We start from the raw sequence: 57,671 nt of genomic DNA, 5'->3' as shown, positions 1-57,671 counted from the left end.
TCTTCCCTTTCGGTGTTGATCAATCATGGGATTTATCCTGATGCTGCTTGTAGTTATGATCCAAATCCGCTTAATTATCGAGTGGTTGATAAAGTGAAAGATCAGAAGATTGACCGGATTCCTCTTATTTTTGGTTCTAGTATAGGAGAACATATTTTAGATGAATACCCTGGTGAAAAATTACATGTTATTACTACTCAAGACACGGTATCTTCCTACTTTTTCCCTGCCGTCAATACAGGTTATCCAGTAGTACAAGATGCGTCATCTATTGCAATTATAGCTCTTCAAATAGCTTCGAAATTAGAATGTGGACTTATTATTTTAGTCGGGCAAAATTTTGGTTATCACAATGGCAATCAGTATGCCAGTGGTATTGATTATGTGAACCCCACTCAACAATTTGATCCGAAGTTATCGATTCAGACGGAAGATGTAGAAGGGAATATGATATACAGTAATCCTTCTTTTCTATCGATGAAAAAAGAGATGGAACTGTATATTAAAATGCTAAATCCCAAACAAGTTATTAATACAACTAAAGGTGGGGCTGCTATTGCAGGGGCTAACTTTATGTCTTTGACAGCTGTAATCGATCAATACCTTTCTGCTAATACGATCGATTCTAACTGGATGCATCAGCAGGAATTATATCCGCTACATCATATTGAACCTGCAAAATATCAGTTAGAACAAGAACATCAAAAGGTACAGAAATCGATGGTAGAAATTCAACATATTTTTAGAGATATGAGTTGGTATGTGCAAGAACAACAAATCGAGTCACTATCAACATTATTCCCGATTTTTGATACTGCTTTTGACCGGTGGCTAAATAATGGATTCAGTAAAATGATTCTTATTCCGTTGAATCGAGTTCATTATGAGCGGTTATATCAGCAAGTAGAAAACATATTTCAGGAACAGCATCCTGTGGAAAAAGCAAAAGCCATTTTATATTATTATGGTTCTTTTATGCAGCAAATTGAAAAATCGTATACGACCATCTTACCTTTGTATAAACAACTATAAGTAATCTTAGATATAAATAAAGCTTCTAAAAAAGGGGATCATTATTAATGGGAAAACTAAAAAGGAAAAATCCAACTCAACAAACAAAATGGGAAAAATCAAGCAAAGCTATAGGTATCAGTTTGACTTTGATTCAACTAGCTAATATGTATTCTCCGATTATTCCTCGCGCAGGAGCAGAAGCTATGCCTAGTGAGTATAGTTCTTCTAGTGAGAATAACACCGATTCTGTAAATAATGATGTGTATGGAACACCTAGTGTTGAAGCGAACCCAACATTTAGGTTGCAAAGTTCAGAAATATCTTCATCATCAGGCATTAGTTTGATTGATTTTAGACCGACTTCTTCTGGATTAACCTCACTTATTCCTACGCTGGGTATGTCTTTTTCTAAGCAAGTTCAATTGGGAACAGGTGCAATCAGCATTTATAGAAGTAATGATAAAAATAAAGTTGAAGAAATTAAAGTTTCTAGTGGTCGTATGGAAGGAGCTACTTACAATTTAAGTGGCAGTACGTTGCAGATCTATACAAATGATACATTGCCAGATCAGACTGAATACTATGTAAATGTAGATCCAAGCGTTATTGTTGATGAGTACGGTGCACCCTTTTCTGGTGTAACTGGAGAATATACATGGACATTCCGTACACCTGATTTTACAGCACCAAAAGCAAGTTTTGAAAGTAGTTATGATAGTGGTTTAAGCAGACCAATCTGGCTCAAAATGCAATTTGATGAGTCTATTCATAAACGGTACGGAAGTATCATTATTCGCAATGCAGCAGATGACAGTATTGCTATGAAAATGAGCACATCAGGGGGTTCATTTCTCACAGAAAGTGGACAGCCTGTTTTTTCTTTTATAGATGAGAATGCATTTCATTTTCAGACTCAAGGATTAAATAGTGGAACTGCTTACTATGTAGATGTCACTTCAGGCACATTTAGTGATGATTCTAGTAATACTTTTCCAGGTATTCAAGGGTCACAAGGGTGGAGCTTCAAAACTGTAAGTACCGTGGATACGACGAATCCATCTTTGATATCGCATGGTGCATCTGAAGATAGTCTAGCACCAACGCTATATTTAACATTTGATGAAGTTGTAGAACTAGGTAATGGAGCGATTACGATTTATCGTGCGGACAACGATCAAGCTGTAGAAAACTTGATTGTCTCGGGTGGACATATTTCAAGTGCAACCTACAACCAATACAGTGGAGCACGTTCTATACGGATTGAGACGCAAACTTCATTAGACGATGAAACGGAATACTATGTATCGATTGCACCGAATACATTTAAAGATACCGCAGGAAATAGCTTTTCTGGATATAGTGGGAAAGATTGGATCTTCCGTACACCAGATCGGACTGCACCTAAAGCCAGTTATGTGACGACTTATCCAGAGCAACAAGGAGATCCTGTTAAACTAAAACTATTCTTTAATGAAGATGTGAAGGTCAATAACTACGGAAGTGTTATTATTCGCGAAGTGGCTGATAATAATGCAGTAATGACGATGTATGCTTACAGTGGACATTTCAATGCAAGTAGTGGAAGTTTATACTTGAATCAATCTGGCAATACGTTCTATTTTGAAGCGTATGGATTGAACAGTGGAGTAGAATATTATGTAGATATCCAATCGGGTACATTTGTAGATCAAGCAGGCAATGGATTTGAAGGATTTCCTCCCAATGCGAAGGAATGGAGTTTCAAAACATCTACTACTATAGATACAAGAAATCCATCTTTGATATCGCATGGTGCATCTGAAGATAGTCTAGCACCAACGTTATATTTAACATTTGATGAAGTTGTAGAACTAGGTAATGGAGCGATTACGATTTATCGTGCGGACAACGATCAAGCTGTAGAAAATTTGATTGTCTCGGGTGGACATATTTCAAGTGCAACCTACAACCAATACAGTGGAGCACGTTCTATACGGATTGAAACGCAAACTTCATTAGACGATGAAACGGAATACTATGTATCGATTGCACCGAATACATTTAAAGATACCGCAGGAAATAGCTTTTCCGGATATAGTGGGAAAGATTGGATCATTCGTACGCCAGATCGGACTGCACCTGAAGCTAAATTTTCTACTAATTATAATAGTGGTGTAGGTGCACCTATTTGGATCGGTCTAGAATTTAATGAACAAGTTCGTCCATCTACCGGTAATATTATTATTCGTAATGAAGCTACTGGTGAAAAAGAAATGGTTATTCATGCATCAAGCGGATATTTTTATAATGAAGCAGGAGAAGGTGTATTCTCTTACGAGGATAACAATAGATTCTACTTGCAAACACAAGATCTAAACAGTGGCGCTACTTATTATGTAGATATGTCTTCAGGTATGTTTGTAGATATCGCAGGTAATGTATCTGCGGCAGTCAATGCTAGAGAAGGTTGGAGTTTTACAATATCTAACCAGGCTAAGGGCGATATTGTATCTGTAGTACAGGGTATTCTAGAGAATCAAACGATTCGTAATTTGCCAGTTCAATTAACCGCTGGAGAATTATTACGTGGGTTAACACTTACACCTAATGCATATGCATTAGTATATACAGATAACGGGGTACCTGTGAATTCAGCTACTGTGATTACTACAGGTATGCAAGTGAAAGTATGGTCTACAAATGGGACAAGTAAATCATATTCACTAGAAGTAGAAAAATCGACTTCTAAGAAATCCGACTCAGATAAAAAAACAGGTAATAATCAACCAAGTACACCAGTTAGCTTTGCGCCTACAAGTCCAGTACCACTACCACCTGTACCGACCGCAACAGGTGGTAGTGGAGGAGCACAACCACAAGCGACAACAGGTAATTCGTCTAATAATGGAACGTCATCTGTTCCAAGTACGACTAATCCATCGTCTGGAAATACTGCACCTGTGATTACATCGAGTCCAAATGTACTGGTTATCGTAGCACCTCTACAAGCTGTAGCAGACACAGTGAGCTTACAAGCGAATAGTCCGTCTACCAATGCACTTGTTTATTACTATGATAATAACTGGGATAAATGGATTGCTGTGCCGACAACACGTGAGAATAATAATCTGAAAGCATCTGTTCCGCAAGGAGCATGGACTTCAGTGATCGCGAACTCGAATATGGCGCAGCCTCAAGACACAATCAACAGTTGGGCGAATAAAGATATTTTGAAATTAATGAGTCTGGATATTGTACAAGGAGATGCAGCAGGTAGCTATAATCCACAACAAGCTGTGAATCGCTATGAAATGGCAGTTATGCTTGCCAAAGTGCTACGCTTGGATATTCCTACAGTATCTGTGGCTTCGGTAACTACGGATAATTCTGCAATGCCAGCATGGGCAGAACCTTATGTACAAGCAGTATCTGCACAAGGAATCATGGTCGGCGATAACAACGGATTTAACGGAACACGTTCGATTACGCGCGAGCAATTAGCTACAATGATTGGTCGAATGTTACCAACGTCTACGACAACTACTTTATCGCCAGTAGATTATAAAGATGCTAAAAAAGTATCTGCATGGGCAACACAAGGTGTGCGAAAAGTGAATACACTTGGGCTCATGAGTGGTTATCCAGATCAGACATTCCGCCCGAATCAGGAAGTGACCCGCGAAGAAATGGCAGCTGTGCTCTCCAAATTAGTCGATATCCTTCCTTCATAGGATCTATGTATATCTTACACAAATCGGTAGTGCCTATAGGTGCTACCGATTTTTTTGTCATTAGAAAAACTCTATAATTCTTCTGATAAAATAACTAGAATAGCCTCGTTATTAGCTCAATATTTGTTATAATTTAAACTATGATGACAATCTATAGTTCAAAGTCATAGAAAGGCTGTCTGGCATGGCAAAATACCCGCAATGGTCTTACTCTCAATCTCGAGCAAATATGTTCGATGAATGTTTACGCAAATATTATTTTCACTACTATGCTGCTCATAATGGTTGGAGCGAAAAGCTGGGCTCAGAAGAACAAGTCCATGCTTATCGTTTAAAACAATTACGCAACTTCTATCTATTATTTGGTGATCTGGCTCATCGGATGTGTGAATCGGCACTTCGCCAATGGGAAGAATCACAAACGGCTCCAAGACAAGCATTTTTGTTAGAGCAAATGCGTAAATTATTGAATGAAGCATATATTCAATCTCAAGATGTAGAAGCTTGGTTGAATAATCCTAAATACCATACAATGCTTTCCGAAATATATTACGGTGACGATACATTGAATAGCCGAATAGCTACGATTAAGCAGCGGCAAGAAGAATGTATTCGTCATTTATACGATACGTTAACCTGGAAAGAAGTTACACGGTCGGATATGAAGATTTTAGAAATTGAAAAATGGGATACGATGATATTATTCGATACTAAAGTCTATGTGAAAATGGATTTATTGTATCGCAAACCGGATGGTACCGTAGTAATTGTCGATTGGAAAACAGGACGTGAAGACGATTTCTCAGATCAATTGTATCTGTATGCTTCGTATGTAAAAGAAAAGTACAATATGCCACTGGAAAAAATCCAGATTCGTGTTGAATATCTGGTAACAGGCGAATATAAAGAATATCGGATTACTTCGGAAGATATTATTAAAGTGGAACAAAGTATTGGTCGATATATTGAAGAAATGAAGTCTTGTTTGGATGATGATTATTACAATCGTCCCAAGCCAGAATCCTTTTTTACACCGATGCCTTCACAGCGAAAGTGTAAAGACTGCAATTTTCGTGAAATTTGCGAATTTAGGGCGGTATGAATAGTGATGATTAAAGGAGGATGGGTTTGTGTTTAATGCTTCTACCCCAGAAGAATCTGTACTAGCCCATATGTATGCCAATACCCCCGAAGGTATTGCGATATTTTCTGCGCAAGGGCAATGCGTACAAGCCAATCCTGCATTATGCCGAATATTAAAATACGAAGAGTCCGAATTACGGAATCTTTTAACAATATGGAATGTAGCTGATGAATGGCTAACAGATCAAGTAAAACATAGCACCACCATAGAAAAAGTAGAACGTCGTTGGATGAACGCTGACCATGTCCCTGTGTGGTTATCTATACATGTTTCTTATGTATTCTCAGATCAGGAACAGCAGTTACAATACATGATGATGTACATTACAGTCGTGCAAGATCGGGAAGCCGAAGATTTATATTCGATGATTGTACGTAATTCTTCCAGTATTGTTTCTGTGAGTGGAGCCGATGGCAATATTCAATATGTCTCGCCTTCAGTCAAAAAGATTTTGGGATATGAACCGTCTGAAATGGTTTCTCGAATGAGAATGGAATACTACCATGAAGAAGACGCACAAGAAATGTACCAACCTGGAAGTATGTATGCAGATGACAGAACATTTATAAGACGTGTCAAACATAAAGATGGTCATTATATGTGGTTAGAAATTTTTACACAATTAATGCGAAATGATCAGGGTGAAGTAGAGAAAGTACTGGCTATCGCTCAAGATGTCACCAAGCAAAAGTCGGAAGAAGATATTATTGCTCATGCGCATCGGATGGCTTTACTGGGTGCATGGAATTGGGATCTACAAGGAAATACGATTCACTTTTCGAAAGATATTCGCCGAATCTATGCCAAAAGTATAAAAGCGGTTGAAGATAATCTTGATTCGTATCTGGCAGTTGTACATCCCAAAGATGTAGAGCAAGTAAAGTATTGTATCGAAAAGGCTATTCACCAAAAAACAAGCGAAGAAATGCGCTACCGGATTCGGTTACCCGGCAATGTACAGAAAGTGATTCATGGATACTGGGAAGCGACGCTTGATAAAGAGACTCAGCAACCATTGCAGTTGATAGGACTGGCTCAAGATATTACCGAACATTACCTGATTAGCGAGCAATTGCGTGAAAGCGAACAGAAATACCGTATCATTACCGAGCATTCATTAGATATGATCTCCCGTCATGCTGATGATGAACACTCGACTTTTCTATATGTCTCTCCTGCTTGTCGATTGATTCTTGGCTATGAAGCAGAAGAATTGATCGGAGGTCCGGGGTATAGTCATATTCACAAAGAAGATTTACCGTTATTTGTTCATTTTCTTAAAGGTGTACGAGAGCAAAAAAATGAAAAAGAAACGGTTGTTTTTCGTTGCCGTCACAAAAAAGGACATTATGTCTGGTTAGAAACGACAAGCCGGTATGTGTACAGCCCAGAGGGAGATGCCTATGGATATACAGCAGTCTCCAGAGATATTACCGAACGCAAACATTTAGAAATGGTTCTTCAAGATAATGAACATCGCTACCGTTCTTTATTTGAAAATAATCCTTCCGGTGTATGTGCAGTTGATCTCAAAGGGCATTTTATCTCGGTAAATAGTAGTCTGGAAGAAATTACAGGGTATTCTCGGTATCATTTAATCGGGCAACCGATATTGTCTTTATTTGAAGAAAGTAGTATTGAGCGCGTCATCCATCATGCTAAATTAGCAAGACAAGGAATCCCGCAGACGTATGAATTAAATGTATATCGTCAAGATGGTTCACTATTTCCTGCCAACATTACCAATGTACCGATTGTAGCTCATGGGGAAGTTATCGGATTATACGGAATTGTGACTGAAATTACAGAATTAAAGCAATATATTCATCAGATTGAACGCTTAAGTAATGAGCATTCTCTTATTTTAAATGCAGTATCGGAAGGTATTTTTAGTATCAATAGTGAAGGCGAAGGAATGTTTATTAACCACGCTGGTGCGATGATGCTAGGGCTGGATATTGAAGATCATTTATCCGATTCTACACGTACGAATCAAATTCGTAACTGGGGTATTCAAGATGATGATGTGTTAGGTGAAGAATCTTCTATTATTCAAGCAATCCGCCAAGGTAAACCCAATCAAGAAGAAGAAACAGTCTTTTGGAAAAAAGATGGGTCTAGCTTTCTGGCTGCTTATCAGGTGACGCCTGTTATAGATCATGGAGAACAACGGGGTGCAGTAATTGTATTCCGCGATATTACAGGGGAAAAAGAAATTATTCGAGCCAAAGAATCAGCAGAACGCGCAGATCGAGCGAAGTCTGAGTTTTTGTCTGTGATGAGTCATGAATTACGTACACCGATGAATGGCATCATAGGTATGAGTGGACTGCTTGCAGATACAGAATTGGATGAACAACAGCAAGGGTATCTGGATATTGTCTGCAACAGTAGTGAGACATTATTGCATTTGTTAAACGAAATTCTGGATTTCAGTAAAGTCGAAGCTGGGAAAATGACACTGAATACAGAGCCCTTTAATTTACGATCGATTTTGGATAATGTACAAGAATTATTTACATTTAAAGCACAAGATAAGCAGTTGGATTTGGTATTTGAGATGGATGAGTCGATACCACACTGGATGGTAGGAGATGCAGGTCGTATCCGACAAGTGCTTGTGAATCTGGTTGGAAATGCGATTAAATTTACAGAGGCAGGTTCAGTTACTGTACATGTTCGTCCATTAGAACGTGAAGAAGGACAGTCTGCGATTTGTGAAGAGTTATGGTTAGAATTCTCAGTTAAAGATACAGGAATCGGGATTCCCATTCATCAGCAATCTCAGTTATTTCAACCGTTCTCCCAATTGCATCCTGTGTTAAATCGGAAGTACGGAGGAACAGGCTTAGGATTATCTATTTGTAAAAAGCTAGTTGAGTTGATGGGTGGAAGTATCGATGTAACCAGTGACGAGAATAGGGGCGCTACATTCTACTTTGTATTGAAATTAGAAGTATCTGCTGAATTGAACGATCTCGCTGTGTTGCCTTTAGATATAGAATCACGCTCTAACCCGATTCGATTATTAGAAGATGTACAGGTCACTTCCGAATATTATCCTATGCGTATTCTAGTAGCAGAAGATTATGTGGCGAATCAGAGAGTATTACTTGCCATGCTAAGTAAATATGGTTATGAAGCTGATCTGGTAACTGATGGACAACAAGCGGTACAGCAAGCGACAGAATCCCATTATGATCTTATTTTTATGGATGTGCAGATGCCGAATATGAACGGAATAGAAGCGACTCAGCACATTCATAATTATTATACAGCTCAAGACATGCCGATCATTATTGGAGTTACTGCTTTTGCAAGAAAAGAAGATCGGGAACGTTGCCTGACAGCAGGAATGAATGATTTTATCAGTAAGCCGGTTATCACTGCGGATCTACAAAGAGTCTTATCTCAATGGAGTCAGCATATTCATCATCGTGTAGATTCATTTGCTGCTCGTTCTCAATCTTCTTTACAGTTTGAAAAAGATCATCAAGAATAAAAACAGGCACACTCAAGCTAATAAAAAAGCGTAATCCTTCTATACATCAGAGGAATACGCTTTTTTTATTTCTTAAATCCGTTTATTCGTTTAAAGGATCAATTTGTACCATAGATTGCTTACCACTGACCTGAATTCCTGTTTTGGCTTTACCTGATGATTGAAGATCACGCAATAATTCTTCAATAATCGTTTTAGCTTTAGCCGATTCTTTGCTACCTTGTGTTTTGACAACTAGTAATACAGCATTATGCGATTGTAGAATACGTTCAGCCTGATTTTTTTTCGTTTCATAATCGTGATCTTCGATATTAGCAGTTAAGCGAATTTCTTTGATTTTAACGGGTTTATCACTTTTTTTGGATTGTTGTTTATTTTGTTTAGCGGCACCTGCTGAGATCAATTGACAAGGAGGTGGGCTACTATAAAGAGAAGTACAGACAAGATCAACTTTTAGTTGTTTAGCCATTTGCAAAGCTTCAGCTGTAGGTACAATCCCCAGGTCTTCTCCATTAATTCCTGTTAATTGCACTTCAATTGCTTTAATTTTTTCATTTTTAATCACTTTTTTATCCTCCAAAACCATATTTATTCGTCCTACTTAGTATACAATAGCATCATTTGATGACGATATTGAGGTTTTACAAATATAACTTTAACTGGGATAATGAAAAAGAAATATATTATCGAAAGGGGAACATTATGAAAAATAGAAAATGGGTTATCATGCCGCTAGTACTGCTCCTTGTCCTGTTGTCAGGTTGTCAGGCTGTAGGTAATCTAGACATCAATAGTGCCATGGTTGGTGATCTTAATGTAAAATCGATCGAAACCAAACAATCGCTTGCAGTTCAATTAACACCTGTTTCAACAGCGTCGGCAGAAGAGCGCAAAATAGCAACCGTTTTGAACGGAATGCAATTGAACATCAATCATGCCAAACTTCAAGAAAACGGAAATGTTTCGGTTGAAGGTGGTATCGCTTACAGTGGAATGACATTACCTTTCCAAATGTTTATGGATACGAAAGGAGTCACGATTGCGTTGTCTGGTGCGCAAAAGCCATTATACATACCTCTAACTACAGAAGAACAAATGGCTTTTTTACCTGCTAGTCTAACAATGAAACAAATTGAAGATCAAGCGAAAGAGTTGATTACCAAATCAGCTAGCTTATTTTTCAAACATGCTCCTAACCCATCCAATGTCACTGTTGATTCTGTGACTCAAGAAGTGTATGGAGAGTCTGTAGATTTGACTCATTTGCATATTGAACTTACCGGTGAAGAATTTATCGGATTGGTTAAGCCTTTCTTAACAAGTATCTCTACGGATGAAGCGGGCTGGCGTGATCTGTTAGCTACGTTGTATGACTTTATCACGTATGCGGAATCACAAATGAGTGATGAAGAAAAAGATTCTGTATCTTACTTCACTTTGGATCAGACAAAAGCTGAATTTGTTAATGAATCGTATGCTGAGGTTCAATCGTTTTTGAAAGATGTATTGTCTGAATATGATAAATATTTGAAAGAAGTCTCTGCTGAGCCTGAATTCAAAACGATTTTCGGTACAAATACACGTCTTACATTAGATCTTTATTTTGATAAAGATATGCATACCCGTAAGCAAATTGTAGACTTAACAGTCGCTTTGCCTAGTTCAGAGTATGTGCCTTACAGTATGTTTAATCTGCATACCGAAAATGAGAACTGGAATGTAGATGGAAATATTGTCGCTGATCCGATTGCAACACCTAATGGTGTTCTAGATGTCACTTCCAAAGATTTTACACCAGGTGCGTTATTGCGCAGCTTCGATACGACTTCACCTGTGTATTTGTTATTACATGATGTCGCAGGGATTGCTAACAAATCGATCTATATTGATAAAGATTCATCTTATTCTTCATACGATGTAGTGACTAAAGATCGTGTGTTACTAATGTCAGTTAAACAGTTAGCTGAAGAATTTGATGCTAAGTTCACATGGAACCCAACAACCAAAACAATCACACTGACTGATGATATTACTGGCGCTGTGACTACACTTCACTTGAATTCTAACAAAGCTGTAACTGATGGAACTACGAAAACAATGACACATAAAGTGGTCAAAATTAAAGGCGTTACTTATGTACCAGTACGTTCTGTCGCTGAGATTTTAGGAGCTAAAGTTACTTCTGAATCTTCTTATATTGTTGTCGAACGTAAATAATAGTTGCTCAATAAATAGTTATCAGAAGAAGGATATTCTACTTATGTAGAATATCCTTTTTTGGTCTTCTTATATGAGTCAAAAGAATCAAATCCCTATTTTTTCCAAAAAAAGTATTGCAAAAGTGTTCGCACTGACTATAGAATAAAGCGTCAACATCTTAATAAGTTAATTAGTAAATAGTGGTTATTTGGTAGTAATATACAAACTACATAATATAATAATAGACGCCACAAGTACTATGTCTTATTTATTAGTTGTATTCTAAATGGGGTAAGAAAGGAGGAGTACAGACAAATTTGTATTCAATAACACTATGTTTTAATTACTTATTACCTAGTAAAATTTGACTATAAAAACTTTTTTTATGATAAATGTGTCAAAGTTTGGAAAAACGGTTATTAACCACTTATGAATATGTAACTTAATTAGATGTCCAACGGATCGTTTTTTGGGGGAAACAAAGAAGTAGATTCTAAACAATAATTGTACTCTATGCACAGCCCGCAGAACTGTGTACTACCAGTATTCTGAATAGATCATTTCTACGTCTAGCTATCCCACGTAAGACTAATATTTTAAAGGGGAGATTGAACAATGGGATTGCTTAAATTGAAAAAAACGGGTGCGGTATTACTTGGTGCATTATTGATGGGGACTGTATATCAAGGCGGAACGGCACATGCGCTAAATTACAGCAATGATGTAGTACCTGTATTAAGTTCAAATACTGGAACAAATGGTACAGCAAGTGCAAGTGCTGAAGAAGTTGGTCATGAAGCATGGAAAGCATTTGACGATAATTCTACTCCAGAAAGCACATGGAAAGCTCCTGCTGGTTCATCCTCTCAGTTGATTTATCAATTTAACACTAAAAAAGTAATCACTCAATATACAGTGCAAGCAGATACGTACGATACATCTGAAGCACCAAAAAAATGGCAGTTAGCAGGTAAGATCGGTAAGAACTGGCTTGTGCTAGACGAACAGTCGAATCAGACTCAGTGGCAACCAGGTCAGACCAAGTCGTATACGATTTCTAATGATACAGCTTATACAGCATACGCTCTATTTATTTCTTCCAACAACGGTGGATCATCTGTAGCCGTTAGCGAATTAGAATTATACGAATTTGGAGATAATGCGAATCTGGTACCTGCCGCTAACTCTATGGTATCTGTCGAAGGTGGAGCATATGCTTCAGTGAATGAAGATACAGCATGGAAAGCATTTGATCATAATACAGGATCAGATAGTTACTGGGAATCAGACAACGATAACTTTATAGATGCAACACTTCAATATACGTTTGATGCTCCTCAAGTTGTTAAAGGGTATTCATTAACACTGGCGAACAAATCGACTGCTCCTGTGTTTTGGACACTGGTAGGTAGTAACGATGGTGAACAGTGGGAAGAAGTCTTGCATGATGTTAAATCTTCTTATCGCTGGGAAGTCGGTCAGAAAAAAGTCTACGAAATAGACAATACCAAAGCTTACAAGACGTACAAAGTGATTTTTGATCGTAATTCAGGACCTTCTACAGTAGCTGTAAGTGAATTTGAACTATTCCAATAAATTAAATAACAATAGCATAGATGGTAAGCAAAAGAAGGGATTCGCTTTTAGAATCTCTTCTTTTTTGCATATCTTTGCATATCATAGGGACGATCAGAAGAGATTGCTATTGTATTTAGCATCACAAGTATGAGAGTATAGATGTGTTAAAAGCGCTATCATTTGATAGGAGGAACATAAAAATGACTAAAGTAATGCCACTTGCTAAACGTGGAATTTCAAATAGCCGTCTTGCCTTAGGGTGTATGCCGTTTGGTGGAGGCTGGGATGCAGAACCTTTTACAGAGCAACATGTGAAAGAAGCGGAAGCAGCAGTTGAAGCGGCTTTATCGATCGGAATTACGATGTTCGATCACGCTGATATCTATACTAAAGGGAAAGCAGAGCAAGTTTTTGGACGTGTACTGCAAGCTAGACCTGATCTGCGTGAACAAATCGTCATTCAATCTAAATGTGGTATTCAATTGGGTGAAGGCGATCTACCGGGTCGATTTAACTTTTCGAAAGAGCATATTCTTCATTCCGTCGATGGTAATTTGGAGCGCTTGGGCATTGATTATCTAGATGTATTGTTGTTACATCGTCCTGATCCATTGGTTGAACCAGAAGAAGTGGCAGAAGCTTTTGCCAAATTAAAATCTTCAGGTAAAGTACGTTATTTTGGTGTATCCAACATGAGCGCTTCTCAGATCAAATTTTTGCAACAAGCGATTCCTGATTCCTTCGCGGTCAATCAATTGGAAATGAGTCTGAATCATCTTCATTTTGTGGATCATGTGGTGCATGTGAATCAACAAGCAGGTACAGAAGTGAACTTTGCTGAAGGATTAATGGAATACTGCCGGACAGAAGATATTCAATTGCAAGCTTGGAGTCCATTAGCACAAGGTAAATTCTCTGGCCGTGATATCAAAGATGAGCCTAAACATATTCAACAAACAGCTCAATTGGTACAACAAATGGCAGCAGACAAAGAAACGACAGCAGAAGCGATAGTATTAGGATGGTTAATGTATCATCCAGCTATGATTCAACCGATTATTGGTACATCTAATCCAGAACGCATCAAAGCTTGTGCAGATGCAGAACGTCAAGCAAGCCTGATGACACGGGATGAATGGTATACTTTATATGTAAGTGCACGCGGAACATTATTACCTTAAATTTGGTTCAATTATTATTAAGCGCAGTGATGATCTCCTTTACAGGCGGTCATTCCTGCGCTTATTTTTTTGCCAAAGATCAATCAGGAAATTGAGCTTTACCCGCTACGATATAAGGGCTAGATGTCGCTTCGCTAGGCAATGCTTGTAAGGTATCAGTTACAACTTTGCCACGGATATCGGTTATACGTACGTTTAGAGGTTGATTCCCCATTTGCTCACCGACAAAATGGTTGTAATCTGTTTTGGGTAAGCTGATCCATTGACCTGCTTTTTCATATTCAAATTTCATGACAGGGTATTTGTGATTGCGAACTTGAATAGCCGCCCACCACTGGCTACTTCCTTCTTTGATCCGATAGCTAAAGTTACCTGTAATTGGCGCTTTAACTACTTTCCATTGAATATCGATTTTGCCTTTAGACATATCTCCGATTGCTGCAAAGGCATTGTGTGATAAATCTAAAGCTCCGCTAGGTCCTTCAGGGTAAAGATCAGTCACATAGACGGTTGTTTTACCGAGTGGTCCTTGCACTTCTAAGTAAGCACCGGCTAATGCAGCTTTGACCCCACCATAATTCATTTGAGTAGGATTAAGGGCCGTAATGTAGGCAGTGGAAGGAATAGGGTCAAGTAAAACAGCTCCACCTGAATATCCTGATCCTGTGTAAGTGGCATATCCTTTATAGGTATCGTTCCATGCTGCTGAAGCTGGTAAAGCAAATACCAATAGACCGAGTACAATCAACAGACTGGCTGTGCTCCATTTGCGTGTTGTCCGTGGCACATTCATTTGTATTCCTCCTTAAAGCATCTTTGATACCTATAAAATATAATTTTAATAATAGATATCGTTTACTTTATAAATAAATATACTATAAATTCCAGAAGGTTACAAATGATCCGACAAATAAAAATAAGGAAGTGCACGCTATAAATATATTGATTTTACATTTAAATGAATTATTCTTTATCCTTTTATGATAATTTAGTGTAGTACATAGAATTTTAACAAACGAAATGGGGAATATAGTGTATGGTGCAGTGGAAAAAGAAAATAAGTATAGGGGTATCTACAAGTGTATTGGTCACATCATTGTGGTCTGGAATATCTGTTGGTGGTCATAATGTCGCATCAGCAGCCGATCAAAGTGAACAGGTATCAGATACTGTAGTTCAACAACAAATGCATCCCAATGTAGTATCTACAAATGCTCTTCGTCAGACTGTGAGTCAAAATGTATATACAGTGATGCCGATTAACGAGGTGCGGACTCAATCTTTAGGAGATACTGTATCTACTCGTGGAGTGATTACGTATCGAGAAGAAACGGGTAGCGGGTATAGCAACCTCTATCTTCAAGATGGAACAGCAGGTCTTGTGATACGTGGACAGAATTTACCGGGTACGGAAGGACAAGAAATCGAAGTTCGTGGTAAATTAACGGCTTATAAAGCGTTATTGCAAATCGAAGCGTCTGCCAGCGCAGTGAATATTACGAATGCATCGATTCAGTTACCTGCTCCGCAAACAGTGGTGGGTACTGATTTTGTAACAGGAAATACATATGAAGCTCAATTAATCAGTGTGCCTAATGTGACGGTCGTTAGCAAAAGCGGTAGTAATTATACGGTAAAAGATGCTACAGGTACATTTATTATCTATACAGCTAATCCATGGTTAGAAGTAGGTGAAGTCTATACCCGTATTACAGGCGTGATGTCTCGCTACAATAATACATTTGAATTGATACCACGTTCTACAGCAGATATTGAAGGAGGGACACCTCCGGTTATTCAACCTCCGTTGCAATTACGTATTCATGATATTCAAGGTGCTGCTCAGCGATCTCCTTATGAAGGTAAAGAGGTACAGCAGGTTGAAGGTATCGTAACCATGGTCAAAGGCAAAACAAGCTTTTATCTGCAAGAATTGGATGATCACGTTGATACAAATGAAGGCACTTCTGAAGGCATATTAGTCTATCGTTCCGCTCATGGGCTAAAAGTAGGCGATAAAGTGAGTGTAGATGGAAGTATTAAAGAGTATCAAGAATTAGGCTACGCAGATGCAGCTGATCTTACCACAACAGAAATTGTTGCATCCGCTATTCGTCTGCAAGCTTCTAATCAACCGTTACCTGCTCCGATCATTCTAGGTCAACAAGGACGAAGTATTCCGAATCAAATTGCTGCTAGCAACGGATTAACAGCATATGATCCGACGCAATATAGTATTGATTTTTATGAGAGTCTAGAAGGGATGCGGATTCAGTTAAATGATGCATCTATTATAGGGCCATATACGTATGAGATTCCTGTCACTGTAGATTTGAAATCTTCTCCGCTCGTGACGCCAGCAGGCGGACTTGTGATCGATAACAATCAATGGAATGCCAAACGATTGCTCATTAGTGCGAAGCCTACGCAAACGGTGAGTACAGGTGATCAATTTGCTGGAGCCCTAAACGGAATTATGAGTTATAGTTATAGCAATTTTAAAGTATTACCTGAAGGAGCATTACCACCTGTGATCGATAATGGATTGCAACGTGAAGTGTCTACTCTTCAAAGTGGAAGTAAACAGTTAACGATCGCTTCTTTTAATGTAGAGAACTTTTGGAATAATCCCAAAGATCAAGAAAAAACAGCACGAATTGCAGATGATGTTGTCAACCATCTTCGTAATCCTGATATTCTAGGATTGATGGAAGTTCAAGATAATAATGGAGAGACCAATGATGGCACAACAGATGCGAGTCAGAGCTTTGGTGCATTGATCAAAGATATTCAGCTTGCTGGTGGACCGACCTATCAATATGCCAGTATATCTCCACAAGATCAGCAAGACGGTGGTGCACCCGGTGGGAATATTCGAGTAGGATTTTTGTATAATCCAGAACGAGTAAGCTTACCTGTAGCTTCAAATGGTGCAGGTAATTCAGTAACAGCTGCCACTTATACAGCTAATGGACTGAACTATAATCCAGTACGGATTGCGCCGAGCGATGAAGCTTTTGCCAGTTCACGCAAATCATTAGCCGCTCAATTTGTATTTAATGGAGAACAAGTCATTGTTATTGCGAATCATTTCAACTCTAAAGGTGGAGATCAGGCATTATATGGTAGTATTCAGCCACCTTTACGTAGTAGTGAAATTCAACGTGCCAAGCAAGCAAGTCTATTAAATCAATTTGTAAAGCAGACACTGGCTCAAAACAGTCAAGCTAATATTGTATTGTTAGGGGATTTTAATGATTTTCAATTTTCCAATACACTTGATGTGTTAAAAGGAAAAGAGTTAACCAACCTTGTAGATACATTACCAGCTAATGAACGTTACTCCTATGTATATGAAGGCAATTCGCAGACACTGGATCATATTCTAATGACTTCAAAGATCGCTAACCGTGCTCAATTAGACATTGTGCATATCAATTCTGATTTTATGGAAGCCGATGGAAGAGTAAGTGATCATGATCCATTATTAGCTAGAATCGATTTTGGCAAAAAAGATTCAGACAAAGATGATAAAACAAGACCAGGATCCGATAACAGCAGTGGAAATAATAGCGGAGGATCAGGAACAACTAATCCTTCTACTGATAATCCTACTTTACCAGCAATCCCGACTGTACCTGAATATGAAGGGCTATCTACTAATCGAGCCATAGCCAGCTGGAGCATGCCTACTACAGTGAATACAAACACTAATAATACTGTCGTAGCTTCTACAACATTAACAGCGACGATGCTCAAAGATATGCTAAATCGTACCGATGGAGCCAATACATTACGTCTTTCGCTCAAAGGAGATCAAGCAGCTACTACGTATCAATTGCAGTGGGAAGCTGCTGTACAACAATCGTTAACCACTCAAACGACAATCGATCAGATTATCCTATCTACACCGATCGGTACGTATGAATTACCTGTCTCGATGATTGAGCAACAGACATTAGCTCCAAATGAGAAGTTTATTCTAGATCTATCTAATGCTAGTCCAGCAGTCAATCAAGCAAAACAAGCTGGTTATGATGTACGTACAGCTGTTGATTTTGACGGATATATTTTAGATGGGCAGAACAATAAACGTTCTATGCAGTCATTTGATCAATATATCAAACGTTCGATCATCAGTTCCAATGTGAATGCCGCTAATCGTCTCGCTGTTGTGCGCGCCGAATCAGCTGTTAATGGAAACATTTCATATACACCTGTTCCATTTACAATTGCTAATGGAGAAGTAACAATCTATAGCCGTAGCAATAGTACGTATCTGATTCTCAATCGAAGTGAGTCTTTATTAAAAGATATATCCGGTCACTGGGCACAAGCCGATATTCAATCATTTGTTGATCGGATGATTGTCACAGGCACAGGGCATAATCAGTTCGAACCTGCGCGTATGGTTACACGTGCTGAACTGGCGACATTATTAACTAGAATACTAGGTTTAGCCCAAATGAATACTTCTACTTCGCAAACTCCCTTTACTGATGTGAAGTCTACAGCTTGGTATTCTGATTCTGTAAATACAGCTGTTAAAGCAGGATTGATGTTGGGTGATGCTAAAGGTACGTTCCGTCCACAATCAGCAGTGACACGTGAAGAACTAGCTGTTATTTTGGAGAGAACCTTATCATTTATCAGTCAGAGTCCAGTGGAGCCGTCTTCAAATCCAGTCATTTCTTTTAAAGATAGAGATCAAGCTTCTTCATGGTCACGTTCTGCAATACAACGGATAAGTAATGAAGGTATTTTAAAAGGGAATCCGTCCCAACAATTTCAGCCAAAAGAAAATCTAACACGTGCTGATAGCATTGTAGCGTTAAGTCGCATATTGCAGAAAATAAATAGAGATAAATAAAATTTAAATGATCCAAAATAGGGAATAAATGTTCCTTTAATGGGATAAATATACTAAATGATGACAGAAAAATAGGTTTTGTAACCAAAATGTAATATTTTATTTTTTACTTTTTTTGCAAATTTAATTAAAGAAAAAAATGAAAAAATCTGCATTCCTCGCAAAAGTGCGAATGCAGATTTTTTCGCGTTCTGACAAGGTTTTTCCATTATCTAATAGTCAAAATGTAAAATATATAAATTAAGAATCACGTAAAACCTTATCGTATCAACATTATTTGATATTAGCTAATTATCTAAACTTTTTTTCAAAATTGGAAAATTTATCATGTAAATTCTTCTTTTTAAATATATAATGTACTTAGCTGATTATTGTTATTCAAAACGAATAACTTTTGGGTACATGTATGAAAGAGGTTTTGGAAGGCAGGGGAAACCGGATGATTGAAAGAAATGGTAACAAACTCATCTTTCTTCTCTGTGTGCCACGCAGTGGTAGCTCACTCGCAACAGTGATGCTACAAAATCACACGCGTATCTATGCTGCACAAGAAATGTGGTTTCTTATGAGTCTATATGATTTGAAGAAACCAGAGAAGCGAGCATACGGTGGAACAGCTATTCTAAATCAATTCTTTGACGGCGTTCTACCTGAAAGTGTGTATGATGAGGCATGTCGTAGCTTTGGAGCCAATGTGTATAACGGACTATTATCTACAAGTGAAGCAGATATGGTCGTAGATAAATCTCCACGCTACTATTACATTCTTGAATTTTTGGATCGTTTATTCCCGCAGTCCAAGCGGATCGGATTGTTCCGTAACCCGTTGGATGTAGCGGCTTCTTATAAAAAAGTAAATCAGCGTTCTGCACCCAATTTTAATTTGGCAGATCAGCTGAGTGACCCGTCGTTGAATATGAAGATGGTCGATATCACCGTCGGATTATTCCGTTATCAACAATATTTTGCTCAAAAGAACGAAAATGCTTTCTGGTTGAAGTATGAAGAAATGGCTGCGCACCCAGAAGAACAGATGCAGAACGTATGTCGCTTTCTAGATATTTCGTACGAAGAAGGAATCGAAAAATACGGCGATTATATGGATTCTGCCAAGTCGGAACTGTTCTATAGCATGGGTGTAGGTGATCCATATCTCAGTGAACACCGTACACCACATATGAAGTCTATCGGTAACTGGCGTACCATGCTAGACCGTCGGGAAGTGGAAGCTTACTGCCGTATCCTAGGTGCAAGACTATTTCGTGAGTTAGGGTACGAAGCAGAGCTTGAAGAAGCACAGCGTCTTACAGGCGTCGTGTTTGAGGAGGAGCCAGACATGAAGTGGATTGAAGCCAAAACGAAGCAGTTCGCCGAGGCTACCGGCTGTCGCTGGGAGCCAGAGTACAAGATGCAATCGGCTGTTCTACCTGAAACTTCACCAGAAGTTGCGAATGCGCTGTCTCAAGAATACAAAGATAAGGCTGAAGCAGATGAATTGCTAAGAATGCGAATGACGTTGCGATCTTTAGAAAAAAGAATGGAACAGCATTATGCAGAACGCGATCGTCTTCATCAGGAAAGTGAACGTCTTCGTAAAGAAGTCAAAGATATGAAGCAAAAAATGAATAGAATCAAATCGTTAATTCCATTTAATCGCTCATTAGGTCGTGTATTTAACGCTTATCTTGTTCGTAAAGGCGTCGAAAAATGAGTACGATTGTAGGTGTTTGGAATTTTCAACGTCAGAGTTCAGAAGCGTTAGCTCTACAAGGGCAACAATTAATGAATAATCTGCGAATGTATCCTTCAGATGCTTCAGCGGTTTGGCAAGATGAAGATATCTTCCTAGGGTGTCATGATCGGTGGATTACAGAAGAATCAGTGAATCAGACCGTTCCTTATCATGATCCTATCAGTGGCCTTGTGATCACCGCAGACGCCATTATTGATAATCGAGAAGAACTATTCGAAGCGTTGGGGATCAGCCGCGCAGAAGGTAGTACATTGTCCGATGTATTGCTAATTTTGAGAGCATATCAGAAATGGGAGGAACATACTCCTCAACATTTGGTTGGCGATTTTGCTTTTATGATCTGGGATACCAAAAAGCATCAGCTCTATGGTGCGCGAGACTGGTCAGGCAATCGAACTCTATATTATTATCACACCTCTTCTCAATTTGCATTTTCGACATTGATGGAGCCTTTATTTCAGACAGGTGATATTCAGAAAAAAATGAGTACTCCCTGGATGGCCGAATTTCTGACAATGGCTGGTATGACAGAATCTTTGGATATTAAAGGTACCGTATATGAAGACATTCTACAGTTGCCTCCTGCACACGCTATTATCCTCACAGAGCAGCATAGTCATATATTCCAATATGGTACGTTATTACCGGAGGAACCACTTCATCTTCGTTCAAACGGAGAATATGAAGAAGCTTTTCGTGATGTGTTCACCCAAGCTGTCAAATCTAAAGTTCGTACTCGTCTAGGAGTTGCCTCAACGTTAAGTGGAGGATTAGATTCCGGTGCTGTGGTGAGCTATGCAGCTAAGATTCTGGCAGAGCAAGGAAAGTCATTACAGACTTACAGTTATGTGCCTATTGCCGGTTTCGATGATTGGACTTCTTCGACTCTAGTGCCTGATGAACGTCCGTATATTGAGGAGACGTTAAAGTACATCGGTAATGTTCAAGGTAACTATCTTGATTTTGCCGATCGGAATCCTTTAACAGAAGTAGACTCATGGCTAGACTTTTTGGAGATGCCGTACAAATATTTTGAAAATTCATTTTGGATTAGAGGGATATTTGAACAAGCGCAACAACAAGGAGCAGGCGTTCTACTGACAGGAGCTAGAGGGAACTTTACCATTTCGTGGGGACCTGCATTGGATTACTACGCAGTGCTACTCAAAAAATTTCAATGGACTAAATTGTATCGTGAACTGAAATTGTATGGTCACAAAACAGGTGTAGGACGTTCTCGTCTTTTGCCAATTATTCATAGTAAAGCTTTTCCGAAATGGAATCAGACTGCTGCTTCTAAAGATCGACCGAATCCATTAGTCTGGATCAATTCAGAACTAGCGCGTCAGACTGGTATGGTGGAACGTGTACAGCAACAAGAAGAATGGTTAGTTGGTCGTGAAGTTCAGAATGCGTTTGATATTCGATTAGAAAAATTTAAAAATCTAGCGATTGCAAATAAAAATGGAGCGATGACCTCCAAAATTTCTGAACACTATGGTGTCTGGGAACGTGATCCTACAAGCGATGCTCGTGTGGTTCGATTCTGCCTTTCGATTCCTGTTGGACAATATGTACAAGAGGGTATGGATCGCGCATTAATTAGACGTGCTACGGCTGGTGATTTGCCTGATAAAGTAAGACTGAATCAGAAAGTCAGAGGCATGCAACCCGCTGATTGGGTACAACGCATGCAACCTCAGTGGTCTTCCTTTACAGGAGAGCTTCGAGATTTGTGTAAAGACCCTAAAGTGGCAGCATGGATGAATACGACTACGATTATGAAAGCTTTAGAAAAAGTAGGCGAACATCCACAAGCCAATGCAGCAGCCCATCCGGCTACCCGTATGCTGATGAGAAGCCTTATTGTTGGGCGATTCATCCGCAACTTAGCATAGCAACGACTATTATTTTATAGAGGAGGTGAAAACATGAACAAAGAAAAAATGCAATGGCAGGCTCCAACATTGGAAGTTTTAGATGTTAACGAAACAATGGCAGGTATTGGTTGGAGACAAATTGACTGGGTATCTGAACAAGACGCTGATTTGTACAATCCTAGCTGAGGCATTTTTTAACTGCAATTCCACGATCAAAAGGAGGTTATATTAATGAACCAAGAGAAAATGAAATGGCAAGCTCCAGTATTGGAAGTTTTAGATGTCAATGAAACAATGGCAGGTATCGGTTACAAGCAAATTGACTGGGTATCTGAACAAGATGCTGATTTGTACAACCCTAGCTGAGCATTTAACATAATGATCGATCATTCTAATATAAGGAGGCTACTATAATGAAAGAACAAAAAATGCAATGGCAGACTCCAACATTAGAAGTTTTGGATGTTAATGAAACAATGGCAGGTATTGGTTACAAGCAAATTGACTGGGTATCTGAACAAGATGCTGATCTATATAACCCTAGCTGAGTATTTAAGGCTACCAAAGGGATAGACCAGCAAGCAGTAGTTCAGAAAGTCCTTATACGAGTTAGTATAGGGGCTTTCTGTTTTCATATATAAATTCTTTGTACATCATTCGGAGAAAGCAGAGTCATAGGCTCTATGGGAGGTAATGACCATTTTTACCGTAAATAAGACGATCAATAAAACAATCTATCAAGCGTTTGGATTACATTTTGATAGTGAAATTTTGCTACCGGAATTGTTACAACGCCAGGATACTCAAGAGGCTGATGTGAACATCGAAATTCAGGATTTATCTGAATGGCGATCTGTTGTGAATACACGCGAAAATAATTTTACGATGCAATCGATTGGCTTTATGTTTGAAATTCCAAATACAGCTTTGTTTTGTATTCAAGATGGCAAGCGGATCGGTATTCATCCGTTCCCTGATGCTGATATGGACAAGATTCGTCTGTATGTGTTGGGTACTTGTATGGGTGTATTGTTGTTACAACGAGGAATTTTACCATTACATGGCAGTGCAGTCGTAATTAATAATAAAGCATATGCGTTTGTCGGAGAATCAGGTGCAGGTAAATCTACACTTGCGTCTACATTTGTGCAATCTGGATTTCAATTGTTAAGTGATGATGTGATTGCTGTCAGTTATGAAAATGGAGAGCCTGTTGTCCATCCTGCTTATCCACAGCAAAAGTTATGGAAAGAAAGCTTGGATTTGTTTGGAATGTCAGAAGATCAATTTAAGCCACTTCATGATGAAGTTAGCAAATTTGCCATTCCAGTGACCAAGCATTTTCATAATAAGACTGTTCCATTAGCAGGTGTATTTGAATTAGTCAAAATGGACAGTGAATATGTAGCGATGCGTGAAATGAATCGTTTGGAAAGATTACATGCGATGATGTTGCACACGTACCGTGGAGCCTTGATTCCAAGACTGGGATTGAAGCAATGGCATTTTTCAAGTGCAGCTGCTCTAGCGGGAGAGTTATTTGCTTTACAAATTCTGCGCCCGACCACAGGTTTTACAGCGCCAGAATTAATGAATCAGATTATGCGTAAAATTTATCAAGAAGAAATGCAGGGGGATACGATCTACTCTACAGAACATTTCAATTGAAAAGAACAATAAAGGAGAGAATAATGATGAACAAAAGCTTAATCGGATCCGATCAGGTTGTTGTACAAAATGAGCAATATATTGCTAGTGATATGAATGGCGAAACGGTCATGATGAATGTAGAGTCTGGCAAATATTATAATTTAGGGATGGTCGGTGGACGGATCTGGGAGCTTAGTTCTTCTCCGGTTTCATTGGAAAATATCGTCAACACACTGGTTGCTGAATATGATGTAACTTATGATGTCTGTCTGGAGCAAGTGAGTGAATTTGCTGGGCAAATGTTTAAAGAAGGATTAATCGAAGTAGTCGCTGAAAAGGACGGACTTCGTGTGGAGTAAGGTCGCCAAATTCCGTAATACCCCGATGCCGATGCGTAAATTAATGCTTGAAGCATGTGTATATTTAGCATGGGCAAGGTTCTTGAAAATGTTACCTTTTGCTAAAGTGTCTCCAACATTAGGTACTTACATGGAAGAGACTTCATACAATGACCTAAGCAGAGATCAGAAGTGGCAAGGGGTACAAGTCTCAAGAGCATTACATCGTGTAAGCGGACATGTATTCTGGGAAACGGAATGTATGGTGATGGGAATGGCAGCTATGAAAATGTTAGCCAGACGCAAAGTGCCAAGTACGTTGTATTTAGGAATGCGCCGTAATCCAGCAGGTAAAGTTGCTGCGCATGCATGGGTACGAAGTGGTGCTTTTTATGTCACAGGTGCTGAAGAAATTGAACAATATACGGTCGTAGGGAAATTTGCTAAAAACTAGCAAGCATCAACGGGATATGAATATATTTTGTGCTTTACAAAAGGGTGTATAATCACCAACTGCAAAATGATCTGAAAATCACTGAATGAACGCTATAGACTGAATGATTCAATCCAGATCAGTTTATATCCAAAGGAGTTCGGTATGAATATAGATTGGGATTTAGATGTACAGGATTTTCCTGTGGAATTAAAGTTATTGCTTGAATTGATAGACGTAGAAACAGATGCAGAAGCTCAAGCTATGATTGAATCTTCGGGTCGTCAGATCAACTGGCAAAGCTTTTACTCACTGACAAGGCATCATCGGGTATATCCAACGATTCACGAACGACTCAGTCATCATCCATTATCCGTTCTACCCAAAGGTATGGTACAACAATTGAGTGTAGATTATAGTCGTAATGCACTGATGATGTTGCAATTAAGCGGTAAAATGAAACAAGTAAGTGAAGCTCTTGATAACAAAGGGATTTACGCTTTGCAATTAAAAGGCCCTGCACTTGCTGAAGCATTGTATGGTAGTCTATCTCGCCGTACATCGAAAGATTTGGATATTTTAGTGCATCCAGATCATATTGAACAAGCGGAAGAAGTACTAGAGCAATTAGGATATACCAAAACACAAGAAGTATCGCGGATCGTTAGCGATTGGAAATGGCGTCAAAATCATGAGTCTTTCACTCATGCAGATACAGGTACAGAAGTTGAACTACACTGGCGTTTAAATGGAGATGCTGGAGCAGAACCGAGCTTTTATGAATTATGGAATCGTCGTCAAACATTAGAATTTGCAGGTACAGATGTTCATATGCTGAGCAATGAAGATTTGATGTTTTACCTTACGGCACATGGTGCCCGTCATGCATGGTTTCGATTACGCTGGTTAGCGGATATTGATCGCCTGGCACGTATGGAACTGGACTGGGACAAACTAACAGCTTTACTGCGTCGTTATAAATGCACACATTTAGTCGGTCAGGCGTTAATCTTGTCTGCTGCTATGCTTAATACACCGGTTTCTCGGGAAATGGCTTCATTGATGAGTACCGATCGTCCGCAAGATTTGGCACGTCGAGTGCTTATTTTTATCCGTGAAAAAGTCAGTCTGTGCCCTGAACCGGAAAGTGAAATACTCGCACAAATTTATCGTAATTACCTATTCTCTTTGCGTACGCCGGGACAGAAAGCTATTTTCTTAGCTCGTAAAATGGTGCCGGATACATGGGATACACAGACGCTTCCTTTACCCAAATCGTTGCGCTTTCTGTATTACCCACTTCATCCTTTCTTATTATTACACCGCCGTATTCAAAGGCGGTCTGCTCTAGAACGGGAGGTGGGTCAGTGAATGCGATTCGTGCTTATATGAGACAACTGCATGACTTTGCAGGTAAGCGTCTCTATATCTATGTATTTCTTATGCTCATGATCAGTTGTCTAGATGGGTTAAGTATTTACTTGCTAGTGCCTTTATTGAGTCTGGTCGGATTATTCGGTACACAGGGATCGATGCCGATGGCATGGTTGTTTGAACCATTACAACGTATTCCAGCCAGTATGACTTTATTTGTAGTACTTGGCATGTATAGTGTTCTGATGATTGTACAAGGATTAATACAGCGTAGACAGGCAGTCATGGGAACCGAAATTCAGCAGGGATTCGTCAACAACTTGAGAATCCGTACCTACCGTTCGATACTGCGTGCGAACTGGACATTCTTTTTACGTAAACGCAAATCGGATCTAAGTCATGTACTGACTTCTGAATTAGCACGTGTCAGTCAAGGAACCAATTTAGTGATGCAATTATCAACTTCGCTGATTTTTATGGTGATTCAGATTGCCTTTGCTATGTTTCTGTCGGTACAAATGACGTTACTGGTGATCATAGGTGGCGTACTGCTGACGCTGTATTCTCGTAAATTTGTACGACGTGCCAAAAGAATGGGCGATCGTACGACTTTTTTATCTCAAGAGTACTTTTCGGGAATGCAAGAGCATTTAAGTGGGATCAAAGATATCAAAAGCAATATGTTAGAAGCTTCGCATTTTGAATGGTTTCGAAGCATGTGCGGCAAGTTAGAGCAGAATGCGATTCAATTGGTACGCCTCAATTCAGGGACTCAATTTATTTATAAAATTATTTCGGTTGTGTTTATTATTTTATTTGTTGTGCTATCTGCGCAAGTGTTTAAATTGCAACCAGAACGTTCAGTATTGATTATTTTGATCTTTGCTCGTCTATGGCCAAGGTTCGGAGGCATTCAATCTTCGCTAGAGTATATTGGAGCACTGGTACCTGCTTTTCATGCGGTAACAGCATTACAACAAGAATGTGATCAAGCTGAGGAATCGTACAAAGCGATTGCACCCGGTCAAGTTGAACGAGTTCAAATGACCAAAGGGCTTAGCTGTGAAGATGTATCTTTCCGGTATCAAGAAGATCAAGGCAATGCGCTTCATAACATCAATTTGTTTATTCCGATAGGCAAAATGACAGCGATTGTTGGACGTTCAGGAGCAGGGAAAAGTACATTGATTGATCTGTTAATGGGACTTATGGAGCCACAAGAAGGCAAAGTCACTGTAGATGGTGTAACTTTAACAGGTGAACGCCTACAGACATGGCGCAATTCGATAGGATACGTTTCACAAGAACCGTTCTTATTCCATAGTAGTATTCGTGAGAATCTATTACTGGTTGATCCACGTGCAAAAGAAGAACAGTTGTGGGAAGCCTTATCTTTTGCAGCTTGTGAAGATTTTGTACGTAAATTGCCTGAAGGATTAGATACGATCATTGGTGATCGAGGGGTACGTCTATCTGGAGGAGAACGTCAACGGATTGTGTTGGCACGCGCGATTCTACGTCAACCTGAAGTACTGATCTTGGATGAAGCGACCAGCTCACTCGATAGTGAGAATGAAGCGAAAATTCAAGCAGCGATTGAAAAGCTCAAAGGAAAAATGACATTGATTGTGATTGCTCACCGTCTATCTACGATTCGTGATGCCGATCAAGTCGTTGTGCTAGATCAAGGACAGATTGTACAACAAGGTGAATTCGGTGCATTGTCTCGTGAAACCAAAGGGACATTCCATCAATTATTAGCAAAACAAACGGCTGTACAGAACGCTTAATATTCATCATTCCATGATTGGAACAGTGAATACAAAGTGACTGCACAGCCGTTTTTCTTTTATAGAGTCTGATCTGCTCGGCGCTCAAGTTCAGCAATAACTTTGGCAACACACTGTTCGACAGACTCATGTTCAGTGTCTATCGTCAATTCAGGTTGTTGCGGAGCTTCATAAGGAGCACTAACTCCTGTAAAGTTCGGAATCTCACCTGCACGAGCTTTTTTGTATAATCCTTTGGGATCACGTTCTTCGCAAGCTGATAACGAGCAGTCGATATAGACTTCGATAAAATCGCCTTCTTCAAATAAATCACGAACCATCTGACGGTCATGCGCATGAGGAGAAATAAAAGCAGCAATGACAATAGTGCCTGCGTCCATAAATAACTTGGCGACTTCACCAATGCGACGTAGGTTTTCTTTGCGATCTTGTTCAGAAAATCCTAGATCACGATTGAGTCCATGACGGATATTATCGCCATCCAGTACATAACAAGCACGCTCATGTGCAAATAATTCTTTTTCTAGCGCAAAAGCGATTGTCGATTTTCCTGAACCGGAAAGCCCTGTTAACCAGATCACGACACTACGTTGTCCATACCGCTGTTCTCTTTCTTTACGTGTAATATTAGAAGACTGCCAGGTGATATTTCGTGAAGATTCCATCTTTATTTCGCCCCTTTGCTGACAATAGGTATTGATCCAATTATATCAGCAATTTGGCTAAATCTCTAAGTTGCTTTGTAGATATCAAGCGTGAGCAAGGAGATATACGAATGAGATTGTCTTTATTTAATGCTGTACGATTTGACTCCAGCCTACATAATCATGCACAGCTACCCCTGCAAAAGAAGAATGAGTAGAAGCTTGAGCAGATACTTCACCTAGTGCTGTTGTGAGCGTTGTTGCTCCTTTTCCATAAAAGCTGACATGCTCACCTTCGGAAGAACGATTCGTTTCTACGCCAATATACATATCTTTACCTGCTGTATCAGCTTCACTTAATTGAGCCTGCGCCACATCATAGATAGCAGTTCCCGAATCTCGATAAGCCATAACGGTTAGCGAATCATATTGTTCAATCATCCACTGACTTAATGTCGAACGATCATCAGGGGTACGAAGGGTATACAACCAGAAAGGAATATCTGCACTGGATGATAGATGAAGCGATTGAGCAGTTGCTGTAATCATCTGTACACTACGTTGCCATTGCGCAATAATGGTCGCTTGTTCTTTGGCCCAATTTGGAAGCAAATAAGGTTCGATATCGATATGAATCCCACTAAATTGCTCTGTAGATGAAGAAGCATGTTGATAAGAGACGACCCATTGCAAAGCAGCTTGCAATTGGTAACGATCTTGATCTAATGCCCAGGAAGGTGCACCATCCAGAGCTTCAACGGTAATATGCTGTGCAGAAGCAGCTGTAATAAAACGTTGATATTGCGATATATCCAGATCTCTATTGATTTGCAGGTAGATCTTAGTGATCTGTTGTGAAGAAGCAAACTGTAAAATATCTGCTGTTGAATCAACAATAAGTGCTGTATTCCATAGCCACGTTGCTTTTTGAAGTGATTGTGCATGAATGGATTTCATATCACAAACTCCTAGCCAAATAAACATTGTCAGACTGATTAGTCCTATTTTAGAGTAGAACAATATCTTAGTGTGCATGATCCATCGGACTCCTTCGATTCATACCGCATCAGGTATTCCTCGGTAACCGGCTGTCATGACATGTCCTACAATTCATGTGTTAGACCCTTTGGCTTTGCGTCTTTACTTTTCAGTAAATTTGCCTGATTAAATATGAAATTAAATGATAAAGTATTATACAATCCAAAAAAGATTGTACACAATAGATATCGGAATCTAAAAGTTACTTATGAATAGCTAAACAAGTGAATCAATAAAAAAAGCCATTATCTTTGGATCAGATAATGGCTTTTGGTTATTCTTATTTTACTTTTTCAGGTTCCGGATAAGTTACGCCTTTTGTATCTACTGTTACTTTTTTCATTACAGCAGGGGTATTCGGTTTATCTTGTCCGTCTCTTGGTAGATTCACCACTTCATCTACGGCATCCATACCGCTGATCACTTTACCAAATGCAGCATATTCGCCATCCAATTGAGGAGAATCAGCAACCATAATAAAGAATTGAGAACCGCCCGAGTTAGGGTCGCCAGCACGTGCCATCGAAAGAATACCACGTGTATGTTTTAGATCATTTTGTACATTGTTGGATTTGAATTCACCAGCAATACTATATCCTGGTCCACCTGTACCTGCACCATCAGGATCTCCACCTTGAATCATAAATTCAGGAATAACACGGTGGAACGTCAAACCATCATAGAATCCTGATTTGACCAAAGAGATAAAGTTGTTCACTGTATTTGGAGCTGCTTTAGGGAACAGTTCGATTTCAACTTTTTTACCGTTGTCCATTTCAATCGTAACGATCGGATCATTGGCTTGTTTGAAATCTGCTGAATTATCAGTTGCAGAAGCTTCTTCTGTTGTACCTGTTGTAGCTGAGCTATCTGTACCTGTCGATTCTGTAGTGGAACCGGCTTGATCGGTTGAAGTACTTGTGGAGCTACTTTCCGTTGTTGTACCTGAAGTGCCTGTTTGTCCAGTAGTAGAACTGCTTGTCCCGTTATTACCACAGCCTGCAATAATCAAAAATAGCGCTGTGAAGATAAGCAAAAAGGCTACATTTTTACGTGATTGACGCAACATCTGACGATTCATCTCCTTTGGGGTTATCAATTGTAATTTTGAATCCTTTTTAATCAGCAATCATTAGTATAAAACGTCTACAGAACAACATACAAGTTTGTATCAGAGTCATCCATTGAATCTTGATGTCTGATCATCCTCTTTATCTTATAAATGATGAGACAAAGCGATAACTGCTGTAATCGTAAATACATTGACTAAAGTCGATACTAATACCGTTTGAGCAGCAAAGTCAGGTTCATTCCGATACTCTTCCGCCAGGATCGATGTATTCACCCCTGTAGGCATCGCAGAAGCAATCAAAAGCGCTTGTGCAGGTATGCCATGAATATCCAGTACATAGATCAGGAGGAGCCCGATAGCCGGTCCTGCGAATAAGCGTAATGCCATACTAAGATAAATATCTTTACGATAGAGACGTAATGGGTACTTGACTATCTGCGCGCCAAGAGTGATCAAGGCGATTGCTACCATGGATTGCTGTGCATAGGTTAACGGTTGAGACAGAATCACAGGCAAAGGAATAGCAAAAGCATGCATAAGTAGACCCAGTAACAACGCATACGGCACAGGCATTTTCAGAAATCCGATAATGACCGTTCGGTAATTACCATTTAACTTGGAACCTTGAATCGAAATTACACCATACGTAAATGTGAGTAGACTTTGCAAAGACATAATCAAAGCCTGCATCGAAGCAGCCAGTGGATCACCTTTGAACACTAGATCATTGATAGGCAATCCATAGTTGCCCGAATTATCGAGCATAATGCTGTTGTTAAAAGCGGCTTTTTTGCCTTTTGTATATCCCATGATTTTGGATGTTGCGGATCCCAAAAGATACAGAATCAACACATACAGTGCGTAAAAAAAGATAACACTTCCAAGTAATTGAGCAGACATATCGGAATGATACAGACTCATAAAAACAGCCGCAGGTGTAATACAGTAAAAGTTGATTTTGGCGAGTGTATACAGATCCAACTGAAAAACACGCTGTAATATGGACCCGACCGCAATCAGAACAAAAATCGGTAGAACCACACTGTACAAAATCGTAAAAATCAATCTCTCCACTTCTTTCTCTAGGCATTCATTTTGGATCTTTTCATTTATGAAAGATCATCATTGTTTTTAGGTTTTGGATCGTTTAGCGGATGATCATCCTTGTTGCCTTCAGTATGTTGTTGATCTGTACCGTGATGCTCGGCAGGATTCGATATTACTTGCTGTTGTAATGGAGGTTGTCCATTCGTATCCCGACGTTTGTAGAATAGACGCGATAATCCGAGTCCAACCACACCTAATATAATAAACAGAATCGCACGTACACCAATCGAAATATCAGGAAGATCGATAAAAATAATTTTGAGTAATGTGAAAAAGATAAACAGTATTCCGATAATCCGCAGTTTGGATTTCTGAACAACCATCCCGATCACGATAATTAGAATCGCGTAGATAATCCATGCACTGGAAAGGCTAAGATGACGAACATCTGCATTTTGCGACATTGAAGCGACCTGTACCAGTTGGCTGATATAAACCAATCCTAATATCGCTTCTGCCCACATCAAGATATAACGTTTGCGATACAGTGAACCATAGTTCTTATCATCTGAACGTACAAATTTGCCGATAATACGATAGATCACAGCAATCGTAATCAGTAAAATTAACCAGTTGAATGTATGTGCAGACCAGAATCGTTCAATAGGAACAAGGAACGTTGCCAAAAAGGCATAAGCATATACAATACAAGCCAGCACCAATTGCAATTTGTTGCGGAATCGAAGAGCGAGTAAGAACGCAAGTGTACCTTCTACCAAAATCACAGCCATACGAGCCGGGAAATTGGGAATCATATTTAATAATAAGAACCAGCCAAAGATTGCCATTGCAGGATAAGCGATTCCGACAGGAGTACGCTTTTGAATACCTGAAGCATACAAGATGCTGTACATGAGCGATAGAATAGCAATCATCCAGCGAGCGCCTGTCTCACTGCCATCCAGATAGTAAATTGTAAGCCAACCACCGACAAAGGCGAAGCTGGTAAACAGAACACCGAGTTGCATGCTAGTATTGCGTTGTTTCCAGAGTACAGAAATCGCTAAAATCACAGCATGCTGAACCAAAACGGCTACTACATTTTGCACAGAGAAGCCATACCAGATCATACTCAATCCAAGCGTAATATGTAGTAATGCAAATGCCAGGATATAACTGACCCGGAATGAATATTTCATAGCTACAACTAACATGACCGCTGAGAAAATCGTTTCAAATCCAGCGAATATCCATAGATTCGGATGAGTAGGTGCAATTAAGACGGGTGCAAGATAACCTGCAACCAATGTAATCCCAACAATCGATTGTGATCGTTGACTAAGAGCAATATAGACAGCAAAAACGAGTGCGCCTATATAAAGTAAAAACGCAAAAATAAACGGAAGCAGAGCATATAATAGATATGATGCGACAATAGACAAAATCAGAATAGCGATTGAGCCGCCTAATAAGACTTTGCCAAGTGCGGGTCGTTCTTTGCTGACCTCACGTTCTCCTAACCAGTACAGCACAGCCGCTACAAGTACGCCTAAAATGCAACGAATCGGTTCAGACAAATAGCCTGCTTTGACAACAGCAATAAATCCCCACACAATCCCGAGAATAAGGACAACGATAAACACACGTGGTAACCATACACGCGCAATCAGATGTTCCCAGTCTTTGGGTGGCTTAGGAACAGGAGGCGTATAAGGCGGTTGCTGTGCTTGTGCAGGTGGACGTTGTGCACCTGTATACTGCCCCTGTTGTGGTGGCTGTGGTGGTCTCACGCCATAATTTGCATTAGGCGGTGGTGCATTCACATGAGCGCCTTGCCAGTGAGGTTCTGGCGGAGGCGGAGTGAAAGGTGAACCAGATGGTGGAGCTGTTCGCTGGGGAGGAACAGGTGGACGAGGTGCTGAAGCCTGTCTGCGCTGCATTTCAAATTGCTTCAATTCAGCAACTTCATGCTCAAGCCTGCGTATACGCTGTTCCAGTTGTTCCACTTTATCGTTATGTTCCACAGTGATAGAGCCTCCTTTAGGAATGATTTGATTCACAAATTATACCATAAGGAGTAAAGGTTGAAGATGGATTTAAAGATCGTAAAGCGATATATTTAAGATAGCAACTTAATATAGTAAGGGTGTGATCTTTTGAATAAATGGTTAAATACGATTTTGCTGTTAATCGCATCTGCTGTTTTGACGCGGTTGATTCCATTTTCCTCGTTATTTCGTAATTTGAATACGATGATTCATGAATTCGGGCATGCCATGATTACGTTGATTACATCCGGTCAAGTAAGTGGCATAGAACTCAATGCAGACCATAGTGGAGTGACTTATACCACGATAAGTTCAACCTGGAGTGGACTTCCGATCGGATTGGCAGGATATATGGGTTCTTCGATTTTTGTGATTGTTTTATTTTACCTGTATCACAAACGCAAGCAAAAAGCAGGCATATTGCTAACGGGTATTATTGGGCTCATTATGCTGATCTTGTATGTGCATCAGGGGTTCGGCCTATACTGGTTAATCGGATTTGTGATTGTAAGTGGTGTGATGATGATTGCACCGGAATGGTTACGTAATGGGTATTATTTAGTGATTTTATTTTTGACCTTAGAAGAATCCGTATTATCTTCGATTACGATTCTTTGGCTTAGTATTACCAGCCCTTCGGGAGCAGGAGATGCAGCAGGATTAGCCCAACAATTTGGGATTCCAGCTGTGGTATGGGGTGTGATCTTTACCGGCTTTTCATTGTGGTGTGCACACCGATCTCTTCAGTTGTTCTGGCGTAAACGAAAACCACCGGTATACCGAGCAGGAGGAGCAAGACGATGAATACACCTCTACAGCGTAATCGTCCATGGGCAATGCATGGTGCAAGTATACAGATTGATCCGTTATTTCCGTATTATGCGAACCGTTCACCAGATAGTATAGCAGATGAATTGGCACTTGCCGGATACCGGACGGTTCATTATTTTGTTGTTAATGAACAGCAGGTTGATGTGTTATTAGTAGAAGCTTTGCAACGGCGAGAAATCGCTGTCTGGGCATTGGTGCTAGGCAACGGTACATTCAGTGTTGAACTTGCTCCTGAAGCATGGTCATCCTGGCGTATGGAATTGATCAAGCCGATCAATGATGGATTTGAGCGTTTTTCTCATTTTTCAACCGACTATATTCAATGGAAAAAAGAAGTGATTGCTTATTTAGTCGAAAATGTTCCTTTTGATGGCATTGAGATTGCCGAACCTTATTTTCCAGAATGGAATGGGATTGAGCGTGGAGTCTATGGAGATGTAGGACCGCTTGCACAGCAGGCTTTTAAAGATAGATATGGTATGGACATGCCGAACTTTACCCATTCTTCAGCAGCCAATTATTATACAAAGATTCCTTATATTTACGAACGCTGGGTAGAGATGCGTGTAGAAGCAGTCAATGGATTAATCCATGAAATTATTAATGGCGAACATGGAGCAAGAGATGTGCGCCCGGATATCAAAGTCGCTACATGGTCACTGGCTGTACGTGATGCAGAAGCAACAAAGAAACTACGTGAATGGCAAGGATTGGATGCACTAGCGATGATCGATCTAGTGAAGCCAGATATGCATATGTTGCAGACACACTGGCCAGATTGGATGAAGCGAGGTCTACCGTCTAATTATATACGAGATTATGAAAGTATCGCTGCACCTATACGAGCTTTACATCCCAAATTACCACTCGGGATTCAAGCCGATATCGGCTCCAAATCCAGTATGATCAAAGGACGACGCTGGATTGATGAGATGGAACATCATGCATATTCACTTGGATATCAGAACTGGACCGCTTATGAATACCATATTGGTGGGTATATGTATGCAGAGCCTCCTTTACCTTCATCAGGTCTACGTATAGCGCCTGATGAAGTGATGATCATTTACAATAAGCGCATTGATCCTCATTCGATCGGTACAGTAACGTTATATCCAGCCACAGGATTGGGTAAATCTTATGAGTTGAAAGTCAGTCAATCAGCTGTAGATGGTAATCGCTTATTTTTGCGTTTTAATCGAACGTTACCGAATACTTCTTTTCAATTAGAAGTGAAAGATGTAAGTGATACACCAGATCTATGGCTACTCAAAGGTAAAAAGGCGAATCGTACACCGCGCAAAACCAAAGTGTTTATCGTACAGGAAGAGTAAGTGGGAAAAGAGGAATCAACATGGTTTTGACCACCATTGAATGGTTGATTATTGTAGCGGTTGTCGTTGTTGTCATTTTATTTGTAATTAAGCGTCCTACCCGTGTAGTAAGCTTTGAAGAGTCTCCATTATACAAATGGAATCGTGTGGATCTAAGCGGTATTGTGGTTGCAGGCGATGGATCACCGTACTACCTGCTGACCAAGCGAGGAAGAAGCAATAATGTGGTTGTGTATTTTTCAGGTGGAGGGATTAGCTGGGATCGCAATACAGCCTCCAAGCCATTTGGGCTACGTACATTGTTGCATAATCGAGAATTAGGTTATTATTTTGCCAATATTCCTTTTTACAAAACTGACTTATTAGGCGGTATGCTGGATAATCATCGTGAAGATAATCCTTTTTACGATTGGACGATTGTCTATATTCCTTATGCCACAGGAGACTTCCATATTGGTAACAATAAAGTGAAGTACAAAGGAAAAGGTAAAATTCATTTTACTGCTCATTACAGTGGCAGACCGAATACGTTAAAAGGATTAGATTGGTTATTCGATCATATGACAGAGCCGGACAAATTATTTATCGCAGGAGCCAGTGCAGGCGGTTTTGGATCAGCCTTCTGGGCACCTCATATTGCTGAACAGTATCCTAATGCTCAGATTTATCATTATGCAGATGGTTCGTATTTATCCTCTCATCAGTGGCATCATATTATGGATGAGGTCTGGCAATCCAAGTTCGAACAACATTTCGGTTATCCGATCGAAGAAGATATTATTGCTGCTGCTTTTCGTTATAATGCACAGAAATTGCCAGCCAATACGATTTTGCTACAATCGAATACGTTATATGATAAAGTATTACCTTCTTATGAAGCAGTGTTGAATCAACAGACGATTGGACTGGTGAGTGGGGACGACACGATGACTCAAAGTTGGTCTCAAGGTATGCTCGATTCAGCGGGTCAATTGGATCAAGAATTAGAAAATTATTATTACTTTGTAACCGACTATGGAGTGGGCACCAAAAAGCGAAGTACTCCGCATACGTTATCCCCATCACGTGTTTTCTATACCGCAGAAGAGAGTGGTGTGAAGTTAAGCCGTTGGTTGGGAGATATTATTAACAAAGATAAACGATATTCGGTAGGCAAAGAGTTCGTCGAATCGCCTATGGGTAAATAAAATAAAGAGCGCTGAACATCATGTTCAACGCTTTTTTTATGATCAATAGACATTAAAACGGGTAAACTAACAATAACCCTAAACTCTGGAGAAAATAAGGATGTGACCCGATGCTACATTCATTAACCGCAATAGAACATTACCGAGAACTTGGATATCCGACGGTAGAACAGCCACAGCTCTGGTTAACATATTTGGTATCCGCAGAAGAACGTATTGTGAATCTGGAACGTGTAACCACTTTACAAGAATTAAGCCATGCGAATCCAGTGCTTGATTATGTAGAGCGTACTTTACGTATATTAGATCAATTACGAGTATCGTTCTGGCAAAAAGAACTGATCGAAGAAGTACTGATCTGGTCGGAAACAGCCAAAGGTGGAACAGTACGTGAGCGGATACGCTGGCAAGAACAAGGGATTAATTTATTTGTACATAATGAAGGCTCAGCAGAACTGTATCTACATGCTTCAGCCGATCCAGAGCAAGAACGGACACAACTGGTAGCTACATTGATTCGTACGCATGGGCTGATAGGTCAATGTCTGCGTGGAGAAGTACCTTTTGCAGAAAATCTTCCGCTTACCGATCAAGTCAGTCATGGCATCTTGTCTCCTGAAGAAATGAAAAGCACATTGCTTATTCTGAATCGCTGTATTATAGAAGCTGTATCTCCAGAGTTATGGCAAAAGGTACAAGATGATGTGCTTTCTTTAATTCAACCGATCGTGTATCACGAGCAACCGGTAGGATGGACAACAGAAGATCGTATCCTGCGTTTGCGTACTGCCAGTATCAACAAAGGGGAAAATACCGCCGAAAGTCTACATCAGTTGAATACTGATTTTCCGGTAGTATCCTCTTTTGAACGTCTTCACGATCAGACATTCTGGTATGTAGAAGCGGCGTTGCAAGACTTTTCATTTGAAGAGTTTGCCAAAATATTCACATGGATCAGTCGAATGATTCCTGAAGGGGTACGACATATTAGTTTTGAACGACTAATGAATACGATGTATTACGATTATAAAGGGATCAAAAAAGTGAATGTCTACAAAAAGCGAATCATCGAAAAAGTACTTGGTGATTGGTCATGGGATCAGTTGTCTTCCGGTAAATGGGTACAAGATAGTCCGCATTTGGAGTATGAATGTGTACAAGAACCTCATATTGCGGATACTGTCTTTTTTAACTTTGTTTTTTCACCAGCGGCAGAGAAATTAATCGAATTCTGTATCGAAGCAGAGAAATCTCCATTATATGAAAAAGCAGTATTGTTATTATTCGATCTATTTGGATTACGGCGGGATGCGTATGATCGTTTTCATAATGAAGAAAGTTATCTGGAAATGATGAATCAGACCGTCGATTACAAACGAATCTTACTTCAGTATATTGTCGGTCAGACGATTATTGATATCGGCCCGGGTGGAGGTGTGATGCTAGACTTGATCGAAGAAGAATGGTCGGATAAGCGAGCAATCGGAATAGATATTTCTGAAAATGTGATCGAAGCGTTACAGCGCAAAAAGCAGTTAGAAGGTCGTTCGTGGGAAGTGAAAAAGGGCGATGCGCTAGCATTACGAGATATCGTCGAACCTGGAAGTGTAGATAGTGTATTATTTTCGTCGATTCTACACGAGTTATATTCGTATATTCCATTTCAAGGCAAAAAGTTCAATCTGGAAACCGTAGCAGCAGCACTATCCAGTGCGTATGATGTGTTATCCACAGGTGGACGGATTATTATTCGAGATGGCATTATGACAGAACCGATAGGTCAGAAGCGACGGATTCAATTTTTACAAGAAGATGGTCTACCGACATTACAACGATATGCTCAAGATTTTGCCGGGCGTTCGATTCAGTTTGAAGTGATCGGAGAACAAGAAGTGTTGATGCCTGTGAACGATGCAATGGAATTTCTATATACGTACACATGGGGAGAAGAAGCATATGTACATGAAGTACAGGAACAATTTGGCTACTTAACACCATCTGAATATCGTGCATTTATCGAACAGACTTTAGGAACATCGGCAAATATAGTTCATGCAGAATCTTTTTTACAAGCAGGATATACCGAAGCTTTGCAAGATAAAGTTAAAATGATGGATGAATGGGGCGAATTGGTTCCTTTACCGGATAGTACTTGTATTATCGTTATTGAGAAGTCATAAGCAAATATACAAAAAGAACCTTTCCTAAGATAAATAAGGAAAAGGTTCTTTTTATTTAATCACATTCTATTCGATTTCAGGTTTGTCTTTATCTTTCTCATGACGTGGTAACTCGTTATCGTGAGGAAGTTCATTATCGATCACTCTTTTTTGAATCTCGTCTGGAGCAGAATCGGGAAAAGAGTCTTCTTTGAACAATCCAAATTCATCATCATTATCGCGTTCAGTGACCAAGTTTTTCTTTTCTTTGTCCTGATCTTTATCATGAGTACTCATATCTATTCCTCCTTATTAACGTCCAAAACGATCGGGTTCGTCTTCACCTGTTGATCCGTTTAATATATCGGTTCCATGCGCATCTTGATCTTCTAAAGGTACAGCGGCTGGATCGACAGGCGTCTCACCATCTAATACATCTGCATCTGGAATATCAGGGAATTCATCATCCAGTGTTACATCTTCCAAATCGGTCAATGGATCACTATTTAGATCATTACCTGTATCAATCGGTGTCTCTGCCACATCTAGATCGATACTGTATGGAGTCACATCATGTTCATTTTCAAGTTCTGCATTTGCTTCACGTACAGCTACATCTTCACCTGTGATTGGTTGAATACCTTCTTCATCACGTGCAGTAGGATTGATAATATCAAGATCATTTTCAGGAATCGTACGTAATTCATCCTCTATATCGGAAGTGACTGGTTCTGTTGTCCGGTATCTGTTATATTCTTGTGCCGCAGCATCTCTATTATCATCAAATGGTTTGTTCATTATCATTCATCTCCCTTAGGTTATAAGTACATCTATTTTGATTTCGTTAATCATGGATTTGGCTTACATGTACTTTACCCGAATTTATAATATTGCAATCGCTCTCTTATAAATTGGTATCACTTTGTTTATTTGTAGATCATGAATTTGGATATTGGGTTAAACAAGAGTAGAATGTAAGATATTTGACTTGTCTACTGGAAAGGGCGTGCAGACATACGTGGTAGCTATCGAAGACTTTTCATGGAAACGAAATTTAGTTGTACTGTGGTTAGGTGTATTTTTTTGTAGTACAGCGTATTCGATCTCGATCCCATTTTTACCTATTTTTCTAAAAGCAGATTTGGGCGTGACAAGCAATTTGGAAATATGGTCAGGGGTCGCATTCGGCATTACCTTTTTAGCCAGTGCTTTGATTTCACCGTTTTGGGGATCATTATCGGATAAATATGGACGGAAACCGATGTTGATTCGTTCAGGCTTTAGTCTAGCGGCTTTATATTTGATTAATTATTTTGTGACCGATCCGTATTTATTTCTAGTGGTACGTATTTTTCAAGGGTTACTTGCCGGATTCGTTCCTGCATCGATCGCTCTTGTTGGAACAAATACACCAGAGAACAAAACGGGTTATGCGCTCGGTGTGATGGCAACATCAGGAGCGACAGGAACGATCATAGGTCCACTAATTGGTGGAGTCGTTAGTTACTATTTTGGTAATCGAAATACATTTTTATTTTCAGCAGGTATTGTATTGATAGCAGCTCTTATCGCTACATTCTGGGCGAAAGAACATAACTTTAATCGATCTGCTAAGCGTTCTCATGTACGTGATGATCTCAAGCAAGCCGCTGGTAATCCGATATTTGTAGCTTTGCTCACTCTTGCAGGGATTAGTACCTTCTCGATTATGATTTTGGAACCGTTGATTACTATCTATGTACAAAGTATAGGCGTATCCAGCAATAATGCTTCTTTAAGTTCAGGAATTGTCTTCTCTGCGGTAGGTGTAGCCACATTAATTATGGCTCCACGCTGGGGCAAAATAGGTGGTAAAATAGGATATGGCAAAATTTTATTTATTGGTTTATTAGGAAGTGGGATTGGTAATCTTCTGCAATTTTTCTTTACGAGTATTTGGGGATTTGGTATATTGCGATTTGCATATGGTTTATTTTATGCGGCAGTCTTACCTTCGATCAACGCTATGATTGTCAAAGTCACACCGTCTGATTTTCGCGGTAGAGCTTTTGGCTTAAATCAATCCGCTTCCCAGATCGCAACGATGGCAGGGCCCATTATCGGTGGTCTACTTGGACATTGGATCGATATTCGCTGGGTATTTGTAATTAATGGACTGATGTTGTTGGTCTGTGCGATTTTCGTCAAACGGCGAAGTTGGGAGATTCCTATTCTTGAAAAGTCATCTCATTCAAATTAAACATGTAATACAAATACGGAGGTCTGTATGGCAAAGTCAAAATATTATGTAGTCTGGGAAGGGCATCGTCCGGGGATATACAGCTCTTGGGCAGATTGTCAGCAAAATACCAATGGATACAAAGATGCAAAATATAAATCGTATGAAACGTTAGCTGAAGCTGAAAAAGTATATGCAGAAGGATGGAAAAAGCATTGGGGACAAGGAAAAAGTAGTTCTTCTTCCAGTTCTCCCAGTAGCGGGAATAGCTATAGCAAACGCACTTCGTCTTCCTCTACGATTTCCAAAGATCAAATAGAGTATGACAGCATCTCAGTAGATGTAGGCACACGTGGCAATCCAGGGCCTGTAGAGTATCAAGGGGTCGATACACAGACAGGCAAAGTGATCTTTAGTTGCGGTCCAATCGCCAAAGGAACCAATAATTTGGGTGAATTTCTAGCGATTGTGCATGCGCTGGCGTATCTTCACCGTCAAGGAAGTAACCGAACGATCTATAGTGATTCTGCCAATGCTCTAAAATGGGTGAAACAGAAAAAAGCAGTTTCAACATTGGTTCGTGATGCTTCTACAGCTGAAATCTGGGATCTGGTCGATCGTGCTGAACAATGGCTACGGACACACAAGTATGAAAATAAAATTCTAAAATGGGAAACGAAAAGTTGGGGCGAAATCAAAGCCGATTATGGTCGCAAATAATGATCATCCCGGCGATATTGCTATTTTAAAATACAAAAAGAAACCTGTTTTCACTATTTACGTGAGAACAGGTTTCTTTTAATAAGTGACATTTTAATTTATATAAAATATCACATTATTCTTTATCTTTGGGCTCATGTTTAAGATGAGCAGCATCAGATTCAGGATCTTCGGGGTCAGCGCTAGGATGCGGACCTGCATCTTCTTCATCAGCAAGTTCTCCAAAAAGAGGCGTATCCATCTTTTCAGGTAAAATCACTGCTTTTTTAGCATCTTCAGGTAATTCATCATCGATGTTAGTTTGTGAATCTTCATCATTTAAAAGAGTATTGCGTGTTTTCCAAAATACGTCGTCGTAATGTTCTTTGTCTGTCATTATTAATTCCCTCCAATACGTCCGTATATGAGTAGTGCTTACCCTAGTCTGCCTATAACCAAACGATAACTGCTTATTTTTATGAATAGTATTGTCTTTTTTTGTTATTTATTGATAAGGTATCTAGTATAGTTCATGTTTCCGAAAGCGTAATCACCACTTCATCAAATAAAGCTTAAAAAAATGAAAAAACAGTCGATATAACAGGCTTTTTGCCATGTTTTGTAGACCTTTTCTGGTTATGAAATTAATGGTATCTCTGAAGTGAGAGAGCAAGTATAATACATAGAGGTGGGTATATTTTCCAAGAAATACGTATTCGATAGTTTATTTATAATGAGGTGCTGAAATGAAGATTCTGTCCAAAGCCTTAATAGGGGTTTTAATCGCAGTTATAGTAGTCGTACTGGCGTTATCTTTATTTTCAACTCAAAGTGAAAAACGAACAGGTCAGTCTATTAATTACTGGCAAATCAAATGGCAATCTCAAAATACACTCACATCCAAACCATGGGAAAGTGAACAAGATAGCTCATGGATCTCTTCCGAAATTATGAAAGATGGCAAACCGGTTAATAGTTCCTCAGCATGGATTCGTATACCATTGCCTGAACTTACATGGAACACAGCAGGTGTATTGATTCCTGAATTAAATGGTAAACATATTATCGTCTATTTGGATAAAGATAAGATTTTTGAATCTAAGCGAAGTTATGCGTATGAACAAAATCAATTGTTGCTTCCACTGATGAAGCAAGATTCTTATAAGATGCTGTATATCTGGGTTGAGTCCGCTCGTGAGCAGATTAGTCTCAAGCAAGGTATTATGGTCGGCGATTATCAGGATATGTTAATCCAGTATGTTAGTTCGGATCTGATTGATGTGGTACTGGGCAGTGCTTGTATCTTTATATCGTTGGTCATGGTGATCTGTTCTGTATTCTTGCGCCGCGATCAATTACGCATGTGGCTTAGTCTAGCAGCCATCATTCTTTCTTTGGGCATATTAGTGGTAACTTACTCGCCATTTTTGTTTACTTTTTATCCAACGTATTATAAATTGTATTCGGTTTTACTGGATTTAAGCTTATTTATATTATTGCCTGCATTACTTTATTTCTTTGAATGTGTTTTTGGTAGTGGATACAAAGGGATTATCACCAAAATGAAAAAGATACAATATGCGTATTCTTTTATCTGTGTGATGGCAATGGTTTTTAATATTTTGACCAGTGAACGCTATTTCTCTATTTATTACTTTGTTTCTGTCAAAGTATTAGGCATTTTACTGATTGTGCAATTGTTAATTTTGATGGTAGTCGCAATCACTTATGCTTTCCGTAAAAATAAAGATGCGATTTTGTTTGCTTCTGGATTTTCTATTTTTGCTTTGATTAGCGGTGGAGAATTAACATGGTTTTATATTCAAGGAGGCGCCTATAGTGTGACCCTGTGGAAATGGGGAGTTATGATTTTTGTGATATCGTTGATCTCTGTAATGGCAAGACGATTTGCACAAAATCATCAACAAATGGTGCTTTACTCTAGCCGATTAGAACTATTCAATAACGAATTACAACGCTCAGAGAAAATGGATATTATTAGCGAACTGGCTGCTTCTGTCGCCCATGAGGTACGTAATCCATTACAAGTCACACGAGGATTTTTGCAATTATTACAGATGAATACCGATGATAAAGGCCGTGAACATTTAAAAATCGCTTTAGAAGAACTGGATCGGGCATCAGCGATTATTACAGATTTTCTTACCTTTGCGAAGCCTGAATTTGATAAAATAAACACACTGAATCTATCGCAAGAATTCCAACATATCGAAGGGATTATGCGACCACTGGCTACATTAGCAGGCGGAACGATCAGTATCAATATACCGGAAGATATTGAGATTCGAGGGAACTCGTCCAAGTTTAAGCAAGCGTTGATTAATATCGTCAAAAACAGTATTGAAGCTTTACCGGAAGAAGGCAAAATTCATATCTGGGCAGAACAGCAAGATCAAGAAATTGAAATTCATATTCAAGATAACGGAAGTGGAATGACAGAAGAAGAGTTAAAACGATTAGGAGAACCTTACTTTTCGAATAAAACCAAAGGAACAGGCTTGGGGCTTATGGTGACTTTCCGGATTATAGAAGCGCTCGGGGGAGTGTTAGAGTTTAAAAGTCAAAAGAATATAGGAACAGAGGCTGTTATTCATCTTCCAGCAGCGAACCCGCAAGATTAAGGGGTTCGCTGTTAGAAGAGTTTAACAGTTTTTTTGTGTGAAATAGCCTATGTGTTTTAAGTATAAAAGAACATACAAGTATCAAAGAGGAATATTACCAACCAGCATCAACTTTCACTTTAGCATCAGCCATCATAGATGAAGGCTTCGGAGGAATGACCAAATAGAACTCATCGCTTTTTTCTTCAACCGTTTTCAGTTGCACATGATCCGGGAAAGAAATACCTAATACATCTTTTAATGCTGTTTTTGGATCGGTTTTTAACATCTCCATAAAACTAGGGTCTTCCCATGCCTTTTGAATAACCTGTGCTTGAAAAATAGCTTGGCTGGACATATTAATCTTCCTCCCTCAAATGGTTATAATTACCTAATAAGTGTATCATGTCTAATTCTAAAAATCTATGAAGATGTCAGGTCTTTTTGGATATAGTACAGTAGGCTACCTTGTAAAAGGGTATTTCGAGCGTCATTCACCGAAGATGCTGCTTGATATAATTGTGTAATTAAATAGTTGCGAAAGGCGATTAAAGACTCTGAACCAAAGGATGAAGGCTCCTCGGTAAAAGAAGATTCAGCATACTGAGCATACCGCTGAAGCACATCTTGATCATAGATCGCTTGCTGCACTTGAGTAGGAGTCACTTTATCTGTAAATAAAGCTTGTTTCTGTTCAACAGCCTCATGACGAATAAAAGCAAGCAGACAATTATAATTGCGTTCGACCATATCTTCTTCCCAATCCGTAAGATCATCATTCATTTGCAGAACGATAAGTGCTTGATCCAGTTGATGTAATAGATCAGGTAACATATCCATACGATCCGACTGAAGCAACATAGCAATAAGCGAAATTTTGAGCGGACTGACTTTACCAGCAATCATTTCAGGTTGTTGGAACAAATAATCTGACTCTGCTTCATTGTAGACAGCGCTTGCCCATTGTGCTAAAAATTGCTTGTAATATGACCAGAATAAAGAATGATCCCCTAGATTTTCGCCACAGATACTAACAAACTCATTCCAAAATAATTGACTAAGCGGGATAAGATCATGTAATTGATCAGCAGGTAGATTGGGCGTATCCATCAGATCATCTTGAATAAAAAAATGAAGCATACAAAATATATTGGCTACGCCCATACGATGAGATAATTCAGGCAATGATTGAAGGGAAGATACAGATCTGGAGACAGGTACAGTCGTAGAATGTAGATTTGAAGCTGGATACGCTTGAAGAGTGTCTGCAATCCAGAAAGGTAACAAATAGCAGACATAATTTTTGGTGCTGTGTTTTTGACGAATATCGAATTTGGCTAAATAGGTTAATCCTAATTCATTTAATGGCTTTGGAAAATGGGCTACTTTTTGCTTCGCTTCCTCAAAAACAGCATCTAATTGAAGTTCAAATGGTTGTAACCAAAGCATTAGCGTCCGCTCCTCAAATTCGTTTAGATCCCAAATACTTTTCATTATAGGTAGTATACGACATGATTTGAATATATTGGATGATTATTTGCTATTATATCGAACTTTGTACATGTTGACTAACAAATTCCTTTTTTATTTATGTATGATATTGTCGAAAATCATGCCAATAGACTATGCAAATAGACGGATTCAATCATTTCAAAAAATAAATAAATACAGAATAGATATAAAAATCAAACACAGCTCGTCTTTCTTATAGCTGCAGCGGAAAGGAGCATGCAAAACATGGACATTCCGGAACCGGAACAATTTCAACAGATATTTTATGAACATTATCCGATCGTCAAACGCAAGCTTTATGCTTTACTACGGGATGAAGCGATAGCAGACGATCTGGCACAAGAAGTCTTTCTACGTTTATATCGCAATCCACCCGATGACCCTCAAGCGATAGGGGCATGGTTACACCGCGTATTAACACGGATTGCTTATGATTATATGGATAAAAAGGCTAGAGAACGCCGACTGCAAAATAAACAAGAACAATACTATGATCTTCAACATTCTCCACCTTCTGGTGAAGATGTGGTCATTCAACAAATGGAACAAGCGGAAGTACAAGAATGGTTAGAACAATTACCGCTACGAGATCGACAAGCTTTACTGATGAAATACTCGGGTTACAGTTACGCAGAGATTGCGGAAGAGCTTCAACTCAAACCACTGCTTGTCGGTACACTACTACATCGAGCGACCAATAAATTACGTAAAAAGATGTTACGGTCTACGTAAATCAATCACAAAAGGAGGAATAGACGTGAGCAAATTTCCGCATGAACCGAGTGCCATTCAGCCTACAGAACCCACAGATTCATCTCATGCGACGGATGAAGCCTGGAAAAAACTACAACGTCGCCTTGTCACGGAGACACCACATCCGAAATGGCAACAATGGGCAAATGAACCACAATTATTTCAAATAGATGATCCATCATCACAACCACAACAATCTCAAAGGAGTGTAAATACTATGAAAAAACCGAATGAAGAACAATCTCATACTTCGTCAACAGAACCAACAGTTAAGCGTCGCCGTAAAATGAGTTCTGCTCGCAAAAGATGGACTACAGGTGTTGCTGCTTGTGTGATTGCTGGAGCAGTCATATCCACTCCATTTGGAAATAATGCAATGGCTGCACTGTTAGATCAATTCCGTGTACAGACATTAACGACTGTAGATGACCAGCAATTGTCTGATATGTTTGATCAATACAGAAGCAAAGGTGACTTAGGAGAAAGTGAAAATCGTTTTGGAACATTCACTTCAACATATGGCAAAGTAGAGGGAGACTTTAATCCTTCAAAAGCAGCTACGCTATTAAATTACACATTAATCAAAGAAGCTTCTAAAAATGATGAAAGCACGGCTTACGTACGAAGCTCAAGAACAGAGACATTAAATATGAATGTTGATGAGATTAACAAAGCGATCCAAAGTCTAGGAGGTACAGATTTGTTACCTCAATCGTTGAACAATACTCCGATTACAATGCATTTTCCAGAGACTATTGAATACACTATGACTACAGAAGATCGATTTGCAATGTTAACTCAAACTAAAGTTCCAACTGTACAATTTGATGCTTCTGTTTCAACAGAGGAAGTGTTTAAAGCTATTGCTAATTTACCTTTCTTACCGCAATCCCTTAAAGATGGATTGCAAAGTGATAAAATTATTGATGGTTCATTGCCATTACCTGTAGTATCAGATGGCACAAATGAACGTGTAACCATAGCAGGAGTACCTGTTTTAGTTACAACATACAATTATCACGATGATACAACAGCAGCTTATGGTGCAACATGGATTCACAATGGAGAATTATTTACGTTTGAATTGAATAGTGCAGACAAATCTAACACCAAAGAAACATTTACAAAAGAAATTGAGAAGTTGATCCAATCATGAATACAGTAGCGATCGATATTCAGCAATTAACCAAAGAATATGATAATGGTCGAGGTTGTCGCAATGTAACGATTAGTGTGGGAAAAGGGGAAGCCTTTGGCTTCCTCGGTCCCAATGGTGCAGGCAAAAGTACGCTGGTCAAAATGCTAGTTGGATTAACAGCACCGACTTCAGGAAGAGCTACATTATTTGGAGAACCGATTGGTTCTTTAGCCGCTAAGCAACATGTCGGTTATTTGCCTGAGCTGTATCGTTACCAAGAATGGTTAACCGGTGAAGAAGTGGTTCGATTGCATAGTCGTCTGTGTGGTATGGATCAGAGTACGATTAAGCCACGGATTAAGCAATTGTTAGATCAAGTCGGTATCGGTAAGCGTGGAATAGACAGAGTCAAACATTACTCTAAAGGGATGCAACAACGCCTAGGTATGGCTTGCGCATTAGTCAATGATCCACCTATTTTATTTCTCGATGAACCTTCTTCTGCATTAGATCCGATAGGTCGCTCAGAGGTACGTGAACTGCTTAAAAATTTAAAAAATGAAGGTAAAACGATCTTTTTAAATTCACATTTATTAGAAGAAGTAGAAAGTCTATGTGAACGCATCGCCTTACTGAATAATGGACAGATTTTGCGTCATGGACAAGTCAGTCAGGTGTTATACACACAGACCAAATGGCGTTTTAAAGTTGGCGGATTCACACCGGAGATTCTACCGTGGTTAAGCGAGACGAGCGGTATTGCGATAAAGCGATATATGAATCCATCTATATCATCGGCTACTTCGGTATTGCCTGTAGGACAAGAGACTGTTTGGTTAGAAGCAACGATAGATAATGAAGAACAGATTGGTTGGTTGAATACATTGATCGTAAATCAAGGGATGACCTTATACAATGTAGAACCAGTGAAAGAACGATTAGAAGAGTGGTTTATGGATGCTGTATCCGGTCTAAGTCACAGGGGGGAGCAATAATGACAACAGTGATTGGTATGACCTGGAAAGAATTAATGCGCAAAAAAGTGGTAATGATGACACTGATTATGACTGTGTTATTTATTATTGTTTTTTCATTTATTGCCCGAATTCTTGGGGAATCATCGGGTATAGATCCAAGTCAACAGTTAGTGATGCAGTTTATAAATGGAGCTTCTATTTTGACGTTAGGTTTCTTTTTTGGAAGTTTTATTTTAGCTTTTTTAATTATTTTTAGTTCTTTTTCTTCGATATCTGGGGAAGCCGAGATTAGCATGATGCAATCGATGTTAACCCGTCCAATTCAGCGTTGGAAATGGTATCTGGGACGCTGGCTCGGATACACTTTATTTGGCATCGTTTATGCTTTAGTTTTGTATATTGCTATCGTTGCTGTTGCAAACACCTATGCGACTGTACCGCAAAGTCTTGTTTTACATATACAATCGTTTTTATTATTTGCGCTTACCGTACCTCTACTAGTTACTGTGACTTTATTGGGCGCTACATTATTTTCAGCACTTGGAAATGGTGTATTTATGACGATGTTATATGGAGCAGGTTGGTTAGGGGGTATGGTGGAAAAATTATCTGCTGGAGCTGATATGAAGCCCGAAATGGCTCGTTCTCTGTACAATATTACAGGAATGATTTCATTGGTGATGCCAGCAGACGCCATCCAACGCAAAATGTTAGCTGTAATGTTAAATGTAGATCAATTAGCAGGGATGTTTAATATTGATCAGCAGATGCGTGGTGGTATGGGGATTGGACAAGCACCGTCTGCTACATTTATTTTTTATGCTGGTATTTATACGGTTATTTTATTCTTCTGGGGAATGCGTCGCTTTTACAAAAAAGACTTTTGAATGGTCAAGCAGCAGACGCTCTATTTTATAAAATCTATAGAACGTTCTTCAATACGCAAATACGCTTATTGAAAGAACGTTTTTATTTTGGAAATGATACATACGATAGAATATGGTAAAATGTTCAAGATCAAGTGTGTAAGCAAAGCAAGGAGATGAAGGCATAATGAAACATCAATTTGTACTGGATGCGAATTGGTATGGCGGACGGAACAGTGAAGGTACGATTGAGTCAGGCAATCTCAAAACTGCGATTTCTATCCCCCAACCTATGGGTGGACCGGGTACAGGAACCAATCCGGATGAGATGCTTTTGGGTGCAGCAGCAACCTGTTATATTATTACACTTGCAGCGATGCTTGAACGTTCGAGTATTACGGTTGCACAGTTAACGATGAAATCTGAAGGTATTGTAGATGTAACCAATAATATCTTTACGTATGAACAGATTATTCATCGCCCGGAAATTGTACTCCACGCAGAGTCAGCCGATCAGGTAGAGAAAGCGACTGTACTGGCACATAAAGCAGAGCAATCGTGTATGATCTCACGCGCTATTACAGGCAATGTAACGATTACAACGCAACCTCTGATTAGTATTGCCGATTAACACCACACTCCAAACTTTGATGAAAGAAGGTTATTGCACATGGGAACGAAATTACCTTTATCTCCATTAGTGAAATTACTCGATATGAACGAACACCGTGAAGGCGGTTGGTACAAAGAAATGTGGAAAGCTTCTTTTGAAATTCCAAAAGATATTTTGCCTGAACAATATTCAGGGCCACGTTTCTCAGCAACATCGATCTATTTTATCCTGCACGGCGATGAAATCTCGGATTGGCATGTTGTGCATTCAGACGAATTGTGGTTGATTCACTCCGGTAGTCCGCTTGAATTAACATTAGGTGGTAAAGGCGATCAACCCGTAGAAGGCAAGAAAATGATTCTGGGTATGGATATTGAAGCCGGGCAGACACCACAAGTGTTAATTCCAGCAGGAGAATGGCAAATGGCACGTCCACTAGGTAATGATCCTGTATTTGTATCTTGCGTGGTAGCACCAGGATTCCATTATGATGATTTCAAATTAATTCAACGCTAGGACGATCTATCTATGCAGTGGTATACGTTTGGACAAATGATAGCTATGATTCGTTTGGGGCAAAAAGCAAGCACAATAGACGAAGCACGTATCATGATGCGTACAACAAAAGGCATCATTTGGGTCAATGGTAGACAACAAGGACAATGTGTTGCGATCCAAGACTATTTATTTTCAGATTTATGGCGTATTTACGATGATGAAGATAGTGTCATCTCTTTATCTGAGCGTCAGCAGTATGAACAACAGGAATACCATATGCTTGAAAATCAGTATATGGAATGGTGGGCTGAACGCAAACAGCAAAAAGATCAGTCTTAACCATAAAATATAGATTGGGTTCTATCCACAAAGGTCCTGAATAGCATTAATAGTGCTTACAGGACCTTTATTTATGGATTTATTTAGTTCACTCAGTTACAATAAATAAAGGTATCTTTTCCATAAATTAATAGTATAGTTTTGTGAAAATTAGGTGTAGTCCTATGCTGTTCATGGTATGATACTAAAAAAAGAATCGAAATTTGTCGATATTCGGACATTTGAGATTTTAATATGGCTAAAAGGCATGGAGTAAGTGCTGATATAGATGGGGGTTAATTTGCTAAAATGAAACAACGTAAGAGCCTGTTACCCAAACCTTTTCCGGTGACTGTATATATTTTGGCTGTTATGACAGTTGTCTTGATTATTGTGAATACTACCTATTACGTAACAACGCGAAAAGCATTAATTTCGGTTCAGGAACAAAATATGCGTGCAATCACAGATCAAATTAGATCGTCTATCAAGTTATCTCAAAGTGGCGAAGCTTTTGTAGAGGATTTGATCGGGGAGAACTTGAGAATGGCAGCGCAGGCTGCACAATCTAAAATTGGGACAGACATGAACAATATTACCAATAAGCAATTGGCTGAAGTGAGTAAACAAGTGGGTGTGGATCGAATTACGCTTTTAGCTCCTTCTGGTAATAATATTGTACCTGTACGATCTTCTGATCCTAGTGAACTAGCTGTCAAAGAAGAATGGCGAGCCGATTGGCTCAAAGCGGTTCAAGAATTACTGGCTGGCAAAATACCTACGGTTGAGATTGGGCAGAAGCTTCCTGATTATTGGGGAGCACCGATGATCTCCAAAGTAGATAATGCGAACTCGGCGGGTGAGAAGTGGGGCTATTATTATGATGGATCTACTAATTATGTTATTAACGTCTATACCAATGACAAATCGGTCCGGCAATATCAGGAAAATACAGGTGTAGAAGCGATTATTCGTGAAATATTGAATGGAGAGCGCAGTCGACAGACATTGGGGATCGCTATTTTTAATCCACCTATCTTTCTCGATCAAGCCAATCAATTCAATTCGCGCGGTGTCATCTGGTATTCAGACAATGAGACATTATATAACGATTATTCGTATAAGAGTGCAACTGACAAAACAAATATTAAGCAAGTTAATAAATCAGGAAATACGATATCGATTACCGACGAATTTGATAATGTTCCGGTGCTCAAAACCTTTATTCCCGTGGAGCTGACGTACCCGGCGATTATCACAGTAGTGTCTGATCTGACTGAAGTACAACAGACACTGAATGAGCAATTAATCAGGTTAACCCTGACTATTTCTGCTTGTTCGGTTGCGATTATTGCTTTGGTATTAGGATTGATTACGATTCTGAATCGTCGTACAGAAGCAGCGGCGCAAAGTGTACAAAACGTCTATTTAGAAAATATAGATGCGCTATTCAACTCGATCAAAGAACAACGTCATGATTTCAATAATCATGTGAATACGATTCAATTATTGGTCAAAATGAAAAAGTATGATGATCTATCTACGTATACAGCTGAATTGGTCGGCGAATCAATCGCCATGAATCAGATTATCAATATTAATCTGCCGGCATTATCGGCATTGATTCAAGCGAAGACGACACAAGCCTATGATCGTCGTATTAAGTTCGAATACGATATCAGTAATCTCAAATCGGTACAATTTGGAACAGTGAAGTCCACCGAACTGGTCAAAATTGTGAGTAATTTGATCGATAATGCTTTTGATGCTGTAAGTGAAACAGACCGTCCTGAGAAAATGGTTAAAGTGACCGGACGTGTTCGTGGAGAACAACTAACATTTACAGTCGGAAATAATGGCAATCCGATTCCCGAAAAATTAAAACAGCAAATTTTTGAAGCAGGATTCAGTACGAAGCCGCTTAACCGCAAAAATTCAGGGTTAGGTCTAGCGATTGTACAGAAAATTCTAGCCAAACATCGTGGTATTATTCGGGTTGAGAGTGATGAAGAATGGACAGAATTCTCTGTTCGTTTGCCCCTTTAATAGGGACTTATCCTGTGCTTGAAATGATGAAGTGAACACCGTTTTCGGCAAGAAATAGTGATGGCATTGTGTCGTATCACTAGCGAGGTATAACTAAAAAACCGCTATGTTCTCTGAGTATAGAGAGCATAGCGGTTTTAGTTTTTTTAGGAGTCTTGAGGTAATGTGGATGAAGGTCTGGTGGTATGAGAAGGGATAGCCGGTTTGCTTTTTTTACCAGCTGATCCGGTTAACCATTGCCCTCCCGGTAAGCGTGACAGAAAGCTCGTTAACGCTATCGCTGTAGGAGCGACAACCATAAAAGTCAGTATCGTCATGATTAGATTCAGCCCGGGCATTGTAATCTGACGTGTAAAATAAGACACACCCATCAGAATCAGTGCATGAGATAAATAACCCCCGAACGAGTAACGACCACACCACTTTAAAAAGCGTACGATCACGCCTTTTCGTTCCACCAGTATTAACGCTAATCCATACATCAACAACATATGACTGACTACAGCTATAAAAGTAGTTGGTTTAAGATACGTAGAAACATTAAGATTGATAGCTACAGGATCAAAACGTAACAGATCGTAGCCTAACCAGATATACATGATTCCAAAAGCAAGAGCTGTCCAAGGCAATATTTTGAGCATAACGGCTCTCCAGCGCTGAATCGCTGAACCACAGATCCCACCAAGTACAAAATAAAAAAAGTAAAATATAAATTCACTGGTACGATGTTCTAAAACGATTTTCCAAATGCCTTCAACTGTCCATGTAGGCATAGCATAATAGCATAACCACATGATCCATCCGTACACAATTCCGATCACCACTAACATTATGATAATACGCTGTTGTTGCTGTTTTGACGAACGATGAGCGAGTACATGAGTTCCAAATTGCTTACCTAGCCAGCGGAACAACGGAAATAACAGATAAAATTGAAAAATCATAATAACAAACCACAGATGATATCCATTGGTTGGAGCAAATAACTGCCCTACAATATCTTGTACACTGTCTGCTCGTAACAATGGAACTTTGAATATCCATTGCATTACAATCCAGTAAATAATTGTCCATACAACAAATGGAATATAGATATCACCAATGCGCCGAAAGATCACCGAACGATAAGGTCGTCCATCTCCATATTGATAAAATAAAATCGCACCTGCTAAAAATACAAACGTTAATGTACCAAACCGTGTAAAATGATAAAGCATACCTAGCATGATGGAATCGGCTTGGATAATGCCACTTCGATAAATATATTCACCAATCGAATGTTGCATCACCACCGCCAAAAAGGCAAAACCACGTAGCAATGCCCACTCATTGATCCGTTCTTTAGACATGTATTCACCCCAATTATCCCTAACAATTCTTTACACTAATAAAGCATTATATCAGACATTTGTTAATAGAAGATGAATTATATTGCTCATCTACTTATCAATCATCAATATATGTTTTTATTGTAAATTACATACAAACTATCATTTTTCACTATGATCAATATGGACGATTACCCGAAAATAGAGCTTTCATCTATTCCAAAAAGGTTATGTCTATAGACCTATTTTCCAAATATGGAATTGACAATTTCAAAATATACCGAGTATGATGGCTATATTATAAACAGGAAGGAGGTTGAGGAACATGATCTTACGTAAAGATATGAATATGCAGAATACCTATCAACCGGGTCAGCATTATGATCTAGGGTTAACACAGGATGAACGTCATATTAATCGCTGCTTGAAAACTTCATACTCTTGCTTCATGTTCATCAATCTCTTACGGACGACATAAACTGCAATACGGAAATCATTAAGCATAGTCTATATTGAACCAGTTACTTATACGCATATTGTGTATATTCAATGCTAACTAGCTACCTATTTCCTTATTCAATCAGTGCCCCTAATCTCAATAGGCATCTAATTAAATATGCAGGGTTTATTTGATCGCAAATAGTGCCGTTACACCTATTTGCCTATAAACCACCAGCCGCAGACCGTTACAGAGGTCGCGGTTTTTTTGTGTCATAAACATCCATAAAGTTTATAAAAAGGATTTAAATAACATCTAAAACATAAAGTCAAGATATGACACTATTCAGCTATCATCCATAACAGTTAACCCAATAACCATTTATATATGTATATCTAAAATCTATTAAATAGACAAAACCATAAAAGAAAAAATAAAACCATTTCCAACGCTCAACCGTCTTATTTATAAACGATAAAAATATTCAACATCTCAAAATAAACTGAACTTTTTCAATGCATAGAACTAATACCAAATTTAGACTATTACTAAATTCTATCATCAACCCAATCATAACCAAGAAATACTAACAAATAATCAACTATTCTTAAAAGCGGCTATCTCCCCCAAAAGGAGAAAATAAATAACGCTCTAACTCAATCGTTTCTACACAAGCAGAAAAGTACCATCCAGCACAGAGCAAAAGAAATAAAATGGATTCTATTTCACCAGCGACGACAAAAACCATTCTATTTCTGTAGCGGTCTTCATCACCAACCGCCAATTGTAAGTGAATTTTCACCCATCCCCTTCATATGAAAGGAGTGATCGATCATGTCCGTAACTCAAGCCATGACTTCTATCATTCAGACTGAATTAAAACGTATTGAACAAGAACAACAAGTTCGTATTTTATATGCTTGTGAATCCGGTAGCCGTGCATGGGGGTTCCCTTCTCAAGATAGCGATTATGATGTGCGCTTTATTTATGTGCATCCTCCAGAATGGTATTTGTCGATTTTCAACAGGCGAGATGTTATCGAATATCCAATCAGTGAGCAGTTAGATATCAACGGTTGGGACTTGCGCAAAGCACTGAATCTGTTCCGCAAATCCAATCCACCATTGATGGAATGGTTGCATTCTCCTATTCAATATGCTGAAAATGGTTCACTTGCTGAGCGAATTCGAAACGTTTCACCGACTCATTTTTCTCCTCGGTCTTGCATGTATCATTACCTGCATATGGCAAAAGGGAACTTCCGTGGGTATTTGCAAGGGGATACTGTTAAGATCAAAAAATACTTTTATGTATTGCGTCCGATCTTAGCTTGCTTATGGATAGATCAAAAAGGAACAATGCCACCTGTAAGCTTTGATGAGTTGATTGAAGAGATGTTGCCACCGGGGCAATTACGTAGTGATATTGATCAGTTATTGACTCGCAAAAAAGCAGGCGAAGAGCTTAATCTAGAGCAACAAATTCCATCGATCCAGTATTTTTTAACCGATATGATCGATATTTTAGAACAACAGGTCGTGCACATGTCGACTTCGGAACAATTACAAGATGATCTACTGGATCAGTTGTTCCGCGAAGCATTGCAATATGCCTATCCAAACGAAGTTTCGCTTTTGTAAGCAGACTCGTTTACAATAATAAAGAAGCCCCTTTAGAACTAGAGGGGCTGACTTGAAAGAGGTTTTACCGATTATGAGTACTCCAATATCATCTTCTTATATTCATGAAGTGAAGCTTCCTGCGGGAAGTGTACATGTTTACGCCAATCCAGAATTATTTGCAGGATTGGACTATAAAGTATTTAATATGGCCAATAACAATTTACAAATCCCGGGTATTCAGTATAT

General features: G+C 39.2%; 50 protein-coding genes and 1 riboswitch (2 of these 51 cut by a window edge). Of the genes, 36 read left to right on the top strand and 14 right to left on the bottom strand.

Features of this window, described 5'->3' with window-relative positions; translation table 11 throughout:
• The 4 genes from PTI45_RS06300 to PTI45_RS06285 all read left to right on the top strand — a co-directional run.
• Nucleotides 1–1,032, top strand: partial view of a motility associated factor glycosyltransferase family protein gene (locus PTI45_RS06300; protein ID WP_175425129.1) — the 3' portion only. 813 nt of this gene lie to the left of the window's left edge; only the last 1,032 of its 1,845 coding nucleotides appear in the window; its start codon lies off the left edge, out of view; its stop codon occupies nt 1,030–1,032.
• Between the two features lie 47 nt (nt 1,033–1,079).
• Nucleotides 1,080–4,724 (top strand): Ig-like domain-containing protein, encoded by a 3,645-nt coding sequence (locus PTI45_RS06295; RefSeq protein ID WP_069326695.1) that lies wholly within the window; start codon nt 1,080–1,082, stop codon nt 4,722–4,724.
• Between the two features lie 184 nt (nt 4,725–4,908).
• Nucleotides 4,909–5,826, top strand: coding sequence for a PD-(D/E)XK nuclease family protein (locus PTI45_RS06290; RefSeq protein ID WP_069326694.1), 918 nt, complete (start codon nt 4,909–4,911; stop codon nt 5,824–5,826).
• 28 nt (nt 5,827–5,854) lie between these two features.
• Nucleotides 5,855–9,370: a PAS domain S-box protein gene (locus PTI45_RS06285; RefSeq protein WP_069326693.1), complete on the top strand. Its 3,516-nt coding sequence runs from the start codon at nt 5,855–5,857 to the stop codon at nt 9,368–9,370.
• Between the two features lie 82 nt (nt 9,371–9,452).
• Here the strand turns inward: PTI45_RS06285 and infC are convergent, their stop codons facing one another.
• Complete coding sequence (gene infC / locus PTI45_RS06280) at nt 9,453–9,935, bottom strand: translation initiation factor IF-3 (RefSeq protein ID WP_069326863.1); 483 nt, start codon at nt 9,933–9,935, stop codon at nt 9,453–9,455.
• A gap of 137 nt (nt 9,936–10,072) precedes the next feature.
• Between infC and PTI45_RS06275 the strand changes: the two genes are divergently transcribed.
• From PTI45_RS06275 to PTI45_RS06265, 3 genes are all read left to right on the top strand, one after another.
• A complete protein-coding gene (locus PTI45_RS06275) occupies nt 10,073–11,587 on the top strand; it encodes a copper amine oxidase N-terminal domain-containing protein (protein WP_069326692.1) in 1,515 nt (504 codons plus the stop codon).
• A gap of 597 nt (nt 11,588–12,184) precedes the next feature.
• Entirely contained in the window at nt 12,185–13,165 is a 981-nt protein-coding gene (locus tag PTI45_RS06270) for a hypothetical protein (protein ID WP_069326691.1), read from the top strand.
• Nucleotides 13,166–13,347: 182 nt separating this feature from the next.
• A complete protein-coding gene (locus PTI45_RS06265; protein ID WP_069326690.1) occupies nt 13,348–14,328 on the top strand; it encodes an aldo/keto reductase in 981 nt (326 codons plus the stop codon).
• Nucleotides 14,329–14,407: 79 nt separating this feature from the next.
• On the opposite strand, the gene PTI45_RS06260 is transcribed toward PTI45_RS06265, so the two are convergent.
• Nucleotides 14,408–15,121: an expansin EXLX1 family cellulose-binding protein gene (locus tag PTI45_RS06260; protein ID WP_069326689.1), complete on the bottom strand. Its 714-nt coding sequence runs from the start codon at nt 15,119–15,121 to the stop codon at nt 14,408–14,410.
• Between the two features lie 243 nt (nt 15,122–15,364).
• On the opposite strand from PTI45_RS06260, the gene PTI45_RS06255 reads away from it, so the two are divergent.
• The 11 genes from PTI45_RS06255 (at nt 15,365) to PTI45_RS06220 (ending at nt 28,416) form a co-directional block, all read left to right on the top strand.
• The gene (locus PTI45_RS06255; RefSeq protein ID WP_069326688.1) at nt 15,365–19,198 is read left to right on the top strand and encodes an S-layer homology domain-containing protein; all 3,834 of its coding nucleotides are present in this window, start codon (nt 15,365–15,367) and stop codon (nt 19,196–19,198) included.
• Between the two features lie 439 nt (nt 19,199–19,637).
• Nucleotides 19,638–20,909 (top strand): sulfotransferase family protein, encoded by a 1,272-nt coding sequence (locus tag PTI45_RS06250; RefSeq protein WP_069326687.1) that lies wholly within the window; start codon nt 19,638–19,640, stop codon nt 20,907–20,909.
• On the top strand, nt 20,906–22,849 hold the full coding sequence (locus PTI45_RS06245) for an asparagine synthase-related protein (protein WP_069326686.1): 1,944 nt from the start codon (nt 20,906–20,908) through the stop codon (nt 22,847–22,849). The genes PTI45_RS06250 and PTI45_RS06245 overlap by 4 nt, the downstream gene beginning before the upstream one ends.
• 33 nt (nt 22,850–22,882) lie before the next feature.
• Nucleotides 22,883–23,017: a paeninodin family lasso peptide gene (locus PTI45_RS23880; protein WP_137221166.1), complete on the top strand. Its 135-nt coding sequence runs from the start codon at nt 22,883–22,885 to the stop codon at nt 23,015–23,017.
• A 45-nt stretch (nt 23,018–23,062) separates the two neighbouring features.
• Entirely contained in the window at nt 23,063–23,197 is a 135-nt protein-coding gene (locus PTI45_RS23875) for a paeninodin family lasso peptide (RefSeq protein WP_137221164.1), read from the top strand.
• A gap of 47 nt (nt 23,198–23,244) precedes the next feature.
• Complete coding sequence (locus PTI45_RS23870) at nt 23,245–23,379, top strand: paeninodin family lasso peptide (protein ID WP_137221162.1); 135 nt, start codon at nt 23,245–23,247, stop codon at nt 23,377–23,379.
• A gap of 145 nt (nt 23,380–23,524) precedes the next feature.
• Entirely contained in the window at nt 23,525–24,499 is a 975-nt protein-coding gene (locus PTI45_RS06240; protein WP_069326685.1) for a phosphoenolpyruvate carboxykinase (ATP), read from the top strand.
• Between the two features lie 26 nt (nt 24,500–24,525).
• A complete protein-coding gene (locus PTI45_RS06235) occupies nt 24,526–24,840 on the top strand; it encodes a lasso peptide biosynthesis PqqD family chaperone (protein ID WP_083243382.1) in 315 nt (104 codons plus the stop codon).
• Nucleotides 24,830–25,273, top strand: coding sequence for a lasso peptide biosynthesis B2 protein (locus tag PTI45_RS06230; RefSeq protein WP_342671968.1), 444 nt, complete (start codon nt 24,830–24,832; stop codon nt 25,271–25,273). The genes PTI45_RS06235 and PTI45_RS06230 overlap by 11 nt, the downstream gene beginning before the upstream one ends.
• Before the next feature lie 144 nt (nt 25,274–25,417).
• Nucleotides 25,418–26,623 carry a nucleotidyltransferase domain-containing protein gene (locus PTI45_RS06225; RefSeq protein ID WP_069326684.1) on the top strand — a complete coding sequence of 402 codons (1,206 nt, stop codon included), beginning with the start codon at nt 25,418–25,420 and terminating at the stop codon, nt 26,621–26,623.
• Nucleotides 26,620–28,416, top strand: a complete 1,797-nt coding sequence (locus PTI45_RS06220) for an ABC transporter ATP-binding protein (RefSeq protein ID WP_069326683.1) — start codon at nt 26,620–26,622, stop codon at nt 28,414–28,416. The genes PTI45_RS06225 and PTI45_RS06220 overlap by 4 nt, the downstream gene beginning before the upstream one ends.
• A 59-nt stretch (nt 28,417–28,475) precedes the next feature.
• Here the strand turns inward: PTI45_RS06220 and cysC are convergent, their stop codons facing one another.
• The 5 genes from cysC to PTI45_RS06195 form a co-directional block, all read right to left on the bottom strand.
• A complete protein-coding gene (cysC, locus tag PTI45_RS06215; RefSeq protein ID WP_069326682.1) occupies nt 28,476–29,081 on the bottom strand; it encodes an adenylyl-sulfate kinase in 606 nt (201 codons plus the stop codon).
• A gap of 126 nt (nt 29,082–29,207) precedes the next feature.
• Nucleotides 29,208–30,017: a hypothetical protein gene (locus PTI45_RS06210; RefSeq protein WP_083243381.1), complete on the bottom strand. Its 810-nt coding sequence runs from the start codon at nt 30,015–30,017 to the stop codon at nt 29,208–29,210.
• A gap of 119 nt (nt 30,018–30,136) precedes the next feature.
• Nucleotides 30,137–30,231, bottom strand: a riboswitch (cyclic di-GMP riboswitch).
• 147 nt (nt 30,232–30,378) lie between these two features.
• Nucleotides 30,379–31,167, bottom strand: coding sequence for a peptidylprolyl isomerase (locus tag PTI45_RS06205; protein ID WP_069326680.1), 789 nt, complete (start codon nt 31,165–31,167; stop codon nt 30,379–30,381).
• Between the two features lie 147 nt (nt 31,168–31,314).
• A complete protein-coding gene (locus PTI45_RS06200; protein ID WP_069326679.1) occupies nt 31,315–32,235 on the bottom strand; it encodes an AEC family transporter in 921 nt (306 codons plus the stop codon).
• Nucleotides 32,236–32,279: 44 nt separating this feature from the next.
• Complete coding sequence (locus tag PTI45_RS06195; RefSeq protein WP_069326678.1) at nt 32,280–34,241, bottom strand: DUF2339 domain-containing protein; 1,962 nt, start codon at nt 34,239–34,241, stop codon at nt 32,280–32,282.
• A gap of 132 nt (nt 34,242–34,373) precedes the next feature.
• Here PTI45_RS06195 and PTI45_RS06190 point away from each other — a divergent pair, with 132 nt between their 5' ends.
• The 4 genes from PTI45_RS06190 (at nt 34,374) to PTI45_RS06175 (ending at nt 39,797) form a co-directional block, all read left to right on the top strand.
• Entirely contained in the window at nt 34,374–35,069 is a 696-nt protein-coding gene (locus PTI45_RS06190) for a M50 family metallopeptidase (RefSeq protein ID WP_069326677.1), read from the top strand.
• Nucleotides 35,066–36,430 (top strand): N-acyl-D-glucosamine 2-epimerase, encoded by a 1,365-nt coding sequence (locus PTI45_RS06185; RefSeq protein ID WP_069326676.1) that lies wholly within the window; start codon nt 35,066–35,068, stop codon nt 36,428–36,430. The genes PTI45_RS06190 and PTI45_RS06185 overlap by 4 nt, the downstream gene beginning before the upstream one ends.
• Before the next feature lie 20 nt (nt 36,431–36,450).
• Nucleotides 36,451–37,617, top strand: a complete 1,167-nt coding sequence (locus PTI45_RS06180) for a pectin acetylesterase-family hydrolase (RefSeq protein WP_069326675.1) — start codon at nt 36,451–36,453, stop codon at nt 37,615–37,617.
• A 110-nt stretch (nt 37,618–37,727) separates the two neighbouring features.
• The gene (locus PTI45_RS06175; RefSeq protein WP_069326674.1) at nt 37,728–39,797 is read left to right on the top strand and encodes a class I SAM-dependent methyltransferase; all 2,070 of its coding nucleotides are present in this window, start codon (nt 37,728–37,730) and stop codon (nt 39,795–39,797) included.
• Between the two features lie 66 nt (nt 39,798–39,863).
• On the opposite strand, the gene PTI45_RS06170 is transcribed toward PTI45_RS06175, so the two are convergent.
• A complete protein-coding gene (locus PTI45_RS06170) occupies nt 39,864–40,073 on the bottom strand; it encodes a hypothetical protein (RefSeq protein ID WP_069326673.1) in 210 nt (69 codons plus the stop codon).
• 15 nt (nt 40,074–40,088) lie between these two features.
• Complete coding sequence (locus tag PTI45_RS06165; protein WP_069326672.1) at nt 40,089–40,574, bottom strand: hypothetical protein; 486 nt, start codon at nt 40,572–40,574, stop codon at nt 40,089–40,091.
• A gap of 190 nt (nt 40,575–40,764) precedes the next feature.
• Here PTI45_RS06165 and PTI45_RS06160 point away from each other — a divergent pair, with 190 nt between their 5' ends.
• Together PTI45_RS06160 and rnhA are read left to right on the top strand one after the other, a co-directional pair.
• The gene (locus PTI45_RS06160; protein WP_245703437.1) at nt 40,765–42,015 is read left to right on the top strand and encodes an MFS transporter; all 1,251 of its coding nucleotides are present in this window, start codon (nt 40,765–40,767) and stop codon (nt 42,013–42,015) included.
• A 27-nt stretch (nt 42,016–42,042) separates the two neighbouring features.
• Nucleotides 42,043–42,714 (top strand): ribonuclease H, encoded by a 672-nt coding sequence (rnhA, locus tag PTI45_RS06155; protein WP_069326671.1) that lies wholly within the window; start codon nt 42,043–42,045, stop codon nt 42,712–42,714.
• A 115-nt stretch (nt 42,715–42,829) separates the two neighbouring features.
• On the opposite strand, the gene PTI45_RS06150 is transcribed toward rnhA, so the two are convergent.
• Nucleotides 42,830–43,090 carry a hypothetical protein gene (locus tag PTI45_RS06150; protein WP_069326670.1) on the bottom strand — a complete coding sequence of 87 codons (261 nt, stop codon included), beginning with the start codon at nt 43,088–43,090 and terminating at the stop codon, nt 42,830–42,832.
• A 349-nt stretch (nt 43,091–43,439) separates the two neighbouring features.
• Here PTI45_RS06150 and PTI45_RS06145 point away from each other — a divergent pair, with 349 nt between their 5' ends.
• Complete coding sequence (locus PTI45_RS06145; protein ID WP_069326669.1) at nt 43,440–45,335, top strand: sensor histidine kinase; 1,896 nt, start codon at nt 43,440–43,442, stop codon at nt 45,333–45,335.
• 94 nt (nt 45,336–45,429) lie between these two features.
• Here PTI45_RS06145 and PTI45_RS06140 read toward each other — a convergent pair whose 3' ends face one another.
• Both PTI45_RS06140 and PTI45_RS06135 read right to left on the bottom strand, forming a co-directional pair.
• The gene (locus PTI45_RS06140; RefSeq protein WP_069326668.1) at nt 45,430–45,672 is read right to left on the bottom strand and encodes an NHLP leader peptide family RiPP precursor; all 243 of its coding nucleotides are present in this window, start codon (nt 45,670–45,672) and stop codon (nt 45,430–45,432) included.
• Nucleotides 45,673–45,737: 65 nt separating this feature from the next.
• Nucleotides 45,738–46,763: a hypothetical protein gene (locus PTI45_RS06135; RefSeq protein WP_069326667.1), complete on the bottom strand. Its 1,026-nt coding sequence runs from the start codon at nt 46,761–46,763 to the stop codon at nt 45,738–45,740.
• Between the two features lie 288 nt (nt 46,764–47,051).
• On the opposite strand from PTI45_RS06135, the gene PTI45_RS06130 reads away from it, so the two are divergent.
• The 8 genes from PTI45_RS06130 to PTI45_RS06095 all read left to right on the top strand — a co-directional run bounded on the left by PTI45_RS06130 (nt 47,052) and on the right by PTI45_RS06095 (nt 54,035).
• Entirely contained in the window at nt 47,052–47,558 is a 507-nt protein-coding gene (locus PTI45_RS06130; RefSeq protein ID WP_069326666.1) for a sigma-70 family RNA polymerase sigma factor, read from the top strand.
• A 25-nt stretch (nt 47,559–47,583) separates the two neighbouring features.
• Nucleotides 47,584–48,735, top strand: coding sequence for a hypothetical protein (locus PTI45_RS06125; RefSeq protein ID WP_069326665.1), 1,152 nt, complete (start codon nt 47,584–47,586; stop codon nt 48,733–48,735).
• On the top strand, nt 48,732–49,712 hold the full coding sequence (locus PTI45_RS06120; RefSeq protein WP_069326664.1) for an ABC transporter ATP-binding protein: 981 nt from the start codon (nt 48,732–48,734) through the stop codon (nt 49,710–49,712). The genes PTI45_RS06125 and PTI45_RS06120 overlap by 4 nt, the downstream gene beginning before the upstream one ends.
• Nucleotides 49,712–50,581, top strand: a complete 870-nt coding sequence (locus PTI45_RS06115; protein WP_083243380.1) for an ABC transporter permease subunit — start codon at nt 49,712–49,714, stop codon at nt 50,579–50,581. Before PTI45_RS06120 ends, PTI45_RS06115 begins: the two co-directional genes overlap by 1 nt.
• A 166-nt stretch (nt 50,582–50,747) precedes the next feature.
• Nucleotides 50,748–51,191: an OsmC family protein gene (locus PTI45_RS06110; RefSeq protein ID WP_069326663.1), complete on the top strand. Its 444-nt coding sequence runs from the start codon at nt 50,748–50,750 to the stop codon at nt 51,189–51,191.
• A gap of 39 nt (nt 51,192–51,230) precedes the next feature.
• Nucleotides 51,231–51,689, top strand: a complete 459-nt coding sequence (locus PTI45_RS06105; protein ID WP_069326662.1) for a cupin domain-containing protein — start codon at nt 51,231–51,233, stop codon at nt 51,687–51,689.
• Nucleotides 51,690–51,701: 12 nt separating this feature from the next.
• On the top strand, nt 51,702–52,010 hold the full coding sequence (locus tag PTI45_RS06100; RefSeq protein ID WP_069326661.1) for a hypothetical protein: 309 nt from the start codon (nt 51,702–51,704) through the stop codon (nt 52,008–52,010).
• Nucleotides 52,011–52,298: 288 nt separating this feature from the next.
• Complete coding sequence (locus tag PTI45_RS06095; RefSeq protein WP_069326660.1) at nt 52,299–54,035, top strand: sensor histidine kinase; 1,737 nt, start codon at nt 52,299–52,301, stop codon at nt 54,033–54,035.
• A gap of 146 nt (nt 54,036–54,181) precedes the next feature.
• Here the strand turns inward: PTI45_RS06095 and PTI45_RS06090 are convergent, their stop codons facing one another.
• Nucleotides 54,182–55,384, bottom strand: a complete 1,203-nt coding sequence (locus PTI45_RS06090; RefSeq protein WP_069326659.1) for an acyltransferase — start codon at nt 55,382–55,384, stop codon at nt 54,182–54,184.
• Between the two features lie 304 nt (nt 55,385–55,688).
• Between PTI45_RS06090 and PTI45_RS24080 the strand changes: the two genes are divergently transcribed.
• Nucleotides 55,689–55,841 carry a hypothetical protein gene (locus tag PTI45_RS24080; RefSeq protein WP_175425128.1) on the top strand — a complete coding sequence of 51 codons (153 nt, stop codon included), beginning with the start codon at nt 55,689–55,691 and terminating at the stop codon, nt 55,839–55,841.
• 568 nt (nt 55,842–56,409) lie between these two features.
• Here the strand turns inward: PTI45_RS24080 and PTI45_RS23865 are convergent.
• Nucleotides 56,410–56,604 carry a hypothetical protein gene (locus PTI45_RS23865; protein ID WP_139129217.1) on the bottom strand — a complete coding sequence of 65 codons (195 nt, stop codon included), beginning with the start codon at nt 56,602–56,604 and terminating at the stop codon, nt 56,410–56,412.
• Nucleotides 56,605–56,636: 32 nt separating this feature from the next.
• Between PTI45_RS23865 and PTI45_RS06085 the strand changes: the two genes are divergently transcribed.
• Nucleotides 56,637–57,443 (top strand): nucleotidyltransferase domain-containing protein, encoded by an 807-nt coding sequence (locus PTI45_RS06085; RefSeq protein WP_069326658.1) that lies wholly within the window; start codon nt 56,637–56,639, stop codon nt 57,441–57,443.
• Nucleotides 57,444–57,516: 73 nt separating this feature from the next.
• Nucleotides 57,517–57,671, top strand: partial view of an RtcB family protein gene (locus tag PTI45_RS06080; protein ID WP_069326657.1) — the 5' portion only. The gene runs 1,279 nt beyond the window's last position; the window shows 155 of its 1,434 coding nt (coding positions 1–155); it begins with the start codon at nt 57,517–57,519; its stop codon lies off the right edge, out of view.

Source organism: Paenibacillus nuruki (assembly GCF_001721045.1).
Lineage (GTDB): Bacteria > Bacillota > Bacilli > Paenibacillales > Paenibacillaceae > Saccharibacillus > Saccharibacillus nuruki.
This window is presented reverse-complemented; position numbering and strand designations above follow the sequence as displayed.

Coding starts and splice junctions, on each gene's coding strand:
- PTI45_RS06150 (WP_069326670.1), bottom strand. CDS start 43,090: ATGACAGACAAAGAACATTACGACGACGTATTTTGGAAAACACGCAAT.
- PTI45_RS06185 (WP_069326676.1), top strand. CDS start 35,066: ATGAATACACCTCTACAGCGTAATCGTCCATGGGCAATGCATGGTGCA.
- PTI45_RS06135 (WP_069326667.1), bottom strand. CDS start 46,763: ATGCTTTGGTTACAACCATTTGAACTTCAATTAGATGCTGTTTTTGAG.
- PTI45_RS06245 (WP_069326686.1), top strand. CDS start 20,906: ATGAGTACGATTGTAGGTGTTTGGAATTTTCAACGTCAGAGTTCAGAA.
- PTI45_RS06110 (WP_069326663.1), top strand. CDS start 50,748: ATGAAACATCAATTTGTACTGGATGCGAATTGGTATGGCGGACGGAAC.
- PTI45_RS06095 (WP_069326660.1), top strand. CDS start 52,299: ATGAAACAACGTAAGAGCCTGTTACCCAAACCTTTTCCGGTGACTGTA.
- PTI45_RS06210 (WP_083243381.1), bottom strand. CDS start 30,017: ATGAAATCCATTCATGCACAATCACTTCAAAAAGCAACGTGGCTATGG.
- PTI45_RS06140 (WP_069326668.1), bottom strand. CDS start 45,672: ATGTCCAGCCAAGCTATTTTTCAAGCACAGGTTATTCAAAAGGCATGG.
- PTI45_RS23875 (WP_137221164.1), top strand. CDS start 23,063: ATGAACCAAGAGAAAATGAAATGGCAAGCTCCAGTATTGGAAGTTTTA.
- PTI45_RS06240 (WP_069326685.1), top strand. CDS start 23,525: ATGACCATTTTTACCGTAAATAAGACGATCAATAAAACAATCTATCAA.
- PTI45_RS06100 (WP_069326661.1), top strand. CDS start 51,702: ATGCAGTGGTATACGTTTGGACAAATGATAGCTATGATTCGTTTGGGG.
- PTI45_RS06275 (WP_069326692.1), top strand. CDS start 10,073: ATGAAAAATAGAAAATGGGTTATCATGCCGCTAGTACTGCTCCTTGTC.
- PTI45_RS06180 (WP_069326675.1), top strand. CDS start 36,451: ATGGTTTTGACCACCATTGAATGGTTGATTATTGTAGCGGTTGTCGTT.
- PTI45_RS06115 (WP_083243380.1), top strand. CDS start 49,712: ATGACAACAGTGATTGGTATGACCTGGAAAGAATTAATGCGCAAAAAA.
- PTI45_RS24080 (WP_175425128.1), top strand. CDS start 55,689: ATGATCTTACGTAAAGATATGAATATGCAGAATACCTATCAACCGGGT.
- PTI45_RS06290 (WP_069326694.1), top strand. CDS start 4,909: ATGGCAAAATACCCGCAATGGTCTTACTCTCAATCTCGAGCAAATATG.
- rnhA (WP_069326671.1), top strand. CDS start 42,043: ATGGCAAAGTCAAAATATTATGTAGTCTGGGAAGGGCATCGTCCGGGG.
- PTI45_RS06270 (WP_069326691.1), top strand. CDS start 12,185: ATGGGATTGCTTAAATTGAAAAAAACGGGTGCGGTATTACTTGGTGCA.
- PTI45_RS06250 (WP_069326687.1), top strand. CDS start 19,638: ATGATTGAAAGAAATGGTAACAAACTCATCTTTCTTCTCTGTGTGCCA.
- PTI45_RS06170 (WP_069326673.1), bottom strand. CDS start 40,073: ATGAGTACTCATGATAAAGATCAGGACAAAGAAAAGAAAAACTTGGTC.
- PTI45_RS06130 (WP_069326666.1), top strand. CDS start 47,052: ATGGACATTCCGGAACCGGAACAATTTCAACAGATATTTTATGAACAT.
- cysC (WP_069326682.1), bottom strand. CDS start 29,081: ATGGAATCTTCACGAAATATCACCTGGCAGTCTTCTAATATTACACGT.
- PTI45_RS23870 (WP_137221162.1), top strand. CDS start 23,245: ATGAAAGAACAAAAAATGCAATGGCAGACTCCAACATTAGAAGTTTTG.
- PTI45_RS06145 (WP_069326669.1), top strand. CDS start 43,440: ATGAAGATTCTGTCCAAAGCCTTAATAGGGGTTTTAATCGCAGTTATA.
- PTI45_RS06225 (WP_069326684.1), top strand. CDS start 25,418: ATGAATATAGATTGGGATTTAGATGTACAGGATTTTCCTGTGGAATTA.
- PTI45_RS06175 (WP_069326674.1), top strand. CDS start 37,728: ATGCTACATTCATTAACCGCAATAGAACATTACCGAGAACTTGGATAT.
- PTI45_RS06090 (WP_069326659.1), bottom strand. CDS start 55,384: ATGTCTAAAGAACGGATCAATGAGTGGGCATTGCTACGTGGTTTTGCC.
- PTI45_RS06085 (WP_069326658.1), top strand. CDS start 56,637: ATGTCCGTAACTCAAGCCATGACTTCTATCATTCAGACTGAATTAAAA.
- PTI45_RS06260 (WP_069326689.1), bottom strand. CDS start 15,121: ATGAATGTGCCACGGACAACACGCAAATGGAGCACAGCCAGTCTGTTG.
- PTI45_RS06255 (WP_069326688.1), top strand. CDS start 15,365: ATGGTGCAGTGGAAAAAGAAAATAAGTATAGGGGTATCTACAAGTGTA.
- PTI45_RS06295 (WP_069326695.1), top strand. CDS start 1,080: ATGGGAAAACTAAAAAGGAAAAATCCAACTCAACAAACAAAATGGGAA.
- PTI45_RS06235 (WP_083243382.1), top strand. CDS start 24,526: ATGAACAAAAGCTTAATCGGATCCGATCAGGTTGTTGTACAAAATGAG.
- PTI45_RS06105 (WP_069326662.1), top strand. CDS start 51,231: ATGGGAACGAAATTACCTTTATCTCCATTAGTGAAATTACTCGATATG.
- PTI45_RS06265 (WP_069326690.1), top strand. CDS start 13,348: ATGACTAAAGTAATGCCACTTGCTAAACGTGGAATTTCAAATAGCCGT.
- PTI45_RS23880 (WP_137221166.1), top strand. CDS start 22,883: ATGAACAAAGAAAAAATGCAATGGCAGGCTCCAACATTGGAAGTTTTA.
- PTI45_RS06165 (WP_069326672.1), bottom strand. CDS start 40,574: ATGAACAAACCATTTGATGATAATAGAGATGCTGCGGCACAAGAATAT.
- PTI45_RS06205 (WP_069326680.1), bottom strand. CDS start 31,167: ATGTTGCGTCAATCACGTAAAAATGTAGCCTTTTTGCTTATCTTCACA.
- PTI45_RS06120 (WP_069326664.1), top strand. CDS start 48,732: ATGAATACAGTAGCGATCGATATTCAGCAATTAACCAAAGAATATGAT.